This is a genomic window from Cellulomonas avistercoris, from assembly GCF_014836445.1.
Classification (GTDB): Bacteria; Actinomycetota; Actinomycetes; order Actinomycetales; family Cellulomonadaceae; genus Cellulomonas; species Cellulomonas avistercoris.
The window spans coordinates 1-54,539 of the sequence record NZ_JACSQV010000019.1 but is presented as its reverse complement, the minus strand read 5'-3'; the positions used below and the strand labels follow the sequence as shown (position 1 = coordinate 54,539).

The 54,539-nt window shown below is 75.6% G+C and carries 62 protein-coding genes and 1 tRNA gene (1 of these 63 running past the window's edge); 35 read left to right on the top strand and 28 right to left on the bottom strand.

All coding sequences use genetic code 11. From position 1 onward, the window contains the following. On the bottom strand, positions 1-352 hold the 5' portion of the coding sequence (locus H9657_RS17460) for a GNAT family N-acetyltransferase (protein WP_191784701.1). The gene continues 194 nt to the left of window position 1, outside the view; 352 of the gene's 546 nt are visible here — the first part of the coding sequence; the start codon lies at positions 350-352; its stop codon lies off the left edge, out of view. Continuing rightward, positions 349-1,215, bottom strand: coding sequence for an HAD family hydrolase (locus H9657_RS17455; protein ID WP_191784700.1), 867 nt, complete (start codon positions 1,213-1,215; stop codon positions 349-351). The genes H9657_RS17460 and H9657_RS17455 overlap by 4 nt, the downstream gene beginning before the upstream one ends. An 81-nt stretch (positions 1,216-1,296) precedes the next feature. Between H9657_RS17455 and H9657_RS17450 the strand changes: the two genes are divergently transcribed. Further along, complete coding sequence (locus H9657_RS17450) at positions 1,297-1,575, top strand: glutaredoxin family protein (RefSeq protein WP_191784699.1); 279 nt, start codon at positions 1,297-1,299, stop codon at positions 1,573-1,575. Positions 1,576-1,629: 54 nt separating this feature from the next. Next, positions 1,630-2,328, top strand: a complete 699-nt coding sequence (locus H9657_RS17445) for a redox-sensing transcriptional repressor Rex (protein WP_191784698.1) — start codon at positions 1,630-1,632, stop codon at positions 2,326-2,328. 136 nt (positions 2,329-2,464) lie between these two features. Here H9657_RS17445 and H9657_RS17440 read toward each other — a convergent pair whose 3' ends face one another. Further along, a complete protein-coding gene (locus H9657_RS17440) occupies positions 2,465-3,010 on the bottom strand; it encodes a YceI family protein (protein WP_191784697.1) in 546 nt (181 codons plus the stop codon). A gap of 80 nt (positions 3,011-3,090) precedes the next feature. Between H9657_RS17440 and H9657_RS17435 the strand changes: the two genes are divergently transcribed. Genes H9657_RS17435 through ccsB form a run of 6 tightly spaced genes read left to right on the top strand, consistent with a single transcriptional unit; the run spans position 3,091 to position 8,766 of the window. Beyond that, entirely contained in the window at positions 3,091-3,756 is a 666-nt protein-coding gene (locus H9657_RS17435) for a MarR family winged helix-turn-helix transcriptional regulator (RefSeq protein ID WP_318241575.1), read from the top strand. A 44-nt stretch (positions 3,757-3,800) separates the two neighbouring features. Further along, complete coding sequence (locus H9657_RS17430) at positions 3,801-4,457, top strand: histidine phosphatase family protein (protein WP_191784696.1); 657 nt, start codon at positions 3,801-3,803, stop codon at positions 4,455-4,457. Between the two features lies 1 nt (position 4,458). Then, complete coding sequence (locus H9657_RS17425) at positions 4,459-5,067, top strand: TlpA family protein disulfide reductase (protein ID WP_191784695.1); 609 nt, start codon at positions 4,459-4,461, stop codon at positions 5,065-5,067. A gap of 50 nt (positions 5,068-5,117) precedes the next feature. Then, positions 5,118-5,969, top strand: coding sequence for a cytochrome c biogenesis CcdA family protein (locus H9657_RS17420; RefSeq protein WP_225215585.1), 852 nt, complete (start codon positions 5,118-5,120; stop codon positions 5,967-5,969). After that, positions 5,966-7,747, top strand: a complete 1,782-nt coding sequence (resB, locus tag H9657_RS17415) for a cytochrome c biogenesis protein ResB (RefSeq protein WP_191784693.1) — start codon at positions 5,966-5,968, stop codon at positions 7,745-7,747. Before H9657_RS17420 ends, resB begins: the two co-directional genes overlap by 4 nt. Next, on the top strand, positions 7,744-8,766 hold the full coding sequence (gene ccsB / locus H9657_RS17410; protein ID WP_191784692.1) for a c-type cytochrome biogenesis protein CcsB: 1,023 nt from the start codon (positions 7,744-7,746) through the stop codon (positions 8,764-8,766). Before resB ends, ccsB begins: the two co-directional genes overlap by 4 nt. A gap of 52 nt (positions 8,767-8,818) precedes the next feature. On the opposite strand, the gene H9657_RS17405 is transcribed toward ccsB, so the two are convergent. Then, positions 8,819-9,190 carry a PLDc N-terminal domain-containing protein gene (locus H9657_RS17405; protein ID WP_191784691.1) on the bottom strand — a complete coding sequence of 124 codons (372 nt, stop codon included), beginning with the start codon at positions 9,188-9,190 and terminating at the stop codon, positions 8,819-8,821. Positions 9,191-9,232: 42 nt separating this feature from the next. Here H9657_RS17405 and H9657_RS17400 point away from each other — a divergent pair, with 42 nt between their 5' ends. Next, positions 9,233-9,511 carry a DUF4229 domain-containing protein gene (locus H9657_RS17400; protein ID WP_191784690.1) on the top strand — a complete coding sequence of 93 codons (279 nt, stop codon included), beginning with the start codon at positions 9,233-9,235 and terminating at the stop codon, positions 9,509-9,511. A gap of 8 nt (positions 9,512-9,519) precedes the next feature. Here the strand turns inward: H9657_RS17400 and H9657_RS17395 are convergent, their stop codons facing one another. Together H9657_RS17395 and menE are read right to left on the bottom strand one after the other, a co-directional pair. After that, entirely contained in the window at positions 9,520-10,389 is an 870-nt protein-coding gene (locus tag H9657_RS17395; protein WP_191784689.1) for a 1,4-dihydroxy-2-naphthoate polyprenyltransferase, read from the bottom strand. Between the two features lie 50 nt (positions 10,390-10,439). Beyond that, positions 10,440-11,591 (bottom strand): o-succinylbenzoate--CoA ligase, encoded by a 1,152-nt coding sequence (menE, locus tag H9657_RS17390; protein ID WP_191784688.1) that lies wholly within the window; start codon positions 11,589-11,591, stop codon positions 10,440-10,442. A 220-nt stretch (positions 11,592-11,811) separates the two neighbouring features. Here menE and H9657_RS17385 point away from each other — a divergent pair, with 220 nt between their 5' ends. Beyond that, positions 11,812-12,915, top strand: coding sequence for a DUF3048 domain-containing protein (locus H9657_RS17385; RefSeq protein WP_191784687.1), 1,104 nt, complete (start codon positions 11,812-11,814; stop codon positions 12,913-12,915). A 180-nt stretch (positions 12,916-13,095) separates the two neighbouring features. Continuing rightward, a complete protein-coding gene (locus tag H9657_RS17380; RefSeq protein ID WP_191784721.1) occupies positions 13,096-13,287 on the top strand; it encodes a hypothetical protein in 192 nt (63 codons plus the stop codon). A gap of 66 nt (positions 13,288-13,353) precedes the next feature. Here H9657_RS17380 and H9657_RS17375 read toward each other — a convergent pair whose 3' ends face one another. Further along, positions 13,354-14,337 (bottom strand): 1,4-dihydroxy-2-naphthoyl-CoA synthase, encoded by a 984-nt coding sequence (locus tag H9657_RS17375; protein ID WP_191784686.1) that lies wholly within the window; start codon positions 14,335-14,337, stop codon positions 13,354-13,356. Positions 14,338-14,424: 87 nt separating this feature from the next. Here H9657_RS17375 and H9657_RS17370 point away from each other — a divergent pair, with 87 nt between their 5' ends. The 5 genes from H9657_RS17370 (at position 14,425) to H9657_RS17350 (ending at position 19,923) form a co-directional block, all read left to right on the top strand. Next, a complete protein-coding gene (locus H9657_RS17370; protein WP_191784685.1) occupies positions 14,425-15,381 on the top strand; it encodes an o-succinylbenzoate synthase in 957 nt (318 codons plus the stop codon). Then, complete coding sequence (gene menD / locus H9657_RS17365) at positions 15,378-17,321, top strand: 2-succinyl-5-enolpyruvyl-6-hydroxy-3-cyclohexene-1-carboxylic-acid synthase (protein ID WP_191784684.1); 1,944 nt, start codon at positions 15,378-15,380, stop codon at positions 17,319-17,321. Before H9657_RS17370 ends, menD begins: the two co-directional genes overlap by 4 nt. A 97-nt stretch (positions 17,322-17,418) precedes the next feature. Then, on the top strand, positions 17,419-19,065 hold the full coding sequence (locus tag H9657_RS17360) for a S1C family serine protease (protein WP_225215562.1): 1,647 nt from the start codon (positions 17,419-17,421) through the stop codon (positions 19,063-19,065). Between the two features lie 63 nt (positions 19,066-19,128). Next, positions 19,129-19,554: a hypothetical protein gene (locus H9657_RS17355; protein WP_318241574.1), complete on the top strand. Its 426-nt coding sequence runs from the start codon at positions 19,129-19,131 to the stop codon at positions 19,552-19,554. Between the two features lie 153 nt (positions 19,555-19,707). Beyond that, positions 19,708-19,923, top strand: coding sequence for a DUF7455 domain-containing protein (locus tag H9657_RS17350; protein ID WP_225215561.1), 216 nt, complete (start codon positions 19,708-19,710; stop codon positions 19,921-19,923). Between the two features lie 85 nt (positions 19,924-20,008). Here the strand turns inward: H9657_RS17350 and H9657_RS17345 are convergent. From H9657_RS17345 to H9657_RS17335, 3 genes are all read right to left on the bottom strand, one after another. Next, positions 20,009-20,082 (bottom strand) — tRNA-Pro (locus H9657_RS17345). Between the two features lie 47 nt (positions 20,083-20,129). Beyond that, a complete protein-coding gene (locus H9657_RS17340) occupies positions 20,130-21,098 on the bottom strand; it encodes a metallophosphoesterase (RefSeq protein WP_191784681.1) in 969 nt (322 codons plus the stop codon). A 4-nt stretch (positions 21,099-21,102) separates the two neighbouring features. Then, positions 21,103-23,607 (bottom strand): transglycosylase domain-containing protein, encoded by a 2,505-nt coding sequence (locus H9657_RS17335; RefSeq protein WP_191784680.1) that lies wholly within the window; start codon positions 23,605-23,607, stop codon positions 21,103-21,105. A 236-nt stretch (positions 23,608-23,843) separates the two neighbouring features. On the opposite strand from H9657_RS17335, the gene H9657_RS17330 reads away from it, so the two are divergent. From H9657_RS17330 to H9657_RS17320, 3 genes are read left to right on the top strand one after another with little or no spacing between them, the layout of a single operon-like run. Next, positions 23,844-24,116 (top strand): WhiB family transcriptional regulator, encoded by a 273-nt coding sequence (locus tag H9657_RS17330; RefSeq protein WP_191784717.1) that lies wholly within the window; start codon positions 23,844-23,846, stop codon positions 24,114-24,116. A gap of 38 nt (positions 24,117-24,154) precedes the next feature. Further along, positions 24,155-24,316, top strand: a complete 162-nt coding sequence (locus tag H9657_RS17325; protein WP_191784679.1) for a hypothetical protein — start codon at positions 24,155-24,157, stop codon at positions 24,314-24,316. Beyond that, a complete protein-coding gene (locus H9657_RS17320; RefSeq protein WP_191784678.1) occupies positions 24,313-24,816 on the top strand; it encodes a RidA family protein in 504 nt (167 codons plus the stop codon). The genes H9657_RS17325 and H9657_RS17320 overlap by 4 nt, the downstream gene beginning before the upstream one ends. A 49-nt stretch (positions 24,817-24,865) precedes the next feature. On the opposite strand, the gene H9657_RS17315 is transcribed toward H9657_RS17320, so the two are convergent. Together H9657_RS17315 and H9657_RS17310 are read right to left on the bottom strand one after the other, a co-directional pair. Next, entirely contained in the window at positions 24,866-25,543 is a 678-nt protein-coding gene (locus H9657_RS17315) for a Crp/Fnr family transcriptional regulator (RefSeq protein ID WP_318241573.1), read from the bottom strand. A gap of 170 nt (positions 25,544-25,713) precedes the next feature. Beyond that, positions 25,714-26,127, bottom strand: a complete 414-nt coding sequence (locus H9657_RS17310) for a hypothetical protein (protein WP_191784677.1) — start codon at positions 26,125-26,127, stop codon at positions 25,714-25,716. A gap of 155 nt (positions 26,128-26,282) precedes the next feature. Between H9657_RS17310 and nth the strand changes: the two genes are divergently transcribed. Further along, entirely contained in the window at positions 26,283-26,981 is a 699-nt protein-coding gene (gene nth / locus H9657_RS17305) for an endonuclease III (protein ID WP_318241572.1), read from the top strand. Here nth and H9657_RS17300 read toward each other — a convergent pair. The 3 genes from H9657_RS17300 to H9657_RS17290 form a co-directional block, all read right to left on the bottom strand. Then, positions 26,971-27,894, bottom strand: a complete 924-nt coding sequence (locus tag H9657_RS17300) for an alpha/beta fold hydrolase (RefSeq protein WP_191784676.1) — start codon at positions 27,892-27,894, stop codon at positions 26,971-26,973. The genes nth and H9657_RS17300 overlap by 11 nt on opposite strands. Positions 27,895-27,904: 10 nt before the next feature. Next, a complete protein-coding gene (gene nhaA, locus H9657_RS17295) occupies positions 27,905-29,248 on the bottom strand; it encodes a Na+/H+ antiporter NhaA (protein WP_191784675.1) in 1,344 nt (447 codons plus the stop codon). 151 nt (positions 29,249-29,399) lie between these two features. Further along, a complete protein-coding gene (locus H9657_RS17290) occupies positions 29,400-30,125 on the bottom strand; it encodes a winged helix-turn-helix transcriptional regulator (protein WP_191784674.1) in 726 nt (241 codons plus the stop codon). Between the two features lie 204 nt (positions 30,126-30,329). On the opposite strand from H9657_RS17290, the gene H9657_RS17285 reads away from it, so the two are divergent. The 9 genes from H9657_RS17285 (at position 30,330) to H9657_RS17245 (ending at position 37,959) form a co-directional block, all read left to right on the top strand. Beyond that, positions 30,330-31,064: a hypothetical protein gene (locus tag H9657_RS17285; RefSeq protein ID WP_191784673.1), complete on the top strand. Its 735-nt coding sequence runs from the start codon at positions 30,330-30,332 to the stop codon at positions 31,062-31,064. Positions 31,065-31,319: 255 nt separating this feature from the next. After that, positions 31,320-31,922, top strand: a complete 603-nt coding sequence (locus H9657_RS17280; RefSeq protein WP_191784672.1) for an FABP family protein — start codon at positions 31,320-31,322, stop codon at positions 31,920-31,922. 1 nt (position 31,923) lies between these two features. Then, positions 31,924-33,153 (top strand): CAF17-like 4Fe-4S cluster assembly/insertion protein YgfZ, encoded by a 1,230-nt coding sequence (ygfZ, locus tag H9657_RS17275; RefSeq protein WP_225215560.1) that lies wholly within the window; start codon positions 31,924-31,926, stop codon positions 33,151-33,153. Further along, positions 33,150-34,286, top strand: a complete 1,137-nt coding sequence (locus tag H9657_RS17270) for an FUSC family protein (RefSeq protein ID WP_318241571.1) — start codon at positions 33,150-33,152, stop codon at positions 34,284-34,286. Before ygfZ ends, H9657_RS17270 begins: the two co-directional genes overlap by 4 nt. 48 nt (positions 34,287-34,334) lie before the next feature. Then, a complete protein-coding gene (locus H9657_RS17265) occupies positions 34,335-34,676 on the top strand; it encodes a DUF2516 family protein (RefSeq protein ID WP_191784671.1) in 342 nt (113 codons plus the stop codon). Then, a complete protein-coding gene (locus tag H9657_RS17260) occupies positions 34,673-35,656 on the top strand; it encodes an asparaginase (RefSeq protein WP_191784670.1) in 984 nt (327 codons plus the stop codon). Before H9657_RS17265 ends, H9657_RS17260 begins: the two co-directional genes overlap by 4 nt. Before the next feature lie 10 nt (positions 35,657-35,666). After that, positions 35,667-36,104, top strand: a complete 438-nt coding sequence (dtd, locus tag H9657_RS17255; RefSeq protein ID WP_191784669.1) for a D-aminoacyl-tRNA deacylase — start codon at positions 35,667-35,669, stop codon at positions 36,102-36,104. A 490-nt stretch (positions 36,105-36,594) separates the two neighbouring features. After that, positions 36,595-37,122 (top strand): O-acetyl-ADP-ribose deacetylase, encoded by a 528-nt coding sequence (locus H9657_RS17250; protein ID WP_191784668.1) that lies wholly within the window; start codon positions 36,595-36,597, stop codon positions 37,120-37,122. A gap of 75 nt (positions 37,123-37,197) precedes the next feature. Next, the gene (locus H9657_RS17245) at positions 37,198-37,959 is read left to right on the top strand and encodes a PIG-L deacetylase family protein (RefSeq protein ID WP_191784667.1); all 762 of its coding nucleotides are present in this window, start codon (positions 37,198-37,200) and stop codon (positions 37,957-37,959) included. Between the two features lie 22 nt (positions 37,960-37,981). Here H9657_RS17245 and H9657_RS17240 read toward each other — a convergent pair whose 3' ends face one another. From H9657_RS17240 to H9657_RS17210, 7 genes are read right to left on the bottom strand one after another with little or no spacing between them, the layout of a single operon-like run. Continuing rightward, positions 37,982-38,815 (bottom strand): Cof-type HAD-IIB family hydrolase, encoded by an 834-nt coding sequence (locus H9657_RS17240; protein ID WP_318241570.1) that lies wholly within the window; start codon positions 38,813-38,815, stop codon positions 37,982-37,984. Positions 38,816-38,835: 20 nt separating this feature from the next. Beyond that, positions 38,836-39,897 (bottom strand): hypothetical protein, encoded by a 1,062-nt coding sequence (locus H9657_RS17235; RefSeq protein ID WP_191784666.1) that lies wholly within the window; start codon positions 39,895-39,897, stop codon positions 38,836-38,838. After that, complete coding sequence (locus H9657_RS17230; RefSeq protein ID WP_191784665.1) at positions 39,894-40,958, bottom strand: VWA domain-containing protein; 1,065 nt, start codon at positions 40,956-40,958, stop codon at positions 39,894-39,896. Before H9657_RS17230 ends, H9657_RS17235 begins: the two co-directional genes overlap by 4 nt. Further along, positions 40,955-41,947, bottom strand: a complete 993-nt coding sequence (locus H9657_RS17225; protein ID WP_191784664.1) for a VWA domain-containing protein — start codon at positions 41,945-41,947, stop codon at positions 40,955-40,957. Before H9657_RS17225 ends, H9657_RS17230 begins: the two co-directional genes overlap by 4 nt. Beyond that, positions 41,941-42,438, bottom strand: a complete 498-nt coding sequence (locus tag H9657_RS17220) for a hypothetical protein (protein WP_191784663.1) — start codon at positions 42,436-42,438, stop codon at positions 41,941-41,943. Before H9657_RS17220 ends, H9657_RS17225 begins: the two co-directional genes overlap by 7 nt. Further along, positions 42,425-43,390, bottom strand: coding sequence for a DUF58 domain-containing protein (locus tag H9657_RS17215; protein ID WP_191784662.1), 966 nt, complete (start codon positions 43,388-43,390; stop codon positions 42,425-42,427). The genes H9657_RS17220 and H9657_RS17215 overlap by 14 nt, the downstream gene beginning before the upstream one ends. A 3-nt stretch (positions 43,391-43,393) precedes the next feature. After that, positions 43,394-44,386 carry an AAA family ATPase gene (locus H9657_RS17210; RefSeq protein WP_191784661.1) on the bottom strand — a complete coding sequence of 331 codons (993 nt, stop codon included), beginning with the start codon at positions 44,384-44,386 and terminating at the stop codon, positions 43,394-43,396. 332 nt (positions 44,387-44,718) lie between these two features. Here H9657_RS17210 and H9657_RS17205 point away from each other — a divergent pair, with 332 nt between their 5' ends. After that, the gene (locus H9657_RS17205; protein WP_191784660.1) at positions 44,719-45,282 is read left to right on the top strand and encodes an alpha/beta hydrolase family protein; all 564 of its coding nucleotides are present in this window, start codon (positions 44,719-44,721) and stop codon (positions 45,280-45,282) included. A gap of 45 nt (positions 45,283-45,327) precedes the next feature. Here the strand turns inward: H9657_RS17205 and H9657_RS17200 are convergent, their stop codons facing one another. Further along, positions 45,328-46,080 (bottom strand): SIR2 family NAD-dependent protein deacylase, encoded by a 753-nt coding sequence (locus H9657_RS17200; RefSeq protein ID WP_191784659.1) that lies wholly within the window; start codon positions 46,078-46,080, stop codon positions 45,328-45,330. A gap of 120 nt (positions 46,081-46,200) precedes the next feature. Here H9657_RS17200 and H9657_RS17195 point away from each other — a divergent pair, with 120 nt between their 5' ends. Continuing rightward, complete coding sequence (locus tag H9657_RS17195; protein WP_191784658.1) at positions 46,201-46,686, top strand: acyl-CoA thioesterase; 486 nt, start codon at positions 46,201-46,203, stop codon at positions 46,684-46,686. 21 nt (positions 46,687-46,707) lie between these two features. Here the strand turns inward: H9657_RS17195 and H9657_RS17190 are convergent, their stop codons facing one another. Both H9657_RS17190 and H9657_RS17185 read right to left on the bottom strand, forming a co-directional pair. Next, on the bottom strand, positions 46,708-47,484 hold the full coding sequence (locus H9657_RS17190) for an aspartate/glutamate racemase family protein (protein WP_318241569.1): 777 nt from the start codon (positions 47,482-47,484) through the stop codon (positions 46,708-46,710). An 8-nt stretch (positions 47,485-47,492) separates the two neighbouring features. Then, the gene (locus H9657_RS17185) at positions 47,493-49,148 is read right to left on the bottom strand and encodes an NCS1 family nucleobase:cation symporter-1 (protein WP_191784657.1); all 1,656 of its coding nucleotides are present in this window, start codon (positions 49,146-49,148) and stop codon (positions 47,493-47,495) included. 248 nt (positions 49,149-49,396) lie between these two features. Between H9657_RS17185 and H9657_RS17180 the strand changes: the two genes are divergently transcribed. Next, entirely contained in the window at positions 49,397-50,029 is a 633-nt protein-coding gene (locus H9657_RS17180; RefSeq protein ID WP_318241568.1) for a helix-turn-helix domain-containing protein, read from the top strand. 36 nt (positions 50,030-50,065) lie between these two features. On the opposite strand, the gene H9657_RS17175 is transcribed toward H9657_RS17180, so the two are convergent. From H9657_RS17175 to H9657_RS17165, 3 genes are all read right to left on the bottom strand, one after another. Beyond that, positions 50,066-50,548 (bottom strand): PPOX class F420-dependent oxidoreductase, encoded by a 483-nt coding sequence (locus H9657_RS17175; RefSeq protein WP_191784655.1) that lies wholly within the window; start codon positions 50,546-50,548, stop codon positions 50,066-50,068. A 61-nt stretch (positions 50,549-50,609) separates the two neighbouring features. After that, the gene (locus H9657_RS17170; protein WP_191784654.1) at positions 50,610-51,317 is read right to left on the bottom strand and encodes a SanA/YdcF family protein; all 708 of its coding nucleotides are present in this window, start codon (positions 51,315-51,317) and stop codon (positions 50,610-50,612) included. Between the two features lie 106 nt (positions 51,318-51,423). Further along, complete coding sequence (locus tag H9657_RS17165; RefSeq protein WP_191784653.1) at positions 51,424-51,825, bottom strand: RidA family protein; 402 nt, start codon at positions 51,823-51,825, stop codon at positions 51,424-51,426. 138 nt (positions 51,826-51,963) lie between these two features. On the opposite strand from H9657_RS17165, the gene H9657_RS17160 reads away from it, so the two are divergent. The 3 genes from H9657_RS17160 (at position 51,964) to H9657_RS17150 (ending at position 54,305) form a co-directional block, all read left to right on the top strand. Continuing rightward, positions 51,964-52,647 carry a nucleoside/nucleotide kinase family protein gene (locus tag H9657_RS17160; RefSeq protein ID WP_191784652.1) on the top strand — a complete coding sequence of 228 codons (684 nt, stop codon included), beginning with the start codon at positions 51,964-51,966 and terminating at the stop codon, positions 52,645-52,647. Between the two features lie 135 nt (positions 52,648-52,782). Beyond that, a complete protein-coding gene (locus H9657_RS17155) occupies positions 52,783-53,373 on the top strand; it encodes a DUF6318 family protein (RefSeq protein ID WP_191784651.1) in 591 nt (196 codons plus the stop codon). A gap of 50 nt (positions 53,374-53,423) precedes the next feature. Further along, positions 53,424-54,305, top strand: coding sequence for a hypothetical protein (locus tag H9657_RS17150; protein ID WP_191784650.1), 882 nt, complete (start codon positions 53,424-53,426; stop codon positions 54,303-54,305). The last annotated feature ends 234 nt before the right edge of the window (positions 54,306-54,539 follow it).

The following is a 54,539-nucleotide window of genomic DNA, read 5'->3' as shown; positions in this document are numbered from 1 at the left end:
CCACGCCCGCGCCGTGGTGGTCGGGGTGCACGTAGCACTTCGAGAGCTCGACCGCGGGGCGGATGTGCACGGCCGCGGCCGTGTCCTCGTCGGTGGGCTCACCGGCCACGAGCATCGTGTAGCCCAGGAGCTCGTCGTCGGGCGTCGCGGTCACCAGGACCGCACGGTCCGGTGCGGACGTGTGCTCGAGGAACCGCGCGGCGCTCAGGTGCGCCGCCAGGAAGGCCTGCTGGTCCTGCGCGGTCGAGCCCGGCGGGCACGCCAGGGGGAACGTGATCGCGGCGAGCTCCGCGAGGGCGGCCGCGTCCTGGGGCCGGGCGGTGCGCACGGCCCAGTCGGTCCGGATGGTCATCCTGCTCCTACGCGTCGTCGGATCGAGCGGCTCACGGCGCGCACCACGACGGCCACGGCCCAGGCGAGGCCGGCGAGGCTCGCGGCGTTGACGCCGCGGCGCGCCTGGCGCCGTCGGGACCGGAACTCGCGCACGGGCCAGCCCACCTCGGCGGCGTGCCGGCGCAGCCGTCCGTCGGGGTTGATGGCGCACGGGTGCCCGACGGTCGAGAGGATCGGCACGTCGTTCGTCGAGTCGCCGTAGGCGTGGCACGCGCGCAGGTCGTACCCCTCGCGGAGCGCCAGCGCGCGGACGGCGCTCGCCTTGGCCTCGCCGTGCAGCAGGTCGCCGACGAGCCGGCCGGTGTAGAACCCGTTCTCGTGCTCCGCGACGGTGCCCAGCGCGCCGGAGGCGCCGAGGCGGCGCGCGATGAGCTCACCGATCTCCACGGGCGTCGCGGTGACGAGCCACACGGCGTGGCCCTCGGCCAGGTGAGCGTCGAGCAGCGCGCGCGTGCCGGGGTAGATGCGCAGCGACAGGACCTCGTCGTAGACGTCCTCGGCGATCGCGGTGACCTCGGCGACCGAGCGCCCGCGCATGATGTCCAGCGCCCGGGTGCGCAGCTCGTCGATCTGCTCGCGGTCCTCGCCGAACACGCGGTAGCGCGCCTGCTGCACGGCGAACCGGACGAGGTCGAAGTTGCGGAAGAACCCGCGGCGGTACAGCCCCACCGCCAGGTGGAAGGAGCTGGCCCCCCGGATGATGGTGTTGTCGACGTCGAAGAACGCGGCGACGCGCGTGTCGTCGGGCACCAGCGCCGCGCGCGGCGTCTCGGCGGTCGCGGCGACGACGGCGCGCTCGTCCGATCCGTCGCCAGCGTGCATCCGGCCACTGTAACGAGCGGGGCGGCGCCCGTCGCGGACCCGACCAGGAGCCGGTCGGCGTGGCGGTCTAGCCTGGGCGCCGTGAGCGACACGACGACGGCCCGCGTGGTGCTCTACGGGCGGGCCGGCTGCCACCTGTGCGACGAGGCGCGCGCGCTCGTCGAGCGCGTGTGCGCGGACGTGGGCGCGACGTGGGCCGAGGTCGACGTCGACGTCCCGGGGCCCGACGGCCGTGTCCTGGCCGACGAGCTGGGCGAGATGGTGCCGGTCGTCGACGTGGACGGCGTGCGCCGCGGGTACTGGCGGATCGACGAGGCCCGCCTGCGGCGCGCCCTCGCTCGCGGCGGCGGCAGGCCCTAGCGTGTGACACCTGGCGCCGGGGCCGTGCCCGGCGCGCGGCGTACGGAGGGTCGTGTGGACGATCGGCGCACCGCTGGGCGACGTGCCGGCGACGGGCGTGCCGGTCGTGACGGGCAGCCGGTGCCGCCCGCGACGGTGGGTCGGCTGCCGGGCTACCTGCGTGCGCTCGAGGCGACGGCGTCCGACGGCGCCGTCCTGACGTCGTCCGAGGAGCTCGCGGCGCGGGCCGGGGTGACGTCGGCGCAGCTGCGCAAGGACCTGTCGTTCCTGGGGTCGTACGGCCGGCGCGGCGTCGGCTACGACGTGGGGCACCTGCGCGAGCAGATCACGGTGGTGCTGGGCCTGGCGGACGTGCGGCGCGTGCTGCTCGTCGGGGTGGGCAACCTGGGGCACGCGCTCGCGAACTACGCGGGCATCGCGGAGCGCGGGTTCGTGCTGGTGGGGCTGGTCGACACGGACCCGGCGGTGGTGGGCACGACGGTGGCGGGCCTGGAGGTCGAGCACGCCGACGACCTGCGGCAGGTCGTGCAGCGGACGGGCGCGACGATCGCGGTGCTGACGACCCCGGCGGCGGTCGCGCAGCGCGTGTGCGACGAGCTCGTCGCGGCCGGCGTGGTGGGGATCCTCACGTTCGCGCCGTGCGCGCTGCGCGTGCCCGCGCACGTGGACGTGCGGGCGGTGGACGTCGCCTCCGAGCTGCAGATCCTGGCGTTCCACGACCGCGCGCGCAGCGTCGGGGGTGGTGCGTCGTGAGGCGCGCGTCCCGCCGGTCGCCCCGGACGCCGGGTGCGCTGCGGATGCCGTGCGCGCCGGGGACGCCGCGAGGGCGCGACCGGGGCGGGCGCGCCCCCGCGGGGACGTGCGTGCCGGCGGGTGCCGGCGTGCGGCGTCAGGCCTTGATGGCGGAGACGTCCAGGTCGATGCGCACCTTGTCGGCGACGAGCACGCCGCCGGCCTCGAGCGCGGCGTTCCACGTCAGGCCGAAGTCCTTGCGCGAGATGGTGACCTTGGCCTCGAAGCCGGCGCGGGTGTTGCCGAACGGGTCGACGGCCGTGCCGTTGAACTCGGTCTCGAGCTCGACCTCGCGCGTGACGCCGTGGATCGTCAGGTCGCCGACGATGACGTGGTCCTTGCCGGACGTGCGGATCGCGGTCGACGTGAACGTCCACTCGCCGAAGCTCTCGACCTCGAAGAAGTCGTTGCTCTTGAGGTGGCCGTCGCGGTTGGCGTCGCCGGTGTTGACGGTCGACGGGTCGAGCGTCACGGCGACGGACGACGACTCGAGGTCCTCGCCGACGGTGAGGACGCCCGAGGTCACCGCGACGGTGCCGCGGACCTTGGAGATGCCCGCGTGGCGGACCGTGAAGGACGCCTCCGTGTGCGAGGGGTCGATGTTCCAGGTGCCGGCGGTGAGGCCGGTGGGCAGCGCGGTCATGGGGTCCTCCGTGGTCGGTGCCGAGCGAATCGTTGATTCGACAAGTATGTGTTGTTGATCTTTCTACTACAGTGGGGTGCGTGCCGCAACCCCCCGCACACCAGGAGGACGACGTGCCGACCCGCAGCACGACCGCCGATCGCCGGACCGACGACGCGCCTGCTGCCCCGCGTGATCCTGCCTCGACGGGCGCACGGCCGGCCCCGGACACGCACGACGCCCCGTCGCAGGACGCCCCGCAGCAGGAGGCGGCCGTCCGCTGGCTGAGCGAGCCGCAGCAGCGCCAGTGGCGCGCCTTCCGCGACGGCACCGCGCTGCTGTTCGACGTCCTGGCCCGCGAGCTCGACGACGGCAGCGGCCTGTCACTGGGGGAGTACGAGGTGCTCGTCCGGCTCTCGGAGGCGCCCGGCCACGCGCTGCGGATGTCCGAGCTGGCCGACGACCTCGCGCACTCGCGCAGCCGGCTCACCCACACCGTGGCCCGCATGGAGCGCGACGGGATCGTGCGCCGCGAGCCCGCCCGCGACGACGCGCGCGGCGTCAACTGCGTGCTCACCGAGCACGGGTGGCAGGTGCTCGTCGACGCCGCCCCCGGCCACGTGGAGTCCGTCCGGGCCCACCTCGTGGACGTCCTCGACGACGAGCAGCTCGCGGCGCTCGGTGCCGCCATGCAGGTCGTCGTCGAGCACCTGCGCGGCCCCGCCTGCCCACCGGCGGGCGGCACCCCGTCCGCACCGCCCGCCTGAGGGCGGGGGACCGGGCACCCAGGAGACTTTGCGAGACTGTGCACATGGTCGCCACGACGGTCCACCTGCTGCGGCACGGTGAGGTCCACAATCCCGAGGGCCTGCTCTACGGCAGGCTGCCCGGCTACCGGCTCTCCGAGCGAGGGCTGGAGATGGCCGAGCTCGTCGCGCGGACGCTCGCGGGCGAGCAGGACGCGCCCCGCCGCGACGTCGTCGTCGTCACCGCGTCACCGCTGCAGCGGGCGCAGGAGACGGCCGCACCGATCGCCGCAGCCTTCGGGCTCGCCGTCGGCACCGACGACCGGCTCATCGAGGCCGAGAACCACTTCCAGGGCCAGCGGTTCGGCGTCGGCGACGGCTCGCTGCGCCACCCCGAGCACTGGCCGCACCTGCGCAACCCGTTCCGCCCGTCGTGGGGCGAGCCGTACGCCGAGCAGGTCGACCGCATGCTCGCCGCGGTGGACGCGGCCCGCGTCGCCGCGCGCGGCCACGAGGCCGTCCTGGTCAGCCACCAGCTGCCGATCTGGGTGACGCGCCTCGCGCTCGAGAACCGTCGGCTGTGGCACGACCCCCGCCGCCGGCAGTGCTCCCTCGCGTCCCTCACGTCCCTGCGGTTCGAGGACGACACGCTCGTCGGCGTCGGCTACGGCGAGCCCGCCGCCGCGCTGCTGCCCGGGGCCTCGGCCGTCTCCGGAGCCTGACGTGCGCCGACGCCCCGCCCGGCCACGTGCCGTCCTCGCCCTGCTCACCGCGGGCACCGCGCTCGCGCTCGTCCTCGGCGGCTGCGCGGACGACGGCCGCGGCACCCCGCAGGACGTCGTGGACCAGGGCTACCAGTCCGGCGACGGGTCCACCACGACGTGGCCCGCCGCCGACCGGCTCGGGCCGCTCGAGATCACCGGCACGGACTACGAGGGCACGCCGCACGACCTCGCGCAGTGGCGCGGGGACGTCGTGCTGCTCAACACGTGGTACGCCGCGTGCCCCCCGTGCCGGGCCGAGGCCCCGGACCTCGCCGCCGTGGCCACCGACTACGCCGACCAGGGTCTGCACGTGCTCGGCATCAACAGCCGTGACGCCGCGGGCGCCGCCCAGGCCTTCCAGCGTCAGCTCGAGGTGCCGTACCCCTCGCTCGACGACACCGGCGGTGGCGCGATCGCCGCGCTGCAGGGCGTCGTGCCCGTCAACGCGGTGCCCACGACGGTCCTCCTCGACCGCGAGGGCAGGGTCGCCGCGCGCGTGCTCGGGCTCGTCGAGCCCTCGACGCTGCGCTCGCTCGTCGACGAGCTCCTCGCCGAGGAGGCGCCGTGAGCGCCGGCCTGGTCGCGCTCGGCGTCGGCTCGACCGTCGCCGACGGCTCGCTGCTGCTCGCGGTGCCCGTCGCGCTGCTCGCCGGCGTGGTGTCCTTCGCGTCGCCCTGCGTGCTGCCCCTCGTGCCGGGGTACCTCGGGCTGCTCGGGGGCCTGGTCGGCGGCGGCCCGCGCCGCACGCCGGGTGCCGGGCTCGGCATCGTCGACGCGACCGACGTGGTCCGGTCCGGTGCCCGGCCCGCCCAGACCCCGCATGCCGCGCCCGCGGCGCCTGCAGCGCCCGTGGGCGACGCGGTGCCGCTGACGGTGCCGGCCGGCCGGCGCACGCTCGCGCTCGGCGTCTCGCTCTTCGTCGCCGGGTTCTCGGCGGTCTTCATCGCCTTCGGGGCGCTCGCAGGCTCGCTCGGCGCCGCCCTGTGGCAGTGGCAGGACCCGGTGAGCCGCGTGCTCGGCGCCCTGACCGTCGTGCTCGGCCTCGCGTTCCTCGGTGCCGTGCCGTTCCTCGCGCGTGAGCGGCGCCTGCGGCTCGCGCCGCGCGCCGGCGTGTGGGGCGCACCGCTGCTCGGCGTCGCGTTCGGCCTGGGCTGGACCCCCTGCATCGGCCCCACGCTCGCCGCGATCCTCACGCTGTCCCTCACCGGCGGGTCCGCGGGACGCGGCGCGCTGCTCGCGGCCGCGTTCTGCCTCGGCCTGGGCCTGCCCTTCGTCCTCGTCGGGCTGGGCCTGCAGCGCTCGCAGCGTGCGCTGGGGTGGCTGCGGCGGCACCGCCTCGCCGTGCAGCGCACCGGCGGCGCCGTGCTCGTCGTGCTCGGCCTCGCGCTGCTCACCGGTGCGTGGGGCGCGTGGGCGGCCTGGCTGCAGGGTGTCCTGACCGGTGGCGACCCGTTCGTGCCCGCGCTGTGAGCGGCGAGCCGACGCGCGGCGCCCCCCGGACCGCGTACCACCCGGAGGGCCTCGACGACGCGTTCAGCGACGGCGGCGCGCAGCGGACCCCCGACGGGCAGGGCCCCGACGCGCAGGGCGTGGACGCCGCGCTGCCCGCCATCGGCGTACGGGGCTGGCTGCGCTGGGCGTGGCGCCAGCTCACCAGCATGCGGGTCGCGCTCCTGCTGCTCGTGCTGCTCGCGGTGGCGGCTGTGCCCGGCACCATGTTCCCGCAGCGGCCGCAGGACCCCGCGGGCGTCGCCGCCTACGTCACCGAGCACCCGTCGACCGGGCCGTGGCTCGACCGGCTCGGGTTCTTCGACGTCTACGCCTCGGTCTGGTTCTCGGCCGTCTACCTGCTGCTGTTCGTGTCCCTCGTCGGCTGCATCGTGCCGCGCGCCCGCGTGCACGCCGCGGCGCTGCGCGGGCGCCCGCCGCGCACACCGCGCCGGTTCGGCCGCTTCCCCGCGCAGGGTGCCGGGACGTCGGACGCCCCGCCGCAGGTCGTGGCGGAGCGCGCGGCGGCCGTGCTGCGGCGCCGTCGGGCCGGCGTGCCCGCTTTCCGCGTCGACGTGCACGACGAGGGCGCCGGGACCTGGTCGGTGTCCGCGGAGCGCGGCTACCTGCGCGAGACGGGCAACCTCGTGTTCCACCTGGCGCTGCTCGGCCTGCTCGTCGCCATGGCGACGGGCCAGATGCTGCACTACCGCGGTCAGGCGATCGTCGTGCAGGGCACCGGTTTCGCCAACGTGCAGGCGTCGTACGACACGTTCGAGCGCGGGACCGCGTTCGACCCCGCCGACCTCGTGCCCTTCACGATGCGCCTCGACGACTTCGAGGCGCGGTTCGACCCCGAGACGCTGCAGTCCCGCGACTTCACCGCGCACGTGACCGTCACCGAGCCCGGGCAGGAGCCCGAGCAGCGCACGGTGAAGGTGAACCACCCGACGGTGGCGGGCGGCGCGAAGGTGTACCTCCAGGGCAACGGCTACGCCCCCGCGGTCACGGTGCGCGACGCCGCCGGTGAGGTCGCGTTCTCGGGCCCCGTGCCGTTCCTCCCGCAGGACGAGGTGTACACGTCGCGCGGCGTGATCAAGGTGCCCGACGTCTCCGGCGACCAGCCGCAGATCGGGCTCGTCGGCTTCCTGCTGCCGACGGCCGTCGAGCCCGCCCCCGGGCTGTGGCGCTCGGTCGACCCGCAGCCCGTCGACCCGTTGCTCGTGCTGTCGGTGTGGGAGGGCAACCTCGGGCTCGACACCGGCGTGCCGCAGAACGTGTACCGGCTCGACGAGTCGCGCATGGAGCAGGCCGTCGACGAGGCAGGCGACGCCGTGACGCTCTACCTGCGACCCGGTGAGACGGTCGAGCTGCCCGACGGCCTGGGCACGCTGACGTTCGACGCGCTGCCGCGGTTCGTCGCGCTGGACCTGCGCCACGACCCGTCGCTGGCGTGGGTGCTCACGTTCGCGCTCCTCGCGGTCGCCGGCCTCATGGCGTCGCTGTTCGCACCCCGCCGCCGGCTGTGGATCCGCGCGGCACCCGGCACCCCGGACGAAGGTCCCGGCACCGCGGCTACAGTGGTGAGCGCCGCCGGGCTCGCCCGCGGCGACGACGTGGGCCTGCAGCCCGAGCTCGACCGCGTCCTCGCGCAGGTGCTCGACGCGCCGGCGACCCCGTCGCCCGCGACGGACGTGCACGACCACACGACCGGGACCGGTACGACCGGGCCCGACACCCCGCAGGAGGGCAGGACATGACCGTCGCCGAGCTGAGCGACCTGTTCGTGTGGTCGGCGGCGACCGCGCTGACCATCACGCTGATCGCGTACGCGGTCGAGCTCGCGCGGATCACCGAGGCCGCCCAGGCCGCCCGCGCCGTGCGCGTGCCCGTGACCGTCGGGGGCGGCACCGCCGCGCCCGACGCGGAGTCGCGCGCGGGCGCCACGACGGTGGCGTCGCCGGCGGGCCGCGCCGCGGGTATCGCGCGCTCGACGCTCGCGCTCGGCACCCTGCTCCTGCTCGTCGCCATCGTGCTGCGCGGTGTCGCCGCCGGACGCTGGCCGACCGCGAACATGTACGAGTTCACGATCGTCGGGACGTTCTGCGCGCTCGTCGCGCTCGTCGTCCAGCAGCGTCGCCGGCCCATCGCGTTCGTCGGGGTGGTCGTGTCCGGCATCGCGGTGCTGGGGCTGGTCCTGGCGCTGAACACGCTGCACGTGCAGGCGGACGCGGTGCAGCCGGCGCTGCAGCGGTACTGGCTGGTCCTCCACGTGGGTGTCGCGATCATCGCCACCGGGATCTCGACCGTCGCGTTCGCGACGACCGTCCTGCAGGTCCTGCGCGACGCCCGCGACGAGCGCCGGTCGCGCCTCGAGCAGCCCTGGTCGCAGCTCGACGGCGTGCGTCGGGCCCTCCACGGCGCACGCGTCACCGGGCCGGCCTTCGCCTGGCTCGAGCAGGTGCCCGACGCGCGACGGCTCGAGGCGTCGGCGTTCCGTCAGCACGCGGTCGCGTTCGTCCTGTGGACGCTGACCCTCATCGGCGGCTCCATCTGGGCCGAGGAGGCGTGGGGCCGGTACTGGGGCTGGGACCCCAAGGAGGTCGGCACGTTCGTCACGTGGGTCGTGTACGCCGCCTACCTGCACGCCCGCACGACGCGTGGCTGGGCGGGGCGCCGCGCCGCGTACCTCGTGTTCGTCGCCTACGGCGTCGTGCTCGCCAACTTCACGGTGGTCAACCTGTTCATCCCCGGCAACCACTCGTACTCGGGGCTCTGAGCTGCGGCTCTGAGCTGATCCGGGCGCTGAGCCGACGCCGGACGCCGGCGCGTCAGGCGGAGGGCGTCCCGTCCGTCGTCCCGGCCGGGCCGGTGCCGTCGACGTGGTCGTCGTGCGGGCCCGGGTCCGCCGCGCCGTCCTGCCGCTCGCGGCGCCGGCGCTCCTGGTCGAGCCGGAACAGGAACTCGGGGTCGTCGTCCGGCGCGACCGGACCGCCGCCGCGCGGACCGGCGGAGCCGGTGTGCGGCGTGCCGCGGCTCACCACGAGCCAGACCACGCCACCGGCGACCGGGACCAGCACGACGAGCAGCAGCCACAGCGGGACCGGGAGCCCGCGCCGGACGCGCGCGTCACTGCCCAGGACGTCGAAGACGCAGTAGACGACGAAGGCGACCACGAGGACGAGCGGCAGGTACCTGAGCACCTGTCCACCCTAGACGGGACGGCGGGCGCCTACCCTGGGGGAGTGCCCGTCGTCGTCTACTCCCTGCTGCGCGCCGCGCTGTTCCTCGCCGCCACCGGTCTGCTCTGGTGGGCCGGGATGCGCTCGTGGCTCGCCCCCGTCCTCGCCGCCGTGATCGCGTGGGGCCTGTCCTACGTCCTGCTGCCGCGCCAGCGCGACGCGGCCGCGGTGCACCTCGCGGAGCGTGCCGAGCAGCGCCGCGCTCGCGGCGGCCTCGGCGCGCGCGCCCGCGAGGACGCGGCCGCCGAGGACGCCGCCGCCGACGGCACGCTCGACCGGTAGCGCCGACCTCAGAGCGCGAGACCCAGCCCGAGCAGCATGCCGAACGCGAGCTCGAGCAGGCCGGTGCCGCCCAGCACGGGCACGAGCGCGATGCCGCGGGCACCCGCGAGCACGCCGGCGGCCAGGATCGCGGCGGGTGCCAGCAGCAGCAGGACGAGCAGCGACCACGGTGCCGCGAAGGCGCACAGCGCCCCGAGCAGGATGGGCAGCAGGACCATCACCGCGTACAGGCGGCGTGCCCGGTGGTCCCCGATGCGCACCGCGAGCGTGCGCTTGCCGGCGAGGACGTCGGTCGGCACGTCACGCAGGTTGTTGACCATCAGCAGGGCGCACGCGAGCAGACCGATCGCCACGGCCCCCAGCACGGCGGGCCACGTCACGTACCCCGCCTGCGTGTACGTCGTGCCCAGCACGGCGACGAGGCCGAAGAAGACGAACACCCCGACCTCCCCGAGCCCGAGGTACCCGTACGGCCGCTTGCCGCCCGTGTACGTCCACGCGCCGACGACGCACAGCACGCCCACGGCGATCAGCCACCACGCGCTCGTCAGCACGATCAGCCACATGCCCAGGGCGCACGCGACCGCGAACGCCAGGAAGGCGGCGTTGCGCACCTGGTGCGGCGGCGCGGTCCCGGAGGCCGTGAGGCGCAGCGGTCCGACCCGGTCGACGTCGGTGCCGCGCACGCCGTCGGAGTAGTCGTTGGCGAAGTTGACCGCCACCTGCAGCGCGAGACCGACGCCCGCCGCGAGCAGCGCGTGGCCTGCGTGCGCGGCGTCGACCTGTGCCGCCGCGCCGGTCCCGACGAGCACGGGGGCGACGGCGGCGGGCAGCGTGCGCGGACGCGCACCGGCGAGCCATTCGGAGGCGGTGGCCATCGTGCTCCTGTTCGTCAGGGGAGAGCGCGTCGGGTCGGACGCGGGTCGGGTCAGGTGGCCGGGGGCCGGGTCATCAGCTGCGTCGCGAGCCGCGCGACGGCGCGACGGTCGGCCTTGCCGGGCCCGCGCAGGGGCAGCGCGTCGACCACGAGGACCTGGCGGGGCGCGCTGGCCGGCCCGAGCGCGGAAGCCACGGCGGTGCGCAGCGCCGTCAGCGGCGGCGCCGTGCCGTCGCGCGTCACGACGACGGCGACGACCGACTGCCCCCAGTGCTGGTCCGGCACGCCGACGACGCACACCTCGCGCACGCCGGCCAGGCCGGCGACGACCTCCTCGACGGCGAGCGGGTCGACCTTGACCCCGCCGGTGACCAGGACGTCGTCGAGCCGTCCCAGGACGTGCAGGACGCCGTCGTCGACCCGGCCGCGGTCGGACGTGCGCAGCCAGCGGCGGCCGCCGCTGGTGGCGAACGCGGTGGCGTCCAGGTCGGGGCGGTGCAGGTAGCCGGTCGCCAGGACGGGGCCCGCGAGCGCGACTCGCTGCTCGGCGTCGACGGCCACCGTGACGCCGTCCAGCGCGCGCCCGTCGTAGACGCAGCCGCCGCACGTCTCCGTCATGCCGTAGGTCGTCACGACGCGCAGCCCGGCGGCGTGCGCGCGCGCCAGCAACGACGGCGGGCACGCGGCGCCGCCCACGAGGACCGCGTCGAAGGCCCGCGTCGCGGCCGTGGCGTCCGGGTCGTCGAGCACACGCACGAGCTGCGTGGGGACCAGCGACGTGTAGTGCGGTCCGGGGCCGGCGGTCTCCGCGCGCACGGCCTGCGCGAACGTCGGCGCGCGGAAGGGACCGGCGGGGAGCGTCGCGAGCCCGCGGCCCGCGAGCAGCGCGCGCACGATCACCTGCAGCCCCGCGACGTGGTGCACGGGCAGGGCCAGGAACCAGGAGCCCGGCCCGCCGAGCCGGGCCGCGGTCGCGTCCGCCGACGCGCGCAGGGCGTCGGCCGAGAGCATGACGTCGCGGGGGCGCCCGGTGGACCCGGACGTCCGCACCACGAGCGCCACCTCGGGCGGCACCTGGAGGGCGGCACCGGGCGACGCGTCGTCGAGGGCCCGCACCGCGGGGCCCGTGCCGTCCAGCGCCGCGGTCAGCGCGGGGACGAGGTCCTGTGCGTCCGCGGGCACGTCGCGCAGCGGCCGGTTCACCCGCACAGCGTAGGTCGTCCGTCCCGCCCCGCGCGCCGCGGCTGCGGGGACGGGCGCCGGGGACGCCGCGCCGCGCGGCGCCGACAGCCGTGGTGCACGCGGGCGTCGAGGCAGGCGTCGTAGAGTGTCCCGCGATCCGGCAGGCCGGGCGGGGTCCCGCCGCGCGCGACCGGATCGCGCAGGTGGCAGATCGCCGCGGCGGCGGTGGACGGGAGCGACGATGGCAGCGACGGTGGCACGCAGGGGCTCGACGCGCACGGCTCCGGGGAGCAGGTGGCGGGGTCGGTCCGGTGCCCTGGCGGCGACCGGTGCCCTGCTCGCGCTCGCCGCGTGCGGCTCGCCGGCGACGACGTCGCCCGCGCCCACGGTGACGGCCCAGGCGGACGTCGTCGCGGACAAGCAGGCCGTGCCCGCTCCCGAGGTGCCGGCGACGTGGCCGCTGACGGGTGTCGAGGGCACCCCCGACCCGCGTCCCGCGATCGCGGTGAAGGTCGAGAACACCGCGGTCGCGCGCCCCCAGTCCGGGCTGGACCAGGCCGACGTGGTCTGGGAGACGATCGTCGAGTTCGAGGTCTCGCGGTTCGTCGCCGTGTTCCACTCGCAGGCGCCCGAGGAGGTCGGGCCCATCCGGTCCGTGCGTCCCATGGACCCGCTGATCGTCGCGCCGCTGGGCGGGATGCTCGCGTTCTCCGGCGGGCAGGCCGGCATCCTCGACCTCGTCGCCGCGTCGGGCGTGCAGGAGATCTCGCACGACGCGGGTGCACCCGGGCTCGAGCGCGTCCGGACGCGCAAGGCACCGCACAACGTCTACGGCTCGCTGAGCACGTGGTGGGGCATCGCCGAGCCGGGGCGCACGGCGCCGCCGGAGCAGTTCGGCTTCGCGCGCAGCGCGGACCGGGCCGCCGCGGCGACGGCCGGCAGCCCGGCCGGGACGCTCTCGTTCCGCCTGTCCGGCCAGTCCCAGCCCGTCTGGACGTGGGACGCGGGGAGCGGGACGTGGCTGCGCTCGGAGGGCTCGGAGCCCGCGACCGCGGCGAGCGGGAACCGGCTGTCGGCGGTCAACGTCGTCGCCGTCACGGCCCCCCACCCGAACACGCCCTTCGGCGCGCAGGGCGGTGCCCCCGTCCCCACGTACGAGCTCGTCGGCTCCGGGGACGCGGTCATCGCGTCCGGTGGCAAGACGGTCGCGGCGCGCTGGCAGAAGGACGCGCAGGACCAGCCGATGCGCCTGCTGCTGCCCGACGGCTCGGAGGCGGACCTGGCGCCCGGCAACACGTGGGTCGAGCTGATCCCGGCCGGCTCGGGCTCGCTGACGGTCTCCTGACGGACTCGTGACGGCCTCCTGACGGGGGGCGGTCGTCCGTTGCGATACCTGAGACGGACAACCGCGGGCGGCGGTGTCCTCCCCACGGTGGAGCGTGTGCTACCTGCGGGTTGACGCCGGCCGGCACGGCCCGTCCCGTGGGGCGATGTCCCGCGCGCGGCGCCGGACGACGCTGGTGGCATGGCCGCACACACCTCGCTCCCCGCCTCCGTCCGCCCCGCACGTGCCGCCCGCCGCGACCCCGAGGACCACTCGGTGCGCTCGGCGGTCGCGGTCGTCGTCGCCGGCGTGGTCCTCGTCGCGCTGCTCGTCGGCGGCGGCGCCGTGGTCGCCACGCTCGTCGACCTCACGTCCTGGATGGGCGCCGCCTGACGCGGCACCGCCCGTCGCGCACCGGGCGCGCCCCGGGCGGGACGTCCGCCGACCTCGCCGCGCGCGTCAGTACGCGTACGGGAAGCCGGACCAGTCCGGGTCGCGACGCTGCAGGAACGCGTCGCGCCCCTCGACGGCCTCGTCCGTCATGTACGCCAGGCGGGTCGCCTCACCGGCGAACACCTGCTGGCCGGCCAGGCCGTCGTCGGCCAGGTTGAACGCGAACTTCAGCATCCGCACCGCCTGGGGCGACTTGGTCGCCACGATGCGCGCGTACTCCAGGCCGGCCTCCTCGAGGTCGCCGTGCGCCACGACGTCGTTGACGGCGCCCCACGCGAGCGCGTCGTCGGCCGAGTACTCGCGCGCCAGGAAGAAGATCTCCCGCGCCCGCTTCTGCCCCACCTGACGCGCCAGCAGCGCCGAGCCGTACCCGCCGTCGAAGGACCCGACGTTCGCGTCGGTCTGCATGAACCGGGCGTGCTCGCGGCTCGCGATGGTGAGGTCCGCGACGACGTGCAGCGAGTGCCCGCCGCCGGCGGCCCAGCCGTTGACGAGGGCGACGACGACCTTGGGCATCGTCCGCATCAGCCGCTGCACCTCCAGGATGTGCAGCCGCCCGGCGCGCGCCGGGTCGACGGCCGCGTCGGTGTCGCCGTCGGCGTAGCGGTAGCCGTCGCGGCCCCGGATGCGCTGGTCCCCGCCCGAGCAGAACGCCCAGCCGCCGTCCTTGGGGGACGGTCCGTTGCCCGTCAGCAGCACCGTTCCCACGTCGGACGTCGTGCGCGCGTGGTCGAGGACGCCGTACAGCTCGTCGACGGTGTGCGGGCGGAAGGCGTTGCGCACCTCGGGGCGGTGGAACGCCACGCGCACGACGGGCAGGTCCCGCTCGACGGCGCCCGCCGCGCGCTGCTCGGCCGTGGGGCGCGCCCGCCCGCGGTGGTAGGTCACGTCGGTGAGGTGCTCGAAGCCCTCCACGTCGCGCCAGCGCGTCGGGTCGAACGTCTCCGAGACGCGCACGGGCAGGGGGGCGGGGCCGCCGTTCTCACTCACCGGACCACCCTAACGAGGCCGCGTCCGACGCCCGCCACCGGCCCGTGCCCGGTCGGCCCCCCGGCACGGGCGGCATAGCCTGGGGTGATGGGTGCCGAGCCGGACGTCGTCGTGTGGGACGTGCCGCTGCGCACGCGGTTCCGCGGTCTGACCCGGCGTGACGGCGTCCTGGTGCGCGGTGACGCGGGGTGGGGCGAGTTCAGCCCGTTCTGGGACTACGACGACGCCGCCGCGCTGCGCTGGTGGCGGGCGGCGCGCGAGGCGGCCGACGAGGGGTGGCCCGCGGCCGTGCGCACGCACGTGCCCGTGAACGTCACCGTCCCGGCCGTCGACGCCGAGCACGCGCACCGCATCGTGACCGGGTCCGGGGGGTGCCGCACCGCCAAGGTCAAGGTCGCGGAGCCGGGGCAGCCCGCGGGCGCCGACGAGGCCCGCCTCGAGGCCGTGCGCGACGCGCTGGGCCCCGACGGTGCGATCCGCGTCGACGCCAACGCGGCCTGGGACGTGGACACGGCGGTCGCGCGGCTCGCGGCGCTCGACCGGGCCGCCGGCGGCCTCGAGTACGCCGAGCAGCCCGTGGTCGGGGTGGACGACCTCGTCGCGCTGCGGCGCCGCACGCACGTGCCGCTCGCGGCGGACGAGGCGGTGCGGCGCACCGACGACCCGCTGGAGGTCGTGCGCCGGCACGCCGCCGACGTCATGGTCCTCAAGGTGCAGCCGCTCGGGGGCGTGCGCGCGTGCCTGCGGCTCGCGGAGCAGGCGGGCATGCCGGTGGTCGTGTCGTCGGCGCTCGAGTCGTCCGTCGGGCTCGCCGCCGGGCTCGCGCTGGCCGCCGCGCTGCCGGAGCTGCCGTACGCGTGCGGCCTCGCGACCGCGGCGCTGCTGGCCGACGACCTCGTGACCGACCCGCTGCTGCCCCGCGACGGCGCGATCGAGGTCCGACGGCCCGTCCCGAGCGCGGCGCTGCTGCGTGCCGCCGCGGCGCCGCCGACCCTGGCGGCGCGCTGGGACGCGCGGCTCGCGGCCGTGCGGGCTCGGGCATGATGGCGGGCGTGACGCCCCCGCCCGAGGACCCGCCCGTGCGCCGCCGGCGGCGCGCGCCGGCAGGCCCCGCACGCACCGCCGGCTCGCCGCCGTCGCCGGCCGTCGCGGCCGCCCGCGTCCTGGTCCAGGCGCTCGCGGCGCTCGGCGTGCGGGACGTCGTGCTGGCTCCCGGGTCGCGCAGCGCACCGCTCGCGTACGCGCTCGCCGACGCGGCGCTCCCGGACGGTGAGCGTCCCGCGGGGGCGCCGGCGCTGCGGCTGCACGTGCGCATCGACGAGCGGGACGCCGGGTTCCTGGCCCTGGGCCTGACCAAGGCGTCCGTGCACGCGGGGGAGCGCGGCCCGTCGCCCGCGCGCCCGGTCGCGGTCGTCACGACCTCCGGCACGGCGGTGGCGAACCTGCACCCCGCGGTCCTCGAGGCGCACCACGCGGGTCTGCCGCTCGTGCTGCTCACGGCCGACCGGCCCCACGAGCTGCGCGGCACGGGCGCGAACCAGACGACCGAGCAGCCGCAGATGTTCGCGTCCGCCGTGCGCCTCGTCGTCGATGTGCCCGCGCCGGCCGGGCTCCCCGGCGAGGACCGCGACCTGCGGCGCACGGTGTCCCGCGCGCTGGCCGCGGCGACCGGCGCCCGCACGGGCGACCCCGGGCCCGTCCACCTCAACCTCGCGTTCCGCGACCCGCTCGTGCCGGGCGACGAGCCGTGGCCGGCACCGGCCGACGCGGGCCTGTCGCACGTCACCGCGCGCGCCCAGCCCGCGGAGCACGCGGCAGCCTCGACCGGCGCCCTCCCGCTCGTGGTCGACCTGCTCGACGATGCCGGCGACGAGCGGGCACGGGCCTCGCGGCGTGCCCGTGGCGCGGTGCCCACGGTCGTGGTCGCCGGCGACGGCGCCGGCCCCGGCGCGGCGCGCCTCGCCGAGGCGAACGGGTGGCCGCTGCTGGCCGAGCCCTCGTCCGGTGCGCGGCAGGGACCGAACGCGGTCGGTGCCTACCGGCTCCTGCTGGCCGACGAGCGGCTCGGCGGCCGCGTCGGTCGCGTCGTCGTGCTGGGCCGTCCGACCCTCACCCGGCCGGTGCAGGCGCTGCTCGCACGTCCCGGCGTCGACGTGCTCGTGGTCGCCCCGCGCGGCACGGACTGGCCCGACGCCGCACGCAACGCGTCCCAGGTGCTGCTGGAGGTGCCGTGGCGCATGCGGCAGGGCCGGGTCGGTGCCCCCGCGGGCTGGCTCGACGCGTGGCGCACCGCGGACGCCGCCGCCCAGGACGTGCTCGACGGCGTCCTGGACACCCCCGAGGACGCGCGCCGCTCGCGCAGCGGCCCCCGGGTCAGCGGCTGGGCGCTGGCGCGTGCCGTGGCGCGGGCGAGCGCACCCGACGACGTGCTCGTCGTCGGCGCGTCCAACCCGGTGCGGGACCTCGACCTCGTCGCGCGGTGGGACCTGGCACCGCTCGTGCTGGCCAACCGCGGCCTCGCCGGGATCGACGGCACGATCGCCACCGCGACGGGCGTCGCGCTCGCGCTGCCGGACCGGCGTGTGCGGGCCTACCTGGGCGACGTGACGTTCCTGCACGACGTGGGCGGCCTGCTGCGGGGTCCCGCGGAGCCGTCGGTGGACCTGCAGATCGTGGTCGCCAACGACGACGGGGGCTCGGTGTTCGCGACGCTGGAGCACGGTGCGCCCGAGCGGGCCGAGGTCTTCGAGCGCGTGTTCGCGACGCCGCACGGCGTGGACGTCGCCGCCCTGTGCGCGGCGTACGGCGTGCGGCACACCCGGGTCGTCGACACCGACGGCCTGCTGCCCGCGCTCGCCGCTCCCGGGACGGGGACCAGCGTCGTGGAGGTGCGCGTGGACCGCGCGCACCGCCGCTCCCTCGTCGAGCGGCTCGAGGTCGAGGTGGCGGCCGCGGTCGACAAGGCGCTGTCCCCGCTGTCCTGAGGGCGCCGCTGCCGCGCACTCCACAGGAAACTCCCAGGTCCCTGAGAGGCCGATCCCAGCACGAGGGGGTGTGATGGGAGTCGACAAGGAGGCAGCCATGACCACCACTCCCGAGCCGCGGCGCTCCGGGCCCATCTCCGGGTCCGACGCCGACGCCACCCCCCAGCTGCCCGCAGACGGTGTCACCGAGCCGCTGCCCGCAGCCCCTGCTCACCAGCCTTCCGGCGCGGGCGGTCCGTCCGCGCAGGCCGCGCCGCGTGAGACGCCCGCCCAGCAGTGGGCCCGCTACGAGGCGTCCCAGCGGGCCGCCCGGCAGCCCGTCGCCGCAGGCGTCGGCGGTGGGACCCCGACCGGCCAGGGGTCGACCGGCCACGCGCCCGGCGCCGCGTTCGGTGCCGCCGCGTCCGGCCCCGGTCAGACGCCGCCGGGTGCCGTGCCGCCGGCCGACCCGTGGGGGGCGCCGCCCGCGCCCGAGCGCCGCACGAGCTCGCGCGCCTGGGCGTGGATCGCGTCCGCCGCGGTCGTGGGGCTGCTCGTCGGTGGCGGCTCGGTCGCGACCCTCGGCCTGCTGGACGGCGACGGCTCCGGCTCGTCGGACCGCGTCGCGTCGCTGACGGACCTCGGGCGCTCCGAGAACGACGAGGTCCCCGTCGCGGGGTCGAGCGCGCAGGACCCGAACTGGCAGCGCGTCGCGGCCGCCGTGCAGGCGTCCGTCGTCGCGATCGAGGTGCAGACGCAGGCCGGTGGCGGTCAGGGCTCGGGCGTCATCATCGACGACTCCGGGCTCGTGCTGACCAACGACCACGTGGTCTCCGGTGCGCAGGGCAACGTCCAGGTGACGCTCACCGACGGGCGGATCCTCGAGGGCGAGGTTGTCGGCACCGACGCCAGCACGGACCTCGCGGTCGTGCAGCTCCTCGACGCCCCGGACGACCTGGAGGCCGCGGCCCTCGGCAACTCCGACGACGTGACCGTGGGCGAGCCCGTCATGGCCGTCGGCAACCCCCTGGGCCTGGCCAACACCGTGACCACCGGCATCGTCTCGGCGGTCGACCGTCCGGTCTCCACGCAGGGCGAGAACGGCGGCACCGGCGCCGTGACCAACGCGATCCAGGTCGACGCCGCGATCAACCCCGGCAACTCGGGTGGTCCGCTGTTCGACGCGAGCGGCCGGGTCATCGGCATCACGTCGTCGATCGCCACGCTGAGCCAGCAGTCCGGGTCCATCGGTCTGGGCTTCGCGATCCCCGTGAACCTCGCCAAGACCATCGCGGACCAGCTCATCGACGACGGGCAGGCCGAGCACGCCTTCCTCGGGGTCACGCTCTCCGACGGCACCGCCACGGCCGACGGCATCACGCGCCGCGGCGCCGTGGTCGAGTCCGTCACCGAGGGCTCGCCCGCCGCGCAGGCCGGCGTGCAGCCGGGCGATGTGATCGTCGCGATCGGCGACGAGCCGGTCGGCGGCGCCGAGTCGCTCACCGCGTTCGTCCGCGCGATGGCCTCGGGTGACGACGCGACGCTGACCGTCGTGCGCGACGGCAAGGCGATCGAGCTGGACGTCACGCTCGCGACGCGGCCCGACGACACCTCGACCGGCCAGCAGCCGGGCCAGGGTGACCAGGGCCAGGGTGACCAGGGCCAGGGTGACCAGGGCCAGGACGACGGCCAGGGCACGATGCCGGGCGGCATGACGCCCGACCAGTTCTGGGAGTGGCTGCAGCAGCAGCAGGGCCAGGGCTGACGAGAAGAGACCCGGGGCCCGCCCCCCCCCCGGGGGCCGGGCCGGTCTGCCAGACTCCGCGGCGTGACCACGACACCGACAGGCCCCGCCGCACGTCCCGGACGCGCCGCGGTCCGGTACGCCCTGGTGGTCGTCCTGACCGCCGCCTGCTGGTTCGCGTGGCTGGGGTGGGACACCCAGTACCGGACGGACCCGGTGACCGGCGACGTCACCGGACCCTACGAGGCGTGGCAGGTCGTGGGCTGCGTCGTCAGCCTCGTGGCCGTGACGGTGACGGCGGTGCGCGCGCTCGGCGGCCGACGCGCCGTGGCCACGGTCGCCGTGGCCTTCACGGCCGCCTGGGTGGCCACCCAGGCGCCGCGCGACGAGTCCGGGCTCTGGCTGGTCGGGGCGCTCCTGGTGCTGCTCGGGACGGCCGCGGGCGTGGGCGTCGTCGCCCTGGTCTCCGGCGCCGGCCGGCGTCGCCGCGCACGCGCCGCGCGCGCCTGACGGAGCCCGATGCGTGTTCGGTACGGGCGAACACCCGATCCGGAACACGCGTGCACCCGCCGCCGTTCGTACGGGTGTCCGCACCCCGAGGTCGTCGGGGTTCTCCAGCACCGGACGACGAGACGAGGACCGCACCACATGACCGTTGCCACGATGTCCCATGCCACCGCCGAGCTCACCCGTCAGGACCGCTGCGACCGCTGCGGTGCGCAGGCCTTCGCCCGCGCGACCCTGCCCGGTGCCGGTGGCGTCCTGCTCTTCTGCGGTCACCACTTCCGCGCGCACGAGTCCGCCCTCGTCGCGGCCGGCGCCGAGATCCACGACGAGCGTCACCGCCTCCAGGACGAGGTCCGCACGCCGGAGCGCTGACCGCTCCGCCCTCCACCCGCTCCGCGCTCCACGCACGACGAAGGCCCCTGATCCGCATCTCTGCTGATCAGGGGCCTTCGACCTGTCGGGGTGGCGGGATTCGAACCCACGACCTCTTCGTCCCGAACGAAGCGCGCTACCAAGCTGCGCCACACCCCGTGGAGCCTGGTAAGGATAGCGGACGAGGTAGCCGGAGACGAAATGCGTTACGGCGAGACGAGTGTGAGGAGCGTCGCCTCGGGCCGGCACGCGAAGCGCACGGGCGCGTACGGCGACGTCCCCAGCCCCGCGGAGACGTGCAGCCACGACGACCCGGCGCCGTCCACGCGGTCCGGGCGGGCGCCCGGCCAGCCGTGCAGGCCCTTGGCGCGGCTCAGGTCGAGGTCGCAGTTGGTCGTCAGGGCACCGAACCCCGGGATGGCGAGCTGGCCACCGTGCGTGTGGCCGGCGATCGTCAGGTCGACGCCGTCGGCGTGCATCGCGTCGAGCACGCGCCGGTAGGGGGCGTGCGTGACGCCCAGGTGCAGGTCGACCGCGGGGGAGCGGCCGTCGGACGTGCGGACGTCGTCGGCGCCGCCGGCGGGGGGCATCTCGTCGCGGTCCAGGTGCGCGTCGTCGGTGCCGACGAGCGACAGGCGGCGCCCGTCGACCTCGAGGGCGTCGCGCCGGTTGGACAGGTCGACCCAGCCCGCCGACGTGAGCCGTGCGACCAGCTCGCGCCACGGCAGCGCCACCGGGGGGCGGGCCGGCGCGCGGCGCGCGTCCGGGAGCAGGTAGCGCGCAGGGTTCCTGAAGCCGGGGCCCAGGTAGTCGTTGGACCCCAGGACGAACGCGCCGGGCACGGTCAGCAGCGGCTCGAGCGCCCGCAGCAGCCCCGGCATCGCGTCGAGGTGCGCCCAGTTGTCGCCCGTGTCGACGACGAGGTGCGGGTCGAGCGTCGCCAGGTCGCGGACCCAGTCGATCTTGCGGCGCTGACCGGGCGTCAGGTGCAGGTCGGAGACATGCAGGACCCGCAGGGGATCCTGACCGGGCGGCAGCACGGGGACCGTGACCTCGCGCAGCGCGTACCAGCGGACCTCGACGAGGGAGGCCCACGCGAGCGCCGCGGCACCGGCGAGGGCCAGGCCGCCGACGGTGCGCCCCGCGGGGGGGGCCCCGGGGGAGGTGGAGGTCATGCGATCAGCCGCGCGGTCCGGGTGGGTTGGGCGGGCCGCCCTGGTTGTTCCCCTGCCCCGGCCCCGGGAAGTTGCCCGGCCCAGGCTGCTGCGGCGGCTGCTGCTGCTGGCCGTTGGACAGCTTCAGCGTGATCGACGCGCCCTTCGTGGCCGTCGACGCCGACTGCTCGGCGACGGTCCCGTCCGGGTAGGACGACGGCACGCGGTCACCGGCGACGGAGACCCGGAAGCCGGCACCCTCGAGGATCTCGCGCGCCCGCTGCTCGTTCTGCCCCACGACGGACGGCACGCCCACGCGCTCGCCGTTGATCTCACGGTCGGCGGGTGCGGTGAAGCCCTGGTTGTCGCTGTTCGCGAGGATCTGCGTCATGTACCGCTTCCACGTCGGTGCGGCGATCGACGAGCCGTACGGGCCGGAGGTGTACCTCTTGCCGTTGATGACGGCCTTGTTCATCGTCCGCATGCCGTCGCTGTAGCCGACCCACACGGCCGTGGACCGCAGCGGCGTGTAGCCGACGAACCAGTTGTGCTCGTTGTTCGACGTCGTTCCCGTCTTGCCCGCCGAGGGGAACGGGGGAGCGCCCACGGACTTCGCCGTCCCGGTCCACACGTTACCCAGCGCGTAGTTCATGGCGGACGCGTACTTGGGGTCGAGCGCACCGGCCTGGCAGTCGGCACTGGGAACGGGGTGCTCGACGCCCAGGGAGTCGACGACCTTGGTGATCGCGATCGGCTTGCAGTAGGTGCCGCCGGACGCGAACGTCGCGTAGGCGGCGGCCATCTGCAGCGGCGAGGTCGAGTCCGTCCCGAGGACGACCGCCGGGTACGGGTCGAACGGCACGCCACCCAGCGGGTTGCCCCGCCCGTCCGTCTGGTTGGGGTCGCCGGCCTTCGTCACCCCGAGGTCCGCCGCGCCCTGCATGATCGCGCACAGGTCGAGCTGGGACGCCATCGCGATGTAGGCCGAGTTGACCGAGTTCTTCGTCGCGTCGAGCACGCTCTGCGGGATGGCGCGGCCGCCCTCGGAGTTGCCGAAGGGGAACTGCTCGCTCGCCAGCCTGCCGACGCACGACGCGGTGAACTCGTTGGTGTTGTACTTCAGGCGCGTGCCGTTGACCGTCTCCTGCAGCGCGTGACCGCTCTTGAGCCACTCGAGCAGCGTGAACACCTTGAACGTCGAACCCGGGGGGAATCCTCCGGACCCGCCGTAGCGGTAGCTGGTGTTGAAGTTGACCGACGTCTCACCCGGGTTCTGCTGCTCAAGGGCCGAGTACACGCGGTTCTGCGCCATCGCGGTGATCTCGCCCGTCCCGGGCTTGACCGAGACGACCGCGCTCGCGACCGTCGAGGGGTCGTCGACCGGGACGCCGTTCTTGACCTCGGCGTCGGCGACGGCCTGCTCGCCCGGCTGGAGCGTCGTGGTGATGGTGAGCCCGCCCTTGTACAGCAGGTTGGTGCGGATCCGCGCCGTCTCGCCGAACGCGGGGTCGTTGGTGATGACCTTGGTGACGTAGTCGCAGAAGAACCCGGCCCCGGCGACGGTGTCGTTCGCGCTCATGCAGCCCTGGCTCAGCTTGGAGACGGCGAGCGTGGCCTCGACGGGCGTCTCGAGGCCGACCCGCAGCTCCTCGTCGGTGATGTAGCCCAGCTCGTGCATGTCACCCAGCACCTGGTCGCGACGTCCCTTGGAGTCCGCGTACCGGGCGGTGTCCTCCTCCGGCGTCTCGTCCGCGGGGCCCACCGGGTCCCAGCGCGTCGGCGACTGCGTGATGCCGGCGATGGTCGCGGCCTGGAGGTAGTTGAGGTCCTTCGCGGACGTGCTGAAGAAGTACTGGGCAGCGGACTCGACCCCGTACACCGACGCGCCGAACGCGGCGATGTTGAGGTACTTCTCGAGGATCTCGTCCTTGGACATCGTCTTCTCGAGCGTGATGGCGATCTTCGCCTCGCGCAGCTTGCGTGCGATGCCCTCGGGGCCCTTGTTGACCTTGGCCTCGGCGCGCAGCCGGAGGCGCTCCTGCGGGTCCTCGACCTGCTCGGCGGCGTCGAGGAAGACGTTCTTGACGTACTGCTGCGTCAGCGTCGACGCGCCCTGCTTGTCGCCCAGCCCGCTCGAGACCGCGGCGCGCAGCATGCTCGCGGGGTCGACTCCCGAGTGCTTGTAGAACCGCCGGTCCTCGACCGCGATGACCGCCTGCTGCATGATCGGCGCGATCTCGGAGAGCGGGACGACGACACGGTTCTGGGCGTAGAACGTCGCGAGCAGCGTGCCGTCGGCCGCGAGGATCTCGGACTTCTCCGGCAGTGGCTTCTGCTCGAGCTCGCTCGGCAGGTCGTCGAACGCGGTCACGGTCATGCCCGTGAGGCCGTTGGCGACGGCGACGCCGGGCAGGACCAGGCCGGCGGCGAGGACGCCACCGATCCCGGCGACGAGGCAGAAGGAGAGCAGCAGGGCCAACGCCTGGGCGGCACTGACCCTGCGTCCGCGCGCGCGGGCAGGGGTCGGCATGCCCGCCAGGTTACCCGGGCGGTCCTCGCCGGGGGAGGCCCCGGGCGGCCCTGTGCGGGTCCTCCACGCGACCTGCACACGCCCGGTGGGGCCGTTCGGCGGAAAAGACCCGTCCGGGGTCTCGTCAGGACGTCCTCCGTGCCGATACCGTCACGGCGGCGACACGCTGGGAGAGACACGCGGAGGAACACGTGGCAGGCCTGGGGGCACAGGGGTACGAGGGGCACTGGACGGCGATGGCGTCCTGCGGCCAGGGCAAGCAGGCGCCCGACGCGCTGTTCGTCGAGGGCGCCGCGCAGCGCGAGGCGCGCTCCGTGTGCCAGGGCTGCCCGGTGCGGCTCGACTGCCTGGCCGACGCGCTCGACAGCCGCGCCGACTTCGGCGTCTGGGGCGGCATGACCGAGCGCGAGCGGCGGGCGCTGCTGCGCCGCCGTCCCGACGTCGTGTCGTGGCGCGCCGAGCTCGTCGGCACGGGCCCGACGCTCGTCGCTCTCGCGGGGGCCGTGTGAGCGCTTCCACCGGTCGGGCCCGCCACTAGGGTGGGCGCATGGCGACCCAGTGGGAGTACGCGACCGTTCCGCTCATCATCCATGCCACCAAGGCGATCCTCGACCAGTGGGGGTCGGACGGCTGGGAGCTGGTGACCGTGATCCAGGGTCCCGACGCCGGGCTCGTGGCCTACCTCAAGCGGCCCAAGCCGGTCGCGTGAGCGCGGGTGAGGGCCGCGTCGCGGCGCGCCTGGCCGAGCTGGGCCTGACCCTCCCCGGCGTCGCGGCGCCCCTGGCCGCCTACGTGCCGGCCGTGCGCAGCGGCTCCCACGTCTGGACCTCCGGGCAGCTGCCCTTCGTGGCGGGTGCCCTGCCGGTGACGGGCAAGGTCGGTGCCGAGGTCGACGTCGAGACGGCCGTCGCGCTCGCGCGCACGGCCGGGCTCAACGCGCTGGCGGCCGTGGGCGCGCTCCTCGCCGCCGAGGGCCCGGACGGCGACCCCGCGCGCGCGCTCGACCGCGTGCGCCGCGTCGTCAAGGTCGTCGGTTTCGTCGCGAGCGACGCCGCGTTCACCGGGCAGCCGGCCGTCGTCAACGGCACGAGCCTGCTGCTGCACGAGGTCTTCGGGGACGTGGGCATCCACGCACGCTCCGCCGTGGGCGTCGCGGTGCTGCCGCTGGACTCGCCCGTCGAGATCGAGATCGTCGTCGAGACGGACTGACCCGCCGGACTGACGCCGGGGGCCGGCCGTCGCGGCCGGCCCCGCGCGCTCAGCGTGCGCGCCGCTCCAGGCGGTCGACGTCGAGCAGCACGACCGCGCGGCCCTCGCGCCGCACCCAGCCGCGGGCGGCGAAGTCGGCGAGCGCCTTGTTGACCGTCTCGCGCGACGCGCCGACGAGCTGCGCGAGCTCCTCCTGCGTCAGGTCGTGGGCCACGCGGATCCCCTCGTCGACCTGCTGGCCGAAGCGGGTCGACAGGTCGAGCAGCGCCTTGGCGACGCGGCCGGGCACGTCGGAGAAGACCAGGTCCGCCAGAGCCTCGTTGGTGCGGCGCAGCCGCCGCGCGAGCGCCTGGAGCAGGTGCTCGGCGACCGTGGGCTTGTCCGCGAGCCACGTGATGAGGTCACGGTGGCCCAGCTCGAGCACGACGGCGTCCGCGACGACCGTCGCGGTGGCGGTGCGGGGGCCGGGATCGAACAGCGACAGCTCGCCGAACATCTCACCCGGGCCGAGCACGGCCAGGAGGTTCTCGCGCCCGTCGTTGGACCGGCGCCCCAGCTTGATCTTGCCGTCACGCACCAGGTAGAGCCGGTCACCCGGCTCGCCCTCGTGGAACAGGACGTCGCCTCGCGAGACGTCGAGCACCTTCATCGAGTCGATGAGTGCCCGGGACGACTCCTCGTCCATGCCCGCGAACAGCGGCGCCGTCAGCACGATGTCCTCCGCCACGGCGGTTCCTTCCCCTCTTCCCGCGATCGCGCGCGGGCCGCGTCCTGTCCGGCAGCGGGGCCGGACGCTCGTCTGCCAGTCTGCCCCATCCGGGGGACGGCGCGCGTCGGCACGGGCCGTCGAGGGGTGCAGGGCGCGAGATCGGGGGCCCGGAACGCCCTTCGGGGGCGTCAGACGCTGTCGGCGACGGCGGTCCGCGGGCGCAGCGCGGCTGCCGGGTCGTCGGCCAGGCGGGCCACGAGGCGCCCGGTCGCGCGCTCGAGCGCCTCGGCGACACCGGCCTCGTAGGTGGCCAGCCGCTGGTCGAGCGCGCGCAGCGCCGTGAGCCGGCCGACCTCGTGGCCCACGTCGCCGTCGGGCAGCGCCTCGTGCAGCTCGCCCGGCCGCGGCACCTGCAGGGACACCTCGAGCGGCAGGACGAAGGCGACGTCCTCGCCGAGCGGACCGGGCCCGGCGGCACCCGCGACCGCGAGGTCCATGCGTGCCCGCACGACGCGTCGCCACCAGCCGACCCGGTCGCGCTCGGCACGCAGCGCCCGGCGCTCGAGCCGCAGGTCGTGCAGGGGTTCGCCGGTCGACGTCACGTCCAGGGAGTCGGCCCGCAGCGCCGCGCACTTGACCGTTCCGCGACGATCCTGACGGTCTGTTCACCCACCAGGAGCAACGCGCGCCGCCTCGGTGTGCGGTCCGCACCAGGCGCCCGGCCGGGAGTGTGGCCTGCGCCACGTAGGCTCAGCGCGTGGACGCACCTGTGCAGGAGAGCCAGCTCGCCCGGACACGACGCGCCCGACGCGTCGACCGGCTGCTGACCGAGCGGTACCCCGACGCGCGCTGCGAGCTGGACTTCCGGAACCCGCTGGAGCTGCTGATCGCGACGGTGCTGTCCGCGCAGACCACGGACGTCCGCGTGAACGCCACGACGCCCGAGGTCTTCGACCGGTGGCCGGACGCCGCCGCGATGGCCGGTGCGGACCTGCGGGACCTCGAGGACGTGCTGCACCCCGTCGGCTTCTACCGTGCCAAGGCGCAGGCCGTCGTCGGGATCGGCGCCGCCCTCGTGGAGCGCTTCGGCGGGCAGGTGCCGCGCCGGCTCGAGGACCTGGTGACGCTGCCGGGCGTGGGCCGCAAGACCGCCAACGTCGTGCTCGGCAACGCGTTCGGCGTCCCCGGGATCGCGGTCGACACGCACGTGCAGCGGCTGTCCCAGCGCCTGGGCTACACCACGAGCGAGGACCCGGTCGTCATCGAGGCCGAGCTCGGGGCGCTCCTGGAGCGGCGCGAGTGGACGATGGCGTCGCACCGGCTGATCTTCCACGGGCGGCGCACGTGCTTCGCCCGGCGGCCCGCGTGCGGCGCGTGCCCGGTCGCGGCGCTGTGCCCGTCGGCCGGCATCGGTGAGACGGACCCCATCAAGGCCGCGGCGATGCTCAAGGGCTGAGGGCGTCGACCTCGGTCAGCCAGTCCACGAGCAGCTCGCCCACCAGGCCCGGCGCCTGGTCCGTCAGGTAGTGCCCGGCGGCGTGCACCAGCTCCAGGCGGTACGGCCGCGCGGCCGTCGTCGAGCGCAGCGCGGCCGACGACGCGGGGCGCAGCCCGTCGCGCAGGCCGTGCACCTGCAGCACGGGCACCGGACGCGCGGCCCGCAGCACCGCGCGGTACCGGCGGCCGTCCGGACGGGGAGTCGAGCGCACCAGCCATCGCAGCAGCTCCAGCTGGCTGTGCGCCGCGAACGGCACGCGCACGGCGCGGCGGTACGTCGCTGACGCCTCGCGCCCCGGCAGCCCGGGGACGCCGCCCCAGTGCGTGAGCATGCGGTCCACGAGGTCCCCGCGCACCATCGACCGCTCCGGCAGGGACGGCAGCTGCGCGTACGCGAGCACCGCCGCCGCGGCGGGGCCGGGCGGCGTGCGCGGGATCGCCAGGGCGTCCAGCGGGTGCGGCGCCCCCAGCACGCCCAGCGCCCGCACGACCTCCGGGTGGTACGCGGCGGTCGCCCACGCGACGTCACCGCCGGTCCCCGAGCCGACGACGACCGCGGAGCCCGCGCCGAGCGAGCGCACGACGCCGGCCACGTCGGCCGCGAGCGTCGGCACGTCGTACCCCTGCGGGGGCTTGTCCGACCCCCCGGTCCCGCGCAGGTCCATCGCGGCGACGCGGTAGCCGGCGGCGGCGAGCACCGGCAGCTGGTGACGCCACGCCCACCACAGCTGCGGGACGCCGTGCAGCAGCAGCACGAGCGGCGCGTCCTGGTCGCCCGCCACGGCGACGTGGAACCGGGCGCCGTTGGCGGTCACGAACCGGTGCTGCCAGGGCCCCTCGATGAGGAGCGACGCGGAGTCGACGGAGGTCATCGGTTGCAACCTACCGGGTCGCTCCGGGGTCGCGGTCCGCCGGGGGGCCGTCCGTCCCCGGAGTGCCCCGGAGGGCAGTGGCGGTTCGTGCGGTGTGCACGCGGCCGCGCCACGACAGCACGGCGCCTCCGACCAGCGCGGCGAGCAGGGACGCCGCGAGGACGCCGACGACCGCGTGCTCGTCGTGGACCGACCCGGCACCGAACGCGAGCGTGGCCACCAGCAGCGACACCGTGAAGCCGATGCCCCCGAGCAGGCCGACGCCGACGACGTCCCACCAGCCCAGCCCGGGCGCCAGGCGCGCGCGTGTGAACCGTGCGACCAGCACCGTCGCCAGCGTGATGCCGAGCGGCTTGCCGAGCACGAGCCCCAGGACCACCCCGAGCGCGACGGGGTCGGCGAACGTCGCGCCGATCGTCGTCAGGTCGACCGTGACGCCGGCCGCGAACAGCGCGAAGACGGGCACGGCGAACCCGGCGGACACGGGGCGCCACAGGTGCTCGTACCGCTCCGCGAGGGAGTGGTCGGCGTGCTCGTCGGTCGTCGACGCGCCCCGCGAGGCCGAGCCCGGCAGCGCGGGCACCGTGAACCCGAGCAGCACGCCCGCGATCGTCGCGTGCACGCCCGACGCGTGCAGCAGCGCCCAGGACGCCAGCGCGAGCGGGACCAGCAGGAACGGCGTGCGCACGCCGCGCCGCAGCGCGAGCCCGAAGACCGCGACGCACGCGAGCGACCCGACCAGCAGCCCGATCGTCACCGTGTCGGTGAAGCCCACCGCGATGATGACGATCGCGAGCAGGTCGTCGACGACCGCGAGCGTGAGCAGGAAGGCACGCAGCGCGACCGGGATGCCGCGCCCGACGATCGCGAGGACCCCCACGGCGAACGCGATGTCGGTCGCGGTCGGCACCGCCCACCCCTGCGGTGCACCGCCGGCCATCGTGGTGTTGACGACGAGGTAGATCGCCGCGGGCACGACCATGCCGCCGACCGCCGCGGCGGCGGGCAGCGCCGCCGTCGCCACGTGCCGCAGCTCGCCGACGACGATCTCGCGCTTGAGCTCGAGCCCGACCACGAAGAAGAAGATCGCGAGCAGGCCGTCGGCGGCCCAGTGCGCGAGATCGAGGTCCAGGTGCAGCGCGGCGGGGCCGACCACGGTCCCGCTGACGGCCCGGTAGGAGTCGGGGGCGAGGTTGGCCCACAGGAGCGCGGCGACCGCGCCGGCGAGCAGCAGCAGCCCGCCCGTGCGCTCGTCGCGCAGCGTGTCGGCGAGGTTGCGCTCGCTGCCCTTGCTCAGGGCGGAGAACAGGGTGCGCGTGGGGCGCTGCGGGCTGCCGGACGGTGACGTGGGCACAGGCGTACCTCTCCAGGGGTCGGGTGTGTCGTTGCCGACCAGACTTCCCGGCGCACCGAGGGTCGATCCTACCGACGCGGGCCGCGTCGGGCCCGCCGGGAGGCGCGCCGGAGCGGCGCACCACCCGTGCCCGCACCGACGGCGCGTCGCGTCAGGTGCCCGCGGGCTCCGGGACGTCGGCGCGCTCGTCGACCGCGCGGCGCTCCTTGGGCGGGTCGAACCGGTAGCCCACGTTGCGCACCGTGCCGATGAGCTGCTCGTGCTCGGGGCCGAGCTTGGCGCGCAGCCGGCGCACGTGGACGTCGACCGTGCGCGTGCCCCCGTAGTAGTCGTAGCCCCAGACCTCCTGCAGCAGCTGGGCGCGCGTGAACACGCGTCCCGGGTGCTGCACGAGGTACTTGAGGAGCTCGAACTCCTTGTACGTGAGGTCCAGCGGGCGGCCGCGCAGCCGGGCGGTGTACCCGCCGGCGTCGATCGTCAGCTCGCCCGACGAGATCTCCTGCGGCGCGTCGTCGTAGGACGACGCCGCGGCGTGCTCCATGACGAGCCGGAACCGCGTCTCGACCTCGGCCGGCGTCGCGTGCTCCAGGATGATGTCGTTCGCGCCCCACTCGGCGGTGACGACCGTCAGGCCGCCCTCGGTGAGCACGAGCACCAGCGGCACGGTCAGACCGGTGGCGCGCAGCAGGCGGCACGTGGTGCGTGCGGTGACGAGGTCGCGGCGTGCGTCGAGCACGACGATGTCCGCGTCCGGGGCGTCCACGAGCGCGGACGGTTCGACGGGGAGGACCCTGACCCGGTGGGACAGGAGCCCCAAGGCGGGTAGCACCTGTGCCGAACCCCCGGACGCAGGCGTGAGCAGCAGCAGATCCGCCACCCTGTCACCTCCTGGCTGAGAGTGGGCACACGTTACCGCGTGGTCCGGCGCGCCAGCGCCGCCGCCCACGCAGGCTCCCCCGTCCGGGTGTCGGTCGGCCGTCCGCGCCGGGTCTGCGAGAATCGCCCGCGTGCTCCACGACGACCGTCCGACGACCCGCCGCCACCGGGCGATGACGCGACCGTACGGTCGGCGGGACGCGCGATGAGCGTCGAGACGCGCGCCGTCCTCACCGCCGTGCTGGCCGCCGTGGTCGCCGTCGCCGGCTACCTCGGCGTGCTGCCGCTCGCGGGCGTGAGCGCGGTGCTCGTGCTCGTCCTGGCCGTCGGCTGGCCCGGGCTCGCGGGGCTGCCGTTCAGCCCCGGGGCGGGCGCCGTGGTGGCCCTCGGGGGCATCGGATCGGTCGCGGCGGTCACGTTCACGGCCGAGCAGCCGTACCTGCAGCACATGGCCCTGGTCTTCGCCGGGTCGGTGGTGCTCGCGTTCGTCAACGAGCTGCTGCGCCGCGACGGCCGCCTGCGGCTCGTGGAGTCGGTGTCCGGCACGGTCGCGGGCACGGTCCTGGCCGTGTGCGTCACGGGGTGGGTCGCCACCGCGCGGATCGAGGGCGGCAAGGAGCTGGTCGTCGCGGGGGCCGTGGCCCTCGCGCTCGGCTCGGCGGCCGTCGCGCTGCGCGGCCGCACCTGGCTCGTCTACCTCATCACCCTCGCGGTCGCGACGGGCGGCGGGGCGCTCGTCGGGTGGGCCCTGCCGGGCGTGCAGCTCGTCGCGGGCGTGGTGCTCGGAGTGGGCGTCGGCATCCTCGTCGCCGCGCTGCACGCGCTGTTCGACCGGTTCCCGGCGCTCGCCCGGACCTGGCCCTCGCTCGCCGTCGTCGTGCTGCCCGTCACGGTCAGCGGCGTCCTGGTGTACGTCGCCGGGCGCGTCTTCGCGGCCTGATCGCGCCGCCCGGGACGATCCTGACGCCGCTCGTCGTTAGGATCGGTGCATGACTGCGCTCGAGGGGTTCTTCATCGGTCTGCTGGTGCTGGCCACGGGGACGATCACGTGGTTCGCCGGCTTCGTCGCCTACCGGCTGTACAAGGGCCAGCGCTGAGCCCTGGGCGCCGACCTGCGCCCCACGGGCGCCCCGTCGGTCGCCCGTCACCCGTGGACGACGGCGCGCCGTCGACGCACCTGAACCGAGGAGGCACCGTGCCGTTCGTGCTGCCCGAGGGCCTGGCGCCCGAGGTCTACCCGCTCGCCTGGTTGGTCGGCCGCTGGCGCGGCGAGGGCGTCGTGGGCTACCCCGGGATCGAGGAGAGCGCCTTCACCCAGGAGCTCGAGATCACGCACGACGGCGGTCCGTACCTCGCGTACCGCACCACCATCCGGCTCGTCGTCGCACCCGACGACGCCGCGGCGATCGAGCTCGAGGCGTCGGGCGACCAGGACCCCGACGCACCGCCGCAGGACGTGCCCGACGTCGCCGACGCACCTGTGTGGACCACCGAGTCCGGGTACTGGCGCGTGCCGCCCGAGCGTCCCGCGGAGCTCACGGCGGACCAGCACCCGGTCGAGCTGCTCGTCGCCGACCCCGCCGGGTACGTCGCCGTGTACGTGGGGTCCGTCGGCAACGGCCGCGTCGACCTCGCGTCCGACCTCATCGCGCACACCGCGACGGGTGCCGCCGTGAACGCCGGCAAGCGCCTCTACGGGCTGGTCGAGGGCGACCTCATGTGGGCCCATGACATCGCCGCCTTCGGTCAGCCGATGCAGTCGTACGCGTCCGCGCGGCTCAGCCGCGTGGAGGGCTGACATGACGGACGACGTGTCGACCGCCCCCGACGCCGCGGCACCTGACGCGGCGCCCGCAGCTGCGGCACCGCGGCACCGCAGCCCCCTGCTCGCGGTGCACGGCGCGGTCGCCGCCGGCGGCCCCGACGCGGGCGTGGCCTGGCACTACGGCGACCCGACGGCCGAGCAGCGGGCCCTGGCCCGCGGCGGCGCGGTCGTCGACCAGTCGTACCTGGGCGTCGTGACCGTCACCGGCCCCGACCGCCTCACGTGGCTGCACTCGCTGACCACGCAGGACGTCGCCGCGCTCCCGCCGCGCACGTCGACCGAGCTGCTCGTGCTCGACCCCCACGGGCACGTCGAGCACGCCGTGGGCCTCGTCGACGACGGCACGACCGCGTGGCTGCTGACCGAGACCGCGCCCGCGCTGGCCGCCTGGCTGGACCGCATGCGGTTCACGCTGCGCGTCGAGGTCGCCGACGTCACCGACGCGTGGGCGGCGCTCGCCGAGCCCGTCGACGCCGAGGGCGGCGAGGGGGAGCCCGTGACGTGGCGCGACCCGTGGCCGCGGACCGCCCCGGGCGGCACGCGCTACGGCGCCGCCGACGACGCGCACCCCGGTGCCGACCGGCGCTGGCGGATCGTGCTCGTGCCGCGCGAGCGCCTCGTCGAGGAGGTGCGCACGCGGCAGGCCGCCGGGTGGCCGCTCGTCGGCACGTGGGCCTCCGAGGCGATGCGCGTCGAGGCCTGGCGCCCCCGCACGTCGCACGAGGTGGACGACCGCACGATCCCGCACGAGCTCGACTGGCTGCGCACCGCCGTCCACCTGAACAAGGGCTGCTACCGCGGGCAGGAGACGGTGGCGCGCGTGCACAACCTGGGCCGTCCGCCGCGCCGCCTCGTCATGCTGCACCTGGACGGCTCCGGGCACCTGGTGCCCGAGGTGGGGGCGGCCGTGCGGCTGCCGGCCGCCGCCGCGCCCACGGCCGGTGGCGCCGAGGCGGCCGAGGCCGGGCGGCAGGTGGGGCGCGTGACGTCCGTCGCGCGGCACCACGAGCTGGGCCCCCTCGCGCTGGCCGTCGTCAAGCGGTCCGTGCCCACCGACGCCGTGCTGCTCGTCGACTGCGACGGCGGTGCGGTCGCCGCCGGCCAGGAGGTCGTCGTGGACGGCGAGGGCGTGACGCCCGACCGTCCCGCCGCGCGCGGGCCGCTGACCCGCGGGCTCGGCCAGCACCCGATGCTCGGGGCGTGACACCCGTGGGCGGCGGGCCCTCTGCCGCGGGGGCGGGGGGCACGCTGCCGGCGCGCGCGAGCCTGCAGCTGCACCTCGGGTCGCGCGTGCGCGCCGGGTGGGCGCGCGTGCGCGCGTCGTGGGCGCTGATCCTGCAGGCCTCGGTCGCCGCGGGCCTCGCCTACGGCATCGGCCTGTACGTCTTCGGCCACGAGATGCCGTTCTTCGCGCCCGTCGCCGCGTGGCTCGCGCTCGGGTTCTCCCGCGACCGGTCCGTGCGTCGCGTCACGGAGCTCGCGGGCGGTGTCGCGATCGGCGTCGCGGCCGGGGACCTCGTGGTGCACGTCATCGGCTCCGGCCTGTGGCAGATGGCCCTGGTCCTGGCCGGGTCGGCGCTGGTCGGGCGGTTCCTCGACCGCGGGCCCATGCTCACGACGCAGGCGGGCGTGCAGGCCATCGTCATCGTCGGGCTGCCGCAGATCGGCGGCGGGCCGTTCGGCAGGTGGATCGACGCGGTCGTCGGGGGCCTCGTGGCGCTCGCGTTCGCGCTGCTCACCCCCACGGACCCGCGGCGCCACCCGCGCACGCTCGCGCAGGCGGCCGTCCTCGAGCTGGCCGCGGTCCTGCACCTGCTGGCCCGGGGCCTGCGGCGCGGCTCGGTCGAGGACGTCGAGGCCGCGCTGCTGACCGGCCGGGCGTCGCAGCCGGCGCTCGACGAGTGGCGCGACGCCGCCCGGTCCGCCGCCGAGCTCGTCCGGCTGGCCCCCGCGCACCGGCGGCACCGTCCCGAGCTGGACCGGCTCGTGGACGAGTCGGTGCTGCTCGACCGCGCGATGCGCAACGCGCGCGTGCTGACGCGTCGCTCGGTGGCCGCTGTCGAGGACGACCACGTCGCACCGGGCCTCGCCGACGTGGTCGAGTCCGCCGCGCAGGCGACCGAGGACCTGGCCACGGCGATCGGCACCGGGCACGACCCGCGTCCGGCCCGCGACCGGCTGCGGCAGCTCGCCACGGCCCTCGACCCGTACGTCCTGGCGCCCGACGACTGGAAGTCCCAGTCGCTCGTGCTGCTGCTGCGCTCGCTCGTCGTCGACCTGCTCGAGGCCGCCGGCGCCCCCGCGGGCGACGCGCGCGCCGCACTGCCCGAGCTCTGACGCCGTCGGGAGCCGCACCGCGCCGGGTGCGTCTCGTAGGCTCACGGGGTGGGCATCATCGGGTCGCTGCAGTTCGTGCTCTTCCTCGTCTTCTACGTGACGATCTTCGTGCTGTCGGTGTGGGCGCTCGTCGACTGCCTGCGCCGTCCGGCCGCGGCCTTCGTCTCCGCCGGCAAGCGCACGCGCCAGTTCTGGACGTGGGTGCTCGTGGCCGCCACCGTCGTCGCGTTCATCTCGATCCCGCCGCCGCTGGGCATCGGGCTGCCGTTCCCGTCGTTCCTCGCGCTCGTCAGCGCGGCCGCGGCGATCGTGTACCTCGTCGACGTGCGGCCCGCGGTCGGGCCGTACACGCGCCGTCGCGGGGGCGGCCCGTCGCGGGGCGGGTGGTGAGCGCCCCCGACGTCGCCGACGGGGCGGTGCCGCTCGCGCGCGTGCACCGCGGCGACCTCGTCGAGTCCGTGCACCTGGGCCACGTCGTCGTGCTCGCGCCGGACGGCTCCGTGGTGCACGCGTCCGGCGACCCGGACGTGGTGATCTGGCCGCGGTCGTCGCTCAAGCCCGTGCAGGGTGTCGCGATGGTCCGGCACGGGTTGGAGGCCACCGGTGCGGACCTCGCGCTGGTGTGCGCGAGCCACTCGGGGGAGCCCGGGCACCTGGAGGTCGTCGAGCGGCTGCTCGCGTCGGCGGGGCTCACGGCGGACGACCTGCGCAACACGCCGGACTGGCCGCTGTCGCCCGAGGCCGCGTGGCAGCGCCGCGCCGCGGGGCACGGGCCCGAGCCGCTCACGCAGAACTGCTCCGGCAAGCACGCGGGCATGCTCGCGACCTGCCGCGCGGCGGGCTGGCCGACGGACGGGTACCTGGACCCGGCGCACCCGCTGCAGCAGGCCGTGGTCGCGGCCACCGTCGAGCTGACGGGCGCGCCGGTCGAGCACGTCACCGTCGACGGCTGCGGCGCGCCGCTGCTGTCCACGACGCTGACGGGCCTCGCGCGGGCGTTCGCCACGGTCGCCGCGGCCGCAGCCCACGACGACGGGTCCCCGGAGGCGCGCGTGGGCCGCGCGATGGCCGCGCACCCGTGGCACGTCGGCGGGACGGGCCGCGACGTCACGGCCTTCATGTCGGCCGTGCCGGGGCTGGTCGCCAAGGACGGCGCCGACGGCGTGTACGCGGCCGGGCTCCCCGACGGCGGCGCGGTCGCGCTCAAGGTCCTCGACGGCTCCGGCCGGCCGCGCGCCGCGGTGCTGGCCGCCGCGCTCGCGCTCGCGGGCGTGCCGCCCGAGCTCGTGGCGGCGGCGGGGGACACCCCGGTGCTGGGGCACGGGCACCCGGTCGGCGCGGTGCGGGCGACGTTCGGCCCCGACGCGTGAGCCGGCGGCGATGAGGGCGGTCGTGCAGCGCGTCACGCGTGCCGCGGTGCGCGTCGACGGCGAGGTCGTGGGCGCGATCGACCGGCCGGGCCTGCTCGCGCTGGTCGGCGTGACGCCGGGGGACGGCCCCGCGCAGGTCGAGCTGGTGGCGCGCAAGATCGCCGAGCTGCGGATCCTGCGCGACGAGCGATCGGCGGTCGAGGTCGGGGCGCCCGTGCTCGTCGTCAGCCAGTTCACGCTGTACGCCGACGTGCGCAAGGGGCGGCGCCCCACGTGGAACGCGGCCGCACCCGGTGCGGTCGCCGAGCCGCTGGTCGACGCCGTCGTCGCGGCGCTGCGGCAGCGCGGGCTCGAGGTCGCGACGGGCCGGTTCGGCGCCGACATGGCGGTCGAGCTCGTCAACGACGGGCCCGTGACGATCCTCGTCGAGTCGGCTCCGGCACCCTGACCTCGCGGTCGGCGGGTTGACGGTCCAAGTTCTCCGGGGCGCGCTGGCAGCGGCTCGCCGCCGCACCGTCGTCCACAGGACGTTCCCGTCCATCACGGGCGTCCGGACCGCTGCCCGGGCGCCTGCAGGCGACGTCGCCCGCGCCCTCCGGGCCACGCTGCGGGAGTGCGTCCGTGCAGGTGGGAGACCATCGGCGACCTGGCGACCACCCTTGTAGCCCTGTCCGCGGGCCGCCGCAAGGGGACCTGCCGAGTCGTCGTCGTCCACCGCTGCGTCCACAGCGTCGTCCACAGGCCCACCTGCGAACTCACCGGCCAGACACAGGGGTGTGGACGCAGGCTGTGGACACCGGGCCAGGGTTCACCCGGTCGGACGCGCACCGCGCACCCGCGTCCGCGTGCCGACCGCGGCGGCTGCGCGGCCCGGTCCGTCGCCGCGGGCCCGGGCCGTCGCGCGGGCGTCGGCCGCGTGCGCCGGGGAGGATGGCGGGATGGGGATCGCGACCGTGCTCGGGGACATCACGCGCCAGGAGGTCGACGTCGTCGTCAACGCCGCCAACACGTCGCTGCTGGGCGGCGGCGGTGTCGACGGTGCGATCCACGCCGCCGCCGGTCCGCGGCTGCTGGCCGCGTGCCGCGAGCTGCGGCGCACCTCGCTGCCGGACGGGCTGCCGGTCGGGCACGCGGTCGCGACGCCGGCGTTCGACCTGCCCGCGCGCTGGGTCGTCCACACCGTCGGACCGAACCGCCACCGCGGCGAGCGCGACCCGGCGCTGCTCGCGTCGTGCTTCACCGCGAGCCTCGACGTCAGCGACGGGCTCGGGGCCACGAGCATCGCGATGCCGGCCGTCGGCGCCGGCGTCTACGGGTGGGACGCGGCCCAGGCGGCCGAGGTCGCCGTCGGTGCCGCGCGCGCGTGGGTCGACGCGCACCCGGCGACGACGCTGACGACCCTCCGGTTCGTGCTGTTCTCGCCGCCGCTGCTCGCGGCCTTCGACGACGCGCTCGCACGCGGCTGACGCCGGGCGCCGGTGGGCGGGCCGGACCGCCGCCGTCGGCGTGCCGCCGCCGGACGCCCGCCCTAGCGTGGGGCCATGTCCGAGCCGACGAGTCTGCCCCTGCTGCCCGACGACGCGCTCACGCGGGTGCTGTGCGTCGTCGCGCACCCCGACGACCTGGAGTACGGGACCTCCGCCGCGGTCGCGTCGTGGACCGCGCGCGGCGTCGAGGTCGCCTACCTCCTGCTCACGCGCGGCGAGGCCGGCATGGACGCGTCCGACCCCGCCCGCACGGCCGAGGTGCGCGTGCGCGAGCAGGTCGCGGGCTCGGCCGCCGTCGGCGTCACGCAGGTCGACTTCCTCGAGCACCCGGACGGCGTGCTGCAGTACGGGCTCGGGCTGCGCCGCGACATCGCCGCCACGATCCGCCGGTTCCGCCCCGACGCCGTGCTGACGGCCACCTGGGCCGAGGAGACCCCGGTCGGCCTCAACCAGGCCGACCACCGCGCCGCCGGCCTGGCCGCCGCGGACGCCGTGCGCGACGCCGGCAACCGGTGGGTCTTCCCCGAGCTGCTGGCCGACGGGCTCGAGCCGTGCGCGGTGCGCTGGCTGCTCGTCGCGGGCGACGCGCACCCGACGCACGGCGTCGACGTCACCGGGGAGGCGCTGCAGCGCGGCATCGCGTCGCTCGAGGCGCACCGCGAGTACCTGGCGCTGCTGCCCTGGCACCCGGCCCCGGCGGCGCTGATCCCCGCGCTCACCGCTGCCCAGGGGCGCCTGGTGGGCGTCGAGCACGCCGTGACGCTGCGGGCCATCGACCTGCAGGCCCCGCCGCCCGTGCTCGACGGCACGGCCTGACCGCGCCGCGCGTCCGGCGGGCTCAGCCCAGCCGCAGCAGCTCGCGCAGCGTGCGCACCACGCCGTTGTCGTTGTTCGACGGTGCGACGAACCGGGCGCGCGCCCGGACGTCGGGATGCGCGTTGTCCATCGCGAACGACCAGTGCGCGGCCTCGAGCATGCCGACGTCGTTGAAGTAGTCGCCGAACGCGACGGTCTGCTCCGGGCCGACACCCAGGGCGCGCTGCACGTCCCGCAGCGCGTGGCCCTTGTCGGCGTCGGGGCTCATGACGTCCACCCAGTGCTCACCGCTGACGAGCACCCGCGCCACGCCGCCGAACGGCGCGAGCGCCGGACCCGCGCCGGTCGCCGCCGGGCCGAAGTCGTACACCGCGACCTTGAGCACCGTGTCCTGCACGGCCGTGAGGTCGGGCACCTGCTCCAGGAGGGCGTAGTACGGCTCGCACTGCGTCACGAACGCGGCGTCGACGCGCTCGACGTACGCGCTGCGCAGCCCGCAGACGACGACGCCCACGTCCGCGCCCGCGGCGGCCGCCCGGCGCACCGCGCGCACGACGTCGCGCGCCACGTCCGCCTCGAGGCCGTGCACGGCCAGCGTGCCGCCGTCACGCACCACGTGCGCACCGTTCTCCGCCACGTACACCAGGTCGTCCCGCCCGAGCTGACGGCGCAGGGTGGCGTACTGCCGGCCGCTGGCCGGGCACACCGTGACACCGCGCGCGACGAGCGTGTCGAGCAGCGGCCAGAACGACGGGTCGATGCGCTTGGCGTCGTCGAGCAGCGAGCCGTCCATGTCGACGGCGACGAGACGCACGTCGGGCACGACGGCGAGGCGGGGCAACGAGATGGGGGGCACGGGCTGATCCTCGCACCGGCTCACCAGTTCCGGGCGCCGCCGCCCCCGCCCGAGCCCGGTCCGTCACCTCCGCCGGGGGCCGTACCCGTGCCGTCGCCGCCCGACGGTGCGGGCTGGCCGCCACCGCCGCCGCCCGCCTGCTGGTTGCGCTCCGCGAGCGCCTCCTGACGCTCCGCCTCGGCCTGCGCCGGGTCCGGTGCCTCCTGGCCGCCCGCACCGGGGGTCGGCGCACCCTCGAGCGTGCCGTCCTGCGCCGCCTGCGCCAGGCGCTCGACGTCGGTGGCGAGGTCGAGCAGCTCCTGCATGCGCTGCTCGGCCTCCTGCTGCGGCGTCGGCGCCGCGTCCTGCCCGCCGCCGCCCTGGTCCTGCTCGTCCTGCTCGTCCTGCCCGCCGCCACCCTGGGAGGGGGGCGGTGTGCACGCCGGGTCGGCGAGCGCCTCGGCCGCGAGCGCCGCGTCGTCGGCCGCCATCCGCAGCAGGTACCCCGCGAAGCCGAGCTCGTCGGCGACGGTGGGGTCGTCGGCGCCCTCGTACGGCGGCTCGAGGACCTCGGCGTCGTACGGCTCGCCCGCGGCCTGCGCGGCGAGGGCCGCGGCGAGCTCCTCGACGTACGCGAGCTGCACCTCGGCCTCCTCGCGCGTCTCGGCCTCCTGCGCCTGCAGCGCGAGGGCGCGGTTGGTCTGGACGTCGCAGCGGTGCTCGTCGGGCACCGTCTCGAGCGCCTCGTCGAGGTACCGGATCGCGCTGCCGTACAGGCCCGCGCGGTACCGGGCCGTGCCGGCGTTGAACGCACCCTTCCAGCGCTCCACGAAGGTCCAGCGGTCGACCCGGTCGAACAGGTCGACGGCCTCCCACTCCTCGCCCGCGTCGTACGCGGCGCGTGCCTCGCGGTACCCGGGGCCGAGCGTCAGGAGGTTCACGGCGAGGCCCAGCAGCACGAGCGCGGGCAGCCAGCTCCACCGCAGCAGGCGGCGCCGACGGCGCACGTGCGGGGGCACGGCGCGACGGCGCGCCTCCCGGGCGGCCCGGTCCCGGACCACCTTCTCCTGCGCCCGACGGGCCCGGTCACGCTTGCTGCTCATCGCCGCCTCCGCCACCGGCTCGACGCGCGCGCCCACGTCCACGCCTCCGCGGCGAGCAGCACGCCGGCTGCGAGCGCGAACGGCCACACGACGTCGCGCCGTGCGCTCACGTCCGTGCGCCCGTCGGCGGCGATCGCGTCCAGGTCGACGTCGGCCACGAGGTCGGCGGTGCTCGTCGGGCCGTCGCGGTGGACGTACGGCACGCCGAGCTCGGCCGCGACCTGCCGCAGCGCGGCCTCGTCGGCCCGCGACAGGGCGGGGCGCGACGGGTCGTCGGGGTCGGGGATGTACTCGGCGTCCGGGTCGAGCGTGCCGTCGTACGTGCGCATCGGTGCGCCGGAGGGCGTCCCGTACCCGAGCACGGCACCCCCGTCGACGAGCGGCGCGATCGACGCGAACGTGCCGGGCTCCTCGTCCGCGGTCTGCTCGCCGTCCGAGAGGTAGAACACGAGCCGCGCCATCGCCGGGTCACGGTCCTGCGCGTCACGCAGCGAGCGCTCCAGCACGTCGAGGGCGCGGTCGCGGCGCGTCCCCGCCGAGCCGGCCGTGACCTCCTGCGTCACGGTCTGCGCCCACGCGCGCACGGCCGTCGCGTCGTCCGTCAGGGGCAGCTGCGTGCCGGCCTCGTCGGCGAAGGCGACGACCGAGTAGAACGCGCCGGGCACGTCGCCCGCCAGGGAGACCACGTCGTGCCGGACGCCGTCGAGGCGCTGCACCGCCGGCACGGGCGCCAGCCCCGGCCCGCGCACCACGGGGTCGCCGGGGCCCCAGTCCTCGGCGGCCATCGAGCCCGTGCGGTCGACGACGAACCACAGCTGTACGCCCACGCGCGCACCGCCCGCCTGCGTCACCGCGACGGTCGGCGTCAGCCCCACGACGCCCAGGACGACGACGAGAGCGGCGCGTCGCCACCACGTCCACGTGCCGGCCCGCGGCGCGTCGGACCGCCGGACCCGGCCGCGCCGCAGCCCGAGCCCGAGGGCCTGCCCGACGCACAGGACGAGCACGGGCAGCGCCGTGACCAGCACGACGACCACCGGGACGACCGCGCGGGCGCTCATGCGCGCACCCGCCACGCGAGCAGCACGACGCCCAGCCCCGCGGCGTACAGGAGCCGCACCCACGGGTCGTCGTCGTCCGTGACGACGCGCTCCGGATCGGCCTGCATGGCCGCGAGCTGCCCGGCCTGCACCTGCGCGAGGATCGCGGGCACCGCGCCCGCGTCCTGCGCGGCGGCGAACGTGCCGCCCGTGCCCTCGGCCGCGATCCGCAGCTCGGCCGCGGTGGCCGCGCCCAGGTCCCGGTCCTCGTCGGGGTACAGCGCGTGCAGGACGACGCCGCGGGACGCCGCGAGCGCGGCGGCCTCGGGCAGCGAGTACACCGGGCTGCCCCACACCTCGTTGTCCGTCGCCAGGACGACGGAGCGGGACCGGTCGGCGTCGTACTGGTCGAAGAGCATCGCGCACGACGCGACGCCGTCGCCGATGAGCGAGGCCTGCCCCTCGAGCCCGGTCGTGCCCCGCAGGACGTCGGCGGCCGCGTCCGACCCGAGGTCGGTGAAGGCCTCGCGCGCCGTGCGCAGCTGCGTGGTGACCAGCTCGTAGTCGTCCGTCAGGGGGAAGACCGTCGCGGAGGTCGAGTCGAACACCGACAGCGCGACGCGCTCGCCCGTGAACCCGTCGACGAGCCGCTCGAACGTCTCCACGACGCGCTCGTCGTAGTCGAGCATCGACCCCGACACGTCGAGGCACAGCACGATGTCCCGGTTGGCGAGCTCGCGCGTGCGCTCCTGGACGGTGACCGGACGCGCGGCGAGCAGCGCGGCCCCCACGGCGGCCGCGGCGACGGCGAGCGCGACGCCGACGCGCAGCGCCCGGTAGCGCACGCGCCAGGCCCGCAGCGCCGGCACGGCCCGCAGGTCGTCGGTGTTGGCCACGGGCGTCGTCCCGCGCCGGTCCCGCACGAGCAGCCCGACGACGAGCGCGGCGACCACGACGCCCAGGACCACCGGCACCAGCCACGGCACCTCGAGCCCCTCGCGCGTCACCACGCGCGCACCCGCTTGCGGGCCTCGGCGAGCGAGCGGGCGACCCGCGCGCGCGACGTCGCCGCGAACGTCGGCATCGACGTGCCCTCCAGGAGCGACGCCAGGGGACGGGTCCGGCGGTCGGCGCGCGCGGCGGACGCGGTCATCGCGGACGTGTCGACGCCCGTGCGCGCCGTCGCGAACTCGCGCAGCACGTACCGGATCTCCAGGTTCGCCGCGCGGGTGTCGACCTCACCGGCCCGGTAGCGGCTCTCGACCTCGTCGAGCCGCGCGAGCGTCGTGCCGCGCAGCGCGGCGTACGGGTCCTTGCGGGACGCCGGCGCCGGGGGAGCCGTCGCGGGTCCGGGCGGGGCGGTCGGCGCCGTGGGGGCGGGCGCGCGCGTCGAGCGCACCACCCACACGAACCACGCGACGACCGCGACGGCGATCGCGAGCGAGACCCACGGCCACCACGGCGCGTACGCCACGGGGTCGACCAGCTCAGCGCCCGGCACGACGCGACCTCCCGAGCAGCGCGACCATCTCGTCCAGCACGTCGTGCGTGCTCTCGACCGTCACCGAGGTGACACCCAGGCGCCGGGTGCGCCCCTCGACCTCCGCGTGCCGGGCGCTGCGGGCGGCGGCCACCGCCTCGCGCACGCCGCGCCGGCCCCGCAGGTAGGCGGGCAGGGACCAGCCGCTCACGACGTCCCGCACGGGCCGCCCGCGCGGCGGTGCCACGACCGGTCGGCCACGCACCGCGGCCGCCGACCCGCCCGCGAGCGTGCCCGGCGCCGCACCCAGGCCGTCCGCGAACAGGTCCGCGTCGACGACCTGCACCACCATCACCTCGTGCCGCGTGCGCAGGCGCGCCAGGGCGCGCTCGTCCGCGGCTCCCGGCCGCGCCTCGTCCGTCACGACGACGACCAGCGAGCGGCGTGCCGTGCGGCGCAGCACCCGGTCGAGGAGCCGCGCGAGGTCGCCCTCGGGGGCCTCCGGGTCGAACGCGCGCTCGACGCGTCGCAGCAGCACCTCGAGGTGCGTCGTGCCGGCGCCCGCCGGGACCTCGAGCACGCGGCCCGCGTCGCCCGCGACGAGCGACACGCGGTCGCCGCGCTGGTGCGCGAGGTGCGCGACCACGTCGGCGACGAGCTGGGCGACCTCGTGCTTGGGCTCACCGCCCGCCGACGTCGCGCACATGTGCCGTCCGGTGTCGACGACCAGCACGAGACCGACGTTCGACGTCGCCTCGTAGCGCTTGACGACCGGCTGCGCCGAGCGCGCGGACGCGCGCCAGTCGATGTCGCCGACGTCGTCCCCGGGCGTGTAGACGTGCAGGTCGTCGACCTCGTCGCCGTGCCCCTTCCACACCGCGCGGTGCCGCCCGTCGAGCAGGCCGGTGGCGCGCCGCAGCGTCGGCAGCTGCAGGCGCGCGCGCACCAGCGCGAGACGGGACCGGGCGGGCACGGGTCAGGGCACCGGGACCGCGTCGAACACGGACGTGATGATCGACTCGGTCGACACGTCGTCCGCGATCGCGTCGAACGAGCGCACGATGCGGTGCCGCAGCACGGCGTTGCGCATCGCGTGCACGTCCTCCGGGACGACGTGCCCGCGCCCGGCCCGCAGCGCGACCGCCTGGGCGACGCGCATGAGCGAGATGGACCCGCGGGGGCTGGCACCCATGCGCACCAGCCGGTCCAGCCCGGGCACCTGGACGGGGCCGCGGCCGCGCGTGGTGGCGACCAGGTCGACGACGTACCGGCGGATCGAGCGGTCCACGTACACCTGGTCGACCGTGCGCTGGAGCCACGCGATCTCGTCGAGACCCAGGCGGTCGCTGCGCAGCGCGCGCGTCATGCGCCCGTCGGAGATGCGCTCGAGGATCTCGACCTCCTCGTCGGCGTCCGGGTAGTCGAGCACCTCCTTGAGCAGGAACCGGTCCATCTGGGCCTCGGGCAGCACGTGCGTGCCCTCCTCCTCGATGGGGTTCTGGGTGGCCAGGACCATGAACGGCGACGGGACCTTGTGGATCTCCCCGGCGATGGTCGTCTGCCGCTCCTGCATCGCCTCGAGCATCGCCGACTGCGTCTTGGCGGAGGACCGGTTGATCTCGTCGAGCAGCACGACGTTGGCGTGCACGGGCCCGAGCTGCGTCGTGAACGTCGACGTCCCGTAGTTGAAGACCTGCGTGCCGACGATGTCCGACGGCATGAGGTCCGGCGTGCACTGGATGCGGTGGAACGAGCCGGACACCGCGTGCGCGAGCGTCTGCGCGGCCGTCGTCTTGGCCAGACCCGGCACCGACTCCAGCAGGACGTGCCCGCCGCACATCAGCGCGACCACGAGCGACGCCCGCAGCTGCGACTGCCCGACGACGCGCTGCTCGAACACCGCGTCGATGCGGTCGCACAGCGCACCGGCCCGGGTGCGGTCGGACGGGGACACGGTGTCGCGGCTCACGGCGGGCAGGCTACCTGCGACTCCGCACCCTCCCGCACCGCCCACAGGGTGATCTCCCGCGCCCCCCACCCACGTCGTGCCCTGCCCACCCTCCCTCACCCCCCGGCGCGAGAGAGCAATCCAGCCCTCTCCCCCCACCCGCGAGAGAACACTCCCGCCCCCTCCTCCCCGCGAGAGAGCAATCCAGGGTCGCGCGTCCCGTCCTGCCCACCGGCGCGTTGTGCTGGATTGCTCTCTCACGCCCCAGGGGATGGGTGGCCGGATTGCTCTCTCGAGCTCCTGGGGGGGGGGATTGCTCTCTCGGGCTCCTGGGGGTGGGTGAGGATGGGGGGATGGCGGACGTGCGGGTGCTGCGGGCGGGGTCCGGGCCGGTCGACGTCGCGGGCGTGCTGCTGGCGCCCGGGGCGGGTGCGACGCGGGACAACCGGACGCTCGTCGCGCTCGACACCGCGCTGACGGCCGCCGGGATCCCGGTACGGCGCATCGACCTGCCCCGCGGCGCGAAGGCCGCGCCGGCGCGCGTGCGCGAGGAGGCCGACGCCTTCGCCGCCGAGCTCGGCGTGGCGACCGAGCGGCTCGTGGTCGGCGGACGGTCGTTCGGCGGGCGCATGAGCTCGATGGCCGTGGCGGACGGGCTCGCGGTCGCCGGTCTGCTGCTGCTGTCCTACCCGCTGCACCCGCCCGGCAGGCCCGAGCAGCTGCGGATCGCGCACCTGCCGCGCATCGACGTGCCCGTGCTGGCCGTCAGCGGCGCGTCCGACCCGTTCGGCACCCCGGACGAGCTCGCGGCCCACCTCGCCGCCGTGGCCGGCCCGGCGACCCTCGTCGTCGTCCCCGGCACGCACGGTCCGGCCGACGCACCCGTCGTCGCGGCCGTCCGCGACTGGCTCACCTGACGACACCACCGCGGCACGGCCCCGTCAGAGCGCGGGAACCGGGCGTCAGAGCCCCGGTTCCCGCGCTCTGACGAGACGCGCGACCAGGTCGGGGAGGGCCTGGTCGATCGGGTCGCGCAGGATCTCGTCCGCGAGGTGGTCGTACGCCGTCGGCTCGGCGTTGACGACGACGAGCCGTGCGCCCGCGTCCACCGCGAGCGGGACCAGACCGGCGACGGGGTGCACCGTCAGGGTCGTGCCGACGGCGACGAACGTGTGCGCGTCACGCGTCGCGGCGACGGCGCGCTCCAGGGCGTCGTCGGGCAGCCGCTCGCCGAAGTACACGACGTCCGGCTTGAGGATCCCGCCGCACACCTGGCAGCGCGGGTCGGGCTCGGTGGGCAGCCGCGCCAGGACGTCCCGCGTCGGCACCGTCGTCGCGCACCGCAGGCACGACGTCGTCGTCAGCGTCCCGTGCAGCTCCACGACCTTGTCCGGTGAGCTGCCCGCCGCTTGGTGCAGCCCGTCGAAGTTCTGCGTCAGCACCGCGACGAGCAGGCCCGCGCGCTCCAGGTCGACCAGGCAGCGGTGCGCCGCCGTCGGTCGGGCCTCCCACACGGCGTGCTGCGCCCACGCGCGCCAGCCGCGCTCGCGGACCCGCGCGTCACGCGCGTAGGCGTCGATGTCGAGCAGGTCCGCCGCGGCGGGGTCGCGCGTCCACACGCCCTGCGGGCCGCGGAAGTCGGGGATGCCCGACGCGGTCGAGATGCCGGCGCCCGTCAGGACCGTGACGGTGGGCGGGTCGTCGTGGTGGGGCACGGGCGCGTCCTCGTCGTCGTCGGCCCGGTCGTCCGGGCTCCCCGCGAGCGTAGGACGTGACCGCGGTGACGGGGCGTGGCTGCCGGGCGTCCACCACGTGCCGCGACGTACCGTGACGTCATGGACGAGACCCTCGGCCCGACCCTGGCCCCCGGCCTGCCGCGCCCCGGACGCGGGCGCGTCGTGATGCAGGTGCGCTGGTCGGACGTCGACCTGTTCGGCCACGTGAACAACGCGGCGTTCCTGCGGTACCTCGACGACGCGCGGTTCACGCTGTTCCCGCGCATGGGGGTCGACGAGGTCGGGGCGATGACGGCGTCGCTGCTGGTCGTCGTGAAGCACGAGATCGACTACCTCGCACCCATCCGGTTCCGGCCCGCGCCCGTCGTCGTGGAGGTGTGGGTGCCGCGGCTGGGGCGCTCGTCGGTCGACTTCGCGTACGAGATCATCGACGGCGAGGACCCCGACGGCGTGGTCGCGCTGCGTGCGCGCTCGCGGATGGTGCAGCTCGACGGCGCCACGTACACGTCGCGGCCGTTCACGGACGAGGAGCGCGCGACGTTCGCGGCGTTCCCGGGCGGGTCGCCGGACCTGCACGCCTGGTAGCAGGCGTCGGCCGGCGCAGCCTCAGCCGACGGGGAGCGCTGCCGGGGACGTCTGCCGGATCGCGAATCCGCCGAGCAGGCCGGGCACCGGCTTGGGCGGCGGGGGTGCGTACTCCGAGCGCGTCGACGTGCGCAGACCGGCGCGGACGAGGGCGGCCGCGAACGTCGTCGCGGCCGCCACGCCGTCGACGACGGGAACCCCGATCGCGTCGGAGATCCGCCCCGTGAACGCCGCCATCCCGGCGCAGCCGAGCACCACGGCGTCCACGTCGTCGGCCTCGACCGCCGCGCGGCACGCCGCCGTGACGCGCTCGAGCGCCCCGGACGTCGGGTCCTCGAGCGCCAGCACCGGGATCTCGCACGCGTGCACCGCGGCGCACGCACGGGCGAACCCGTACCGGTCGAGCAGCTCGTGGGCCCGTCCGGCGGTCCGGCCCAGGGACGTCACGACGCTGAACCGGCGCGCGACCATCGCCGCGGCGTGGAAGGCGGCCTCCGCGATCCCCAGCACCGGCCCGTGCGCGAGCTCGCGTGCCGCGTCGAGCCCCGGGTCGCCGAAGCACGCGACGACGTACGCGTCGACCCCCGCGGCCTCGCCGAGGCGCACCTGCTCGAGGACGCCGACGGCGGCCAGCGCCTCCTCGTAGTGGCTCTCGATCGAGGCCGGGCCGGTGGTGGGCTGGACGGCGTCGACGTGCACGCCGGGCCCGGCCACCACCCGGGCGGACCGACCGATGAGGTCGGTCATCGCCCGGGTGGTGTTCGGGTTGACGACCCGGATCCGGATGTCGTCGTGCACGACGCGCCTCAGGAGCCCGTGGGCTCGGCGTGGTGGCTGACGACCACGGGGACGTCCTGCGTGCCGTCGGACACGCGCGGGTCGGACGCGTCGAGCGTCGGGATCTGCGGGTTGCGACGCTCGAGGAAGACGAACATCGCGAACCCGAGGCCGCAGCCGATGAACCACGAGTACGACGCGATCCACGTGACGTCGAACAGGCCGAGCGACGCCGCGAGCCTGGGCAGGACGGCCGTGGCGATGGCGATGAGGCCCGACCCGATGACGGTCGCCACGGCGTTGCGGTTGTAGCCGCGGGTGTACCAGTACCGGCCGGTGGGGGCCATGGTGAACATGTCGTCGACGTGCACGCGCTGCCTGCCGATGACGTAGTACCCGGCGATGAGGATGCCGAACAGCGGGCCGATGAGCGCGCCCAGCACGCCGAGCGTGTAGTGGATCGCCTCGTCGTTGGCGTACCAGTTCCACGGCGTGAGGATCACGGAGCCGACGGCGGCGATCATGCCGCCCGTGCGCCACGAGATGCGCTGCGGGGAGACGTTGGAGAAGTCGAACGCGGGCGAGATGAAGTTGGCGACGATGTTGATGCCGACGGTCGCGGTGACGAACGTCAGGCCCCCGAGCAGGATCGCGAACGGCGTGTCGATGGCCTCGACGGTCTTGATGGGGTCGGTCATGAGCTCGCCGAAGACGGGGACCGTCGCCGACGCGCAGATGACGGTGAGCAGCGAGAAGAACAGGAAGTTGATCGGCAGGCCGAGGAAGTTGCCCTTCTTGACCGCCGCGAACGACCGTCCGTACCGCGCGAAGTCACCGAAGTTGAGCATCGGCCCGGAGAAGTAGGACACGACCAGCGCGATGGCGGAGAGCATCACGGGGATCGACGCGGCGAACGTCATCGGCGGGCCCGAGGACAGGTTGAGCGAGATGTTCTCCCAGCCGGCCTCGGACACCAGGTAGATCGCCAGGACGATCATGACGACGTACACCGCGGGCCCGGCCCAGTCGATGAAGCGGCGGATCGTCTCCATGCCGTTCCAGAACAGCGCGGCCTGCGCGACCCAGAGGATCGCGTAGGAGATCCAGCCGAGCGCGTTCAGGCCGACGAACGACGGCTCGAGCAGGGCCGCGGAGCCGGGGACGAACTTGAGGAAGATGATGTTGAGCGCCTCGGCCGCGAGGAACGTCTGCACGCCGTACCAGGCCACCGCGATGAGGCCGCGGATCACGGCGGGGATGTTGGCGCCGAGCACGCCGAACACCGCGCGGTTGATGACCGGGTACGGCACGCCCGTCTTCTGGCTCGGCTTGGCGACGAGGTTGCAGAACACCTGGACGATGACGATGCCGACGACGAGCGCGACCAGCACCTGCCAGGAGGCGATGCCGAGCGCGAACAGCGACCCCGCGGTGACGTAGCCGCCGACGCTGTGCACGTCGGACATCCAGAACGCGAAGATGTTGTACGACGACCAGCTCTGCTTCGTGAGCGGCGCGAGGTCCTCGTTGGTCAGGCGCGGGTCGTACGTCGCCTTGATCTCGCCGGCGCCCACGGGCAGGCCCGCGGCCTCGACGAGGTCGTTCGGCTTGCCGGTGGTGGCCGGTGCGGCAGGGGCCGCGGCGTCCAGGGGGACGACGGCGGGGAGGTCGTGCGGAGCGGTCATGGCGGTCCTCGCACTCGGGACGTCGGGGAGGGTGGCGTGCGACGCGGGGGCACCGGGGTGCCGTGGGTCGGTGACCCGACCGGGGGTCCACCCTGGCCGCGGGTGGACGGATCACGTACCGTGAGCGGACCTGAAGCCGGGGCTGCAGGAGCTCGACGATGTGTGAATCTATGACTTCACGTCCATCGGTGGGTTTCGACCGTGTGAACTTCCTGCTTCACGTGCGAACCGGAACGAGGAGGATCGACGTGAGTACCGCGCCGGACGCCGGGAGCCTGCTGGCGTCCTTCGACGCCGAGCAGCTCGGTGCGCGCCTGCGTGCGCTGCGCGAGGACCGCGGGCTCACGCTGCGCGAGGTCGGCAGCCGTCTCGGCATCTCGGCCAGCGCCGTCTCCCAGATCGAGCGCGGGGTCCTGCGACCCTCGGTCAACCGGCTGTTCGAGCTCGTCACGGCGGTCGACGCCACCCTCGTCGACGTCTTCGGCGGCACGTCCGGCACCCCCGACGTCGAGCTCTCGACGCCCGTGCCGGACGGGTACGTCGTGCGTCGCGCCGTCGAGGTCGAGTCCGTCACGCTCGAGGGCGGCGTCGTGTACCGGCGCCTGTCGCCCGGTGTCTCGCACGACGTCGACTTCTTCGAGTCGACCTACCCGCCGCACACCGTCGCCGGACGGCAGCACGAGCTCGTCACCCACGTCGGGTACGAGATCGGCACCGTGGTGCGCGGCGAGCTGACGATCGACTTCGCCGACGAGCGCGTCGTCCTGCGGACCGGCGACACCATCTCCTACGCGTGCACCACGCCCCACCGGCTGAGCAACCGGTCGGACGGCACGACGGTCGCCACGTGGCTCATCGTGCACCCGGGCGCGTCGGCCTGACCCGCCCGGGGCCGCTTGGCCGAGCGCGGCGGAGGGTCAGGGCTGGGCGTCGAGCCGCGCCGCGACCTCGGCGGGGAACCCGCCCGTCGCGAGCGGCCCCCAGCGCTCCGGGGTCACGCGGATCAGGCTCTTGCCCTGCAGGCGCATCGCCGCGCGGTACTCGTCCCAGTCGGGGTGCTCGCCCGCGATGCAGCGGTAGTAGTCGACCAGCGCGTCCTCCGCGGCCGGCATGTGCAGCACCTCGGCCTGCCCGTCGACCTGCACCCACGGCCCGTCCCAGTCGTCCGAGAGCACGCACACGCTCACCCGGGCGTCACGCTCGACGTTGCGCACCTTGGCCCGGTCCGGGTAGGTCGAGATGACGATCCGGCCCGCGTCGTCGACGCCGCCGCTGACCGGCGACACCTGCGGGCGTCCGTCGGCGCGCGAGGTGACCAGGAGCAGGTGGTGCCGCGGCCGGACGAACTCCAGGAGCTCGGTCAGGCCGACGGGCGTGGTCGTCGCGATGCTGCGTGCCATGCGTCGACCCTACGACCCGGGCGCGCGTGAGGCGTGCCCGCCGACACGTCAGGACCTCACGTCAGGACCGCAGCGCGTCCAGCACGGCCTTGGCGGCGGCGGGCACCTCGCGCAGGTGCCACCCGACGGCCTTCACGCGACGCTCGCTCTGCGCCGACACCCCGATGCCGACGGCGTCGATCCCGGCGGCACCGCACGAGAAGAGCGCGCGGCGCAGGTGGTAGTCCTGCGTGACGACGACCGCGGCGTCCACGCCCAGCAGGTCGTGCGCGCGCACGCAGCTGGTGTGCGTGTCGACGCCCGCGTCGTCCCGCACGATCGCGTCGGCGGGGACGCCGCGCGCGATCAGGTGGTCGCGCATCGCGCCCGGCTCGTCGTAGTCGGGTCCGGAGCGGTCGCCGCTGACCAGGACGGCCTCGACGACGCCGCGCTGGTACAGGTCGACGGCGGCGTCGAGCCGGCGGCGCAGGTACGGCGAGGGGTCGCCGGCCGGTGTGAGCCCGGCACCGAGCACGAGCGCGACGGGCCGGCCGGGCACGTCGGCCGCGTCCGGGGCGACACCCGCCTGCCCGACGCCCTGCACGACGAGGAACGGCCCGAGCACGACGACGGCGGCGACGACCGCCACGGCACGCAGCGCGCGAGCGCGCCGTCCGGTGCGGGGTGCGGTGCGCGGTTCGGTGCGCGGTTCGGTGCGCCGTGCGGCAGCGGGGCGGTCGGCAGGCGCGTCGGCGGAGCCGCGCCGGGAGCGGAGCGGAGGGTGCGGCACGGCGGTCACGGTAGCGGCCCCGCGGTGCGGAGGGGCGTCCGGGGGTCGTCGTCCCGGGGTTGTCGTCGCGCGCCGTCGTCGGCGGACCGGCGTCTGCCGACCGCCGTCAGCGGACCACGGCGGCGATCACGCTCACCTCGACCAGCGCGCCCGGGACGGCCAGCCCTGCCACGCGGGCGGCGAGGACGAGGCCCGGGTCGTCCGACGCGATGAGCGGCGCGATCGCGCCGTAGGCCGCGTCGACGTCGACGCCGTCCGCGAACAGGACGGTCCACTGGACGACGTCCGCGAACGTCGCACCCGCGGCCGCGAGCGCGGTGCGGACGTTCTCGACCGCCCGGACCGCCTGGGCGGCCACGTCACCGCCGCCGACGAGCCGGCCGTCGGCGTCGACGGCGTCCTGACCGCCGACGTAGATCGTCGTCGCGCCCGGTGGGACCACGGCGACGTGGCTGAAGGCGGGGCTCCGGACGAGCCCGTCGGGACGGATGCGCTCGATGCGTGTCATGTCCGTATCGTCCTCCCGGCCTCCGACATCGGGGGAGGTGGGGACGACGCCCCTGGTCGCGCGGGCTGGGCGGAGCCGGCCGTTGGCGGTGGGCACGGGTGTGCGGCACAGTGGCCGCCGACGACGGCGGGAGGGTGCATGGGCGACGGGTTCGAGGAGCTCGTCTCGCGGATGCTCGAGGCCGTCCCTGCGGGACGTCGTGCCCTCGTCGCGGTCGACGGGTCCGGGGCCAGCGGCAAGACGACCCTCACGGCCCGGCTCGCCGCCCGGGTCCGTGACCGCCCGGTCGTCGTGCTCCATGCCGACGACTTCTTCCACCCGTCGGCGCACCGGCACGCGCGCGGCCGGTTCTCGCCCGAGGGCTTCTGGCGCGACGCGTACGACTACGCCTCGCTCGTCGACCTCGCGCTGGCGCCCCTGCACCCCGACGCCGACGGCCGCTACGTCCCGGCCTCGTTCGACCGCGTGGCCGACCGGACCGTCCTCGCGCCCGCCCGCCAGGCCGCCGACGACGCCCTCGTGCTCGTCGACGGCACCTTCCTGCACCGCGACGAGCTGCGCGGGCGTTGGGACTGGTCGCTGTACCTGCACGTGCCCTTCGACGTCGCGGCCCGGCGGATGGTCGAGCGCGACGGCGTCGACCCCGACCCGGCGCGCGGGCCGCTCGCCCGGTACGCGGGTGCCCAGCGGCTCTACCTCGCGGCCGCGGAGCCGTGGCGGCGGGCGTCCCTGGTGGTGGACACGACCGCCGAACCCCGGATCGTCGACCCGGCCGCCGCCCGCCCCGAACGGTGGGACGCGACGCCCGCGAGACCGTCCTGAGTCGTCGGAAGACCGCGGGACGACGACTCAGCCCGGTCTCGCCGGCGGCCGGTTCGTGGGGGACCGGGTGGGCGGTTGTCCACAACGGGTGGTCGTGGGCACGACGGCGTGTCCGGTATCGGTAGGTTCGACGCCATGCGACGACGAGGGTGTGCGGTGCTGCGCGGTGCGGCGACGGTGCTGGCGGTGGCACTGCTGGGGGCGTGCACCGGGGCTGGTGAACCGGTGGAGTCCCCGACGGCGGCGCCGTCGCCGTCGGTGACGGCCACCGCGTCGCCGGCTCCGACCCCGATGGCGTTCCCCACGCCCGCACCCGAGTACGCCGAGCCGACGCCGGAGGGGGCGATCGCGGCCGCGACGCACTTCATCGCGCTGTACGACTACGCGTTCTCGACGGGTGACGCCGGTCCGTTGGCGGCGATGTCGGCGGACGGGTGCGAGTACTGCGTCCACGTGCGCGACCAGGTGCAGGCGATGGTCGACGGCGGGTTCTCGAGCATTCGGGACCCGGCACGCATCCAGGCATCGGACAGCACGGAGATCCGTGAGGACGAGTGGTTCCGGGTCTTCCTCCGGGTCGAACAGGGCCCTCTGGTGACAGTCATGCCTGACGGAGCCCGTCACCAGACCTCGGATGGCGGGCGCGTGGACTTCATCTTCGCGATCTCGTGGGTGGATGGCGGCTGGCGGATCGAGGGTGCCGACCTCCAAGAGGTCGAGACGTGACAGGTCGGCCGGTGGTGGTCGCGGTCCTCGTTCTCGGATGCATGGTCGGCTTGGCAACGGCATCCGCGGGATCAGCGACCCCACCGCCCGATCTCGGGAGCTTCACCGCGGACGCGGGCGCACCGTCGGCGCGCGGCGCGATCGACATCATCGGCTGGTGGTCGGCGAACCAGTCCGCCCGGCAGCCGGTCGTGGGTTCGGGCGTGTCGAGCGCGACGCAGTGGCAGTCGGAGTATGCGGACGCGTGCATCGACGCGGACGCCAACTGGTTCAAGGGGCCGTGCTCGCTCCGGGTGGGCTACGGGACGCCCGTCTGTGCGGAGGGCGAGACGCCGCGACAGCCACGGTGGACCCGGTTCCGCATCCCGCCGTCGGAGATCTGGAGCGAGTGGGAGCAGCAGGACTACGGCTCGTGCGCCGGCGCCGCCGTCGTCCCCGTGCTGACCGCGGAGGACTTCCGCCGTCTGCCCCTGCCCGCACCGGTGCTGAACGTGCAGCCGGACGGCGAGTGGGTGCTCGTGAACATCCAGACGATCGTCTTCACCGACCCGACGCCCGTGATGCTGACGACGGAGGTGCTGGGCTTCCCGGTGACGGTCGAGGCGACGCCGTCGCAGTTCACGTACGACTGGGGGGACGGGCACTCGACGGTGACCCACGACCCGGGCAGCCCCTACCCGGCGTTCGACGTGTTCCACGAGTACGAGGCCGTCGGGCGCGTGGCCATCACGCTGACGACGGAGTGGACGGGCCGCTACCAGGTGGCCGGCGACCCGCAGTGGCGCGAGGTGACGGGTACCGCGACGACCGCGGCGACGAGCCGCCCGCTCGACGTGCAGGAGCGCACGTCACGCCTCGTGTCGACGACGTGCGACCAGGACGCCGACGCACCCGGCTGCGAGGGATGGCGCCCGACCGAGTCCCACAGATGACGGGCCGCCCCCCGTCCTCGTGCAAGGCGGCCCGGCCCGCCCGGGAGCGCCGAGTGGTCACAGATGTGCCCACTTCCCCGACCGCGCGTCGACGGTGTGACCACTTCTCGGCGAGCCGGGGGCGGAGGTGGCTGGATTGCTCTCTCGCCGGCAAGTGGGGGGCTGGATTGCTCTCTCGCCGGCAAGTGGGGGGCTGGATTGCTCTCTCGCCGGCAAGTGGGGGCTGGATTGCTC

Bases quoted from the DNA above. Each gene is read 5' to 3' on its own strand.
- H9657_RS17160 (WP_191784652.1), top strand. From the start codon at position 51,964: ATGGGCGACGGGTTCGAGGAGCTCGTCTCGCGGATGCTCGAGGCCGTC.
- H9657_RS17330 (WP_191784717.1), top strand. From the start codon at position 23,844: ATGGCGTCCTGCGGCCAGGGCAAGCAGGCGCCCGACGCGCTGTTCGTC.
- H9657_RS17430 (WP_191784696.1), top strand. From the start codon at position 3,801: ATGGTCGCCACGACGGTCCACCTGCTGCGGCACGGTGAGGTCCACAAT.
- H9657_RS17205 (WP_191784660.1), top strand. From the start codon at position 44,719: ATGGCGGACGTGCGGGTGCTGCGGGCGGGGTCCGGGCCGGTCGACGTC.
- dtd (WP_191784669.1), top strand. From the start codon at position 35,667: ATGAGGGCGGTCGTGCAGCGCGTCACGCGTGCCGCGGTGCGCGTCGAC.
- H9657_RS17185 (WP_191784657.1), bottom strand. From the start codon at position 49,148: ATGACCGCTCCGCACGACCTCCCCGCCGTCGTCCCCCTGGACGCCGCG.
- H9657_RS17155 (WP_191784651.1), top strand. From the start codon at position 52,783: ATGCGACGACGAGGGTGTGCGGTGCTGCGCGGTGCGGCGACGGTGCTG.
- H9657_RS17300 (WP_191784676.1), bottom strand. From the start codon at position 27,894: ATGACCTCCGTCGACTCCGCGTCGCTCCTCATCGAGGGGCCCTGGCAG.
- menD (WP_191784684.1), top strand. From the start codon at position 15,378: ATGATGGCGGGCGTGACGCCCCCGCCCGAGGACCCGCCCGTGCGCCGC.
- H9657_RS17370 (WP_191784685.1), top strand. From the start codon at position 14,425: ATGGGTGCCGAGCCGGACGTCGTCGTGTGGGACGTGCCGCTGCGCACG.
- H9657_RS17340 (WP_191784681.1), bottom strand. From the start codon at position 21,098: ATGACCTCCACCTCCCCCGGGGCCCCCCCCGCGGGGCGCACCGTCGGC.
- H9657_RS17325 (WP_191784679.1), top strand. From the start codon at position 24,155: ATGGCGACCCAGTGGGAGTACGCGACCGTTCCGCTCATCATCCATGCC.
- H9657_RS17440 (WP_191784697.1), bottom strand. From the start codon at position 3,010: ATGACCGCGCTGCCCACCGGCCTCACCGCCGGCACCTGGAACATCGAC.
- H9657_RS17385 (WP_191784687.1), top strand. From the start codon at position 11,812: ATGGCAGCGACGGTGGCACGCAGGGGCTCGACGCGCACGGCTCCGGGG.
- H9657_RS17360 (WP_225215562.1), top strand. From the start codon at position 17,419: ATGACCACCACTCCCGAGCCGCGGCGCTCCGGGCCCATCTCCGGGTCC.
- H9657_RS17395 (WP_191784689.1), bottom strand. From the start codon at position 10,389: ATGGCCACCGCCTCCGAATGGCTCGCCGGTGCGCGTCCGCGCACGCTG.
- H9657_RS17165 (WP_191784653.1), bottom strand. From the start codon at position 51,825: ATGACACGCATCGAGCGCATCCGTCCCGACGGGCTCGTCCGGAGCCCC.
- H9657_RS17335 (WP_191784680.1), bottom strand. From the start codon at position 23,607: ATGCCGACCCCTGCCCGCGCGCGCGGACGCAGGGTCAGTGCCGCCCAG.
- ccsB (WP_191784692.1), top strand. From the start codon at position 7,744: ATGACCGTCGCCGAGCTGAGCGACCTGTTCGTGTGGTCGGCGGCGACC.
- H9657_RS17245 (WP_191784667.1), top strand. From the start codon at position 37,198: ATGTCCGAGCCGACGAGTCTGCCCCTGCTGCCCGACGACGCGCTCACG.
- H9657_RS17195 (WP_191784658.1), top strand. From the start codon at position 46,201: ATGGACGAGACCCTCGGCCCGACCCTGGCCCCCGGCCTGCCGCGCCCC.
- H9657_RS17380 (WP_191784721.1), top strand. From the start codon at position 13,096: ATGGCCGCACACACCTCGCTCCCCGCCTCCGTCCGCCCCGCACGTGCC.
- H9657_RS17235 (WP_191784666.1), bottom strand. From the start codon at position 39,897: ATGAGCAGCAAGCGTGACCGGGCCCGTCGGGCGCAGGAGAAGGTGGTC.
- H9657_RS17230 (WP_191784665.1), bottom strand. From the start codon at position 40,958: ATGAGCGCCCGCGCGGTCGTCCCGGTGGTCGTCGTGCTGGTCACGGCG.
- H9657_RS17350 (WP_225215561.1), top strand. From the start codon at position 19,708: ATGTCCCATGCCACCGCCGAGCTCACCCGTCAGGACCGCTGCGACCGC.
- H9657_RS17455 (WP_191784700.1), bottom strand. From the start codon at position 1,215: ATGCACGCTGGCGACGGATCGGACGAGCGCGCCGTCGTCGCCGCGACC.
- H9657_RS17250 (WP_191784668.1), top strand. From the start codon at position 36,595: ATGGGGATCGCGACCGTGCTCGGGGACATCACGCGCCAGGAGGTCGAC.
- H9657_RS17175 (WP_191784655.1), bottom strand. From the start codon at position 50,548: ATGGCACGCAGCATCGCGACGACCACGCCCGTCGGCCTGACCGAGCTC.
- ygfZ (WP_225215560.1), top strand. From the start codon at position 31,924: ATGACGGACGACGTGTCGACCGCCCCCGACGCCGCGGCACCTGACGCG.
- H9657_RS17285 (WP_191784673.1), top strand. From the start codon at position 30,330: ATGAGCGTCGAGACGCGCGCCGTCCTCACCGCCGTGCTGGCCGCCGTG.